This is a genomic window from Leptospira ainazelensis, from assembly GCF_016918785.1.
Classification (GTDB): domain Bacteria; phylum Spirochaetota; class Leptospiria; order Leptospirales; family Leptospiraceae; genus Leptospira; species Leptospira ainazelensis.
In genome coordinates, this window is the sequence record NZ_JAFFPT010000025.1 from 227,672 (window position 1) to 285,342 (window position 57,671).

General features: G+C 43.0%; 53 protein-coding genes, 1 tRNA gene and 1 pseudogene (2 of these 55 running past the window's edge). 30 read left to right on the plus strand and 25 right to left on the minus strand.

Annotated features, from left to right (window positions below):
• From JWG44_RS07255 to JWG44_RS07270, 4 genes are all read left to right on the plus strand, one after another.
• Positions 1-1,270: the 3' portion of a carboxyl transferase domain-containing protein gene (locus JWG44_RS07255; protein WP_205274285.1), read on the plus strand. 341 nt of this gene lie to the left of the window's left edge; 1,270 of the gene's 1,611 nt are visible here — the last part of the coding sequence; its start codon lies off the left edge, out of view; its stop codon occupies positions 1,268-1,270.
• 64 nt (positions 1,271-1,334) lie between these two features.
• Positions 1,335-2,270 carry an LA_0442/LA_0875 N-terminal domain-containing protein gene (locus JWG44_RS07260; RefSeq protein WP_205274286.1) on the plus strand — a complete coding sequence of 312 codons (936 nt, stop codon included), beginning with the start codon at positions 1,335-1,337 and terminating at the stop codon, positions 2,268-2,270.
• A gap of 280 nt (positions 2,271-2,550) precedes the next feature.
• Positions 2,551-3,840: an ammonium transporter gene (locus JWG44_RS07265; protein ID WP_205274287.1), complete on the plus strand. Its 1,290-nt coding sequence runs from the start codon at positions 2,551-2,553 to the stop codon at positions 3,838-3,840.
• A gap of 35 nt (positions 3,841-3,875) precedes the next feature.
• Complete coding sequence (locus JWG44_RS07270; RefSeq protein ID WP_002619748.1) at positions 3,876-4,220, plus strand: P-II family nitrogen regulator; 345 nt, start codon at positions 3,876-3,878, stop codon at positions 4,218-4,220.
• 162 nt (positions 4,221-4,382) lie between these two features.
• Here the strand turns inward: JWG44_RS07270 and prmC are convergent, their stop codons facing one another.
• The 7 genes from prmC to fusA form a co-directional block, all read right to left on the minus strand.
• Positions 4,383-5,243 carry a peptide chain release factor N(5)-glutamine methyltransferase gene (prmC, locus tag JWG44_RS07275; protein WP_205274288.1) on the minus strand — a complete coding sequence of 287 codons (861 nt, stop codon included), beginning with the start codon at positions 5,241-5,243 and terminating at the stop codon, positions 4,383-4,385.
• Between the two features lie 286 nt (positions 5,244-5,529).
• Positions 5,530-5,606: transfer RNA gene (locus tag JWG44_RS07280), tRNA-Arg, on the minus strand.
• Positions 5,607-5,608: 2 nt separating this feature from the next.
• Positions 5,609-6,274: a Crp/Fnr family transcriptional regulator gene (locus tag JWG44_RS07285; RefSeq protein WP_118966656.1), complete on the minus strand. Its 666-nt coding sequence runs from the start codon at positions 6,272-6,274 to the stop codon at positions 5,609-5,611.
• A gap of 1 nt (position 6,275) precedes the next feature.
• On the minus strand, positions 6,276-7,328 hold the full coding sequence (locus JWG44_RS07290; RefSeq protein ID WP_205274289.1) for a tetratricopeptide repeat protein: 1,053 nt from the start codon (positions 7,326-7,328) through the stop codon (positions 6,276-6,278).
• Positions 7,329-7,337: 9 nt separating this feature from the next.
• On the minus strand, positions 7,338-8,588 hold the full coding sequence (locus JWG44_RS07295; RefSeq protein WP_205274290.1) for an amidohydrolase family protein: 1,251 nt from the start codon (positions 8,586-8,588) through the stop codon (positions 7,338-7,340).
• Positions 8,589-8,608: 20 nt separating this feature from the next.
• The gene (locus tag JWG44_RS07300; protein ID WP_205274291.1) at positions 8,609-9,271 is read right to left on the minus strand and encodes an LIC_10271 family cell wall hydrolase; all 663 of its coding nucleotides are present in this window, start codon (positions 9,269-9,271) and stop codon (positions 8,609-8,611) included.
• A 112-nt stretch (positions 9,272-9,383) separates the two neighbouring features.
• Positions 9,384-11,504 (minus strand): elongation factor G, encoded by a 2,121-nt coding sequence (fusA, locus tag JWG44_RS07305; RefSeq protein ID WP_205274292.1) that lies wholly within the window; start codon positions 11,502-11,504, stop codon positions 9,384-9,386.
• Between the two features lie 346 nt (positions 11,505-11,850).
• Between fusA and JWG44_RS07310 the strand changes: the two genes are divergently transcribed.
• From JWG44_RS07310 to JWG44_RS07350, 9 genes are all read left to right on the plus strand, one after another.
• Entirely contained in the window at positions 11,851-13,473 is a 1,623-nt protein-coding gene (locus JWG44_RS07310; protein WP_205274293.1) for a TrkH family potassium uptake protein, read from the plus strand.
• A gap of 245 nt (positions 13,474-13,718) precedes the next feature.
• Positions 13,719-13,976: a type II toxin-antitoxin system VapB family antitoxin gene (locus tag JWG44_RS07315; protein WP_205274294.1), complete on the plus strand. Its 258-nt coding sequence runs from the start codon at positions 13,719-13,721 to the stop codon at positions 13,974-13,976.
• Positions 13,973-14,371 carry a type II toxin-antitoxin system VapC family toxin gene (locus JWG44_RS07320; protein WP_205274295.1) on the plus strand — a complete coding sequence of 133 codons (399 nt, stop codon included), beginning with the start codon at positions 13,973-13,975 and terminating at the stop codon, positions 14,369-14,371. Before JWG44_RS07315 ends, JWG44_RS07320 begins: the two co-directional genes overlap by 4 nt.
• A gap of 42 nt (positions 14,372-14,413) precedes the next feature.
• Positions 14,414-15,802: an ethanolamine ammonia-lyase subunit EutB gene (locus tag JWG44_RS07325; protein WP_205274296.1), complete on the plus strand. Its 1,389-nt coding sequence runs from the start codon at positions 14,414-14,416 to the stop codon at positions 15,800-15,802.
• 2 nt (positions 15,803-15,804) lie between these two features.
• Positions 15,805-16,572 (plus strand): ethanolamine ammonia-lyase subunit EutC, encoded by a 768-nt coding sequence (eutC, locus tag JWG44_RS07330; RefSeq protein WP_205274297.1) that lies wholly within the window; start codon positions 15,805-15,807, stop codon positions 16,570-16,572.
• Positions 16,573-16,659: 87 nt separating this feature from the next.
• The gene (locus tag JWG44_RS07335) at positions 16,660-17,559 is read left to right on the plus strand and encodes a decaprenyl-phosphate phosphoribosyltransferase (protein ID WP_205274298.1); all 900 of its coding nucleotides are present in this window, start codon (positions 16,660-16,662) and stop codon (positions 17,557-17,559) included.
• A 282-nt stretch (positions 17,560-17,841) separates the two neighbouring features.
• On the plus strand, positions 17,842-18,348 hold the full coding sequence (locus JWG44_RS07340; protein ID WP_205274299.1) for a thioredoxin-like domain-containing protein: 507 nt from the start codon (positions 17,842-17,844) through the stop codon (positions 18,346-18,348).
• 226 nt (positions 18,349-18,574) lie between these two features.
• Positions 18,575-19,954: an Lcl C-terminal domain-containing protein gene (locus JWG44_RS07345; protein ID WP_205274300.1), complete on the plus strand. Its 1,380-nt coding sequence runs from the start codon at positions 18,575-18,577 to the stop codon at positions 19,952-19,954.
• Between the two features lie 55 nt (positions 19,955-20,009).
• Positions 20,010-20,792, plus strand: coding sequence for a hypothetical protein (locus JWG44_RS07350; protein ID WP_205274301.1), 783 nt, complete (start codon positions 20,010-20,012; stop codon positions 20,790-20,792).
• On the opposite strand, the gene JWG44_RS07355 is transcribed toward JWG44_RS07350, so the two are convergent.
• From JWG44_RS07355 to JWG44_RS07370, 4 genes are all read right to left on the minus strand, one after another.
• A complete protein-coding gene (locus JWG44_RS07355; RefSeq protein WP_205274302.1) occupies positions 20,789-21,997 on the minus strand; it encodes an acyltransferase family protein in 1,209 nt (402 codons plus the stop codon). The two genes, JWG44_RS07350 and JWG44_RS07355, sit on opposite strands and share 4 nt — an antisense overlap.
• Before the next feature lie 55 nt (positions 21,998-22,052).
• Positions 22,053-22,634 (minus strand): signal peptidase I, encoded by a 582-nt coding sequence (gene lepB, locus JWG44_RS07360; RefSeq protein WP_205274303.1) that lies wholly within the window; start codon positions 22,632-22,634, stop codon positions 22,053-22,055.
• A 115-nt stretch (positions 22,635-22,749) separates the two neighbouring features.
• Positions 22,750-24,285, minus strand: coding sequence for an LA_3751/LA_3752 family putative glycosyltransferase (locus JWG44_RS07365; RefSeq protein WP_232371527.1), 1,536 nt, complete (start codon positions 24,283-24,285; stop codon positions 22,750-22,752).
• Between the two features lie 67 nt (positions 24,286-24,352).
• Positions 24,353-25,951 (minus strand): LA_3751/LA_3752 family putative glycosyltransferase, encoded by a 1,599-nt coding sequence (locus JWG44_RS07370; protein WP_205274304.1) that lies wholly within the window; start codon positions 25,949-25,951, stop codon positions 24,353-24,355.
• Positions 25,952-26,217: 266 nt separating this feature from the next.
• On the opposite strand from JWG44_RS07370, the gene JWG44_RS07375 reads away from it, so the two are divergent.
• The 5 genes from JWG44_RS07375 to JWG44_RS07395 all read left to right on the plus strand — a co-directional run bounded on the left by JWG44_RS07375 (position 26,218) and on the right by JWG44_RS07395 (position 31,156).
• A complete protein-coding gene (locus JWG44_RS07375; RefSeq protein WP_205274305.1) occupies positions 26,218-26,799 on the plus strand; it encodes an LIMLP_15305 family protein in 582 nt (193 codons plus the stop codon).
• A gap of 96 nt (positions 26,800-26,895) precedes the next feature.
• A complete protein-coding gene (locus JWG44_RS07380; protein WP_205274306.1) occupies positions 26,896-27,888 on the plus strand; it encodes an SPFH domain-containing protein in 993 nt (330 codons plus the stop codon).
• 3 nt (positions 27,889-27,891) lie between these two features.
• Positions 27,892-29,241 (plus strand): threonine synthase, encoded by a 1,350-nt coding sequence (gene thrC / locus JWG44_RS07385; RefSeq protein ID WP_205274307.1) that lies wholly within the window; start codon positions 27,892-27,894, stop codon positions 29,239-29,241.
• Positions 29,242-29,347: 106 nt separating this feature from the next.
• A complete protein-coding gene (locus JWG44_RS07390; protein ID WP_205274308.1) occupies positions 29,348-30,079 on the plus strand; it encodes a hypothetical protein in 732 nt (243 codons plus the stop codon).
• Between the two features lie 6 nt (positions 30,080-30,085).
• Positions 30,086-31,156 carry an LIC10486 family protein gene (locus JWG44_RS07395; protein ID WP_205274309.1) on the plus strand — a complete coding sequence of 357 codons (1,071 nt, stop codon included), beginning with the start codon at positions 30,086-30,088 and terminating at the stop codon, positions 31,154-31,156.
• A 211-nt stretch (positions 31,157-31,367) separates the two neighbouring features.
• Here JWG44_RS07395 and leuS read toward each other — a convergent pair whose 3' ends face one another.
• A complete protein-coding gene (gene leuS, locus JWG44_RS07400) occupies positions 31,368-33,959 on the minus strand; it encodes a leucine--tRNA ligase (RefSeq protein WP_205274310.1) in 2,592 nt (863 codons plus the stop codon).
• Positions 33,960-33,967: 8 nt separating this feature from the next.
• Entirely contained in the window at positions 33,968-34,135 is a 168-nt protein-coding gene (locus JWG44_RS07405; protein WP_205274311.1) for a hypothetical protein, read from the minus strand.
• Between the two features lie 300 nt (positions 34,136-34,435).
• On the opposite strand from JWG44_RS07405, the gene JWG44_RS07410 reads away from it, so the two are divergent.
• From JWG44_RS07410 to JWG44_RS07420, 3 genes are all read left to right on the plus strand, one after another.
• Complete coding sequence (locus tag JWG44_RS07410; protein WP_205274312.1) at positions 34,436-35,194, plus strand: ABC transporter ATP-binding protein; 759 nt, start codon at positions 34,436-34,438, stop codon at positions 35,192-35,194.
• Complete coding sequence (locus JWG44_RS07415) at positions 35,191-37,728, plus strand: ABC transporter permease (protein ID WP_205274313.1); 2,538 nt, start codon at positions 35,191-35,193, stop codon at positions 37,726-37,728. Before JWG44_RS07410 ends, JWG44_RS07415 begins: the two co-directional genes overlap by 4 nt.
• Before the next feature lie 137 nt (positions 37,729-37,865).
• Positions 37,866-38,402 (plus strand): DUF1564 domain-containing protein, encoded by a 537-nt coding sequence (locus JWG44_RS07420; protein ID WP_205274376.1) that lies wholly within the window; start codon positions 37,866-37,868, stop codon positions 38,400-38,402.
• An 89-nt stretch (positions 38,403-38,491) separates the two neighbouring features.
• On the opposite strand, the gene JWG44_RS07425 is transcribed toward JWG44_RS07420, so the two are convergent.
• From JWG44_RS07425 to hrcA, 7 genes are all read right to left on the minus strand, one after another.
• Entirely contained in the window at positions 38,492-38,785 is a 294-nt protein-coding gene (locus JWG44_RS07425) for a hypothetical protein (RefSeq protein ID WP_205274314.1), read from the minus strand.
• 70 nt (positions 38,786-38,855) lie between these two features.
• The gene (locus tag JWG44_RS07430) at positions 38,856-39,404 is read right to left on the minus strand and encodes a YqgE/AlgH family protein (RefSeq protein WP_205274315.1); all 549 of its coding nucleotides are present in this window, start codon (positions 39,402-39,404) and stop codon (positions 38,856-38,858) included.
• A 26-nt stretch (positions 39,405-39,430) separates the two neighbouring features.
• Positions 39,431-40,399, minus strand: a complete 969-nt coding sequence (locus JWG44_RS07435) for a Gfo/Idh/MocA family protein (protein WP_205274316.1) — start codon at positions 40,397-40,399, stop codon at positions 39,431-39,433.
• A 121-nt stretch (positions 40,400-40,520) separates the two neighbouring features.
• Positions 40,521-41,645, minus strand: coding sequence for a molecular chaperone DnaJ (dnaJ, locus tag JWG44_RS07440; RefSeq protein WP_205274317.1), 1,125 nt, complete (start codon positions 41,643-41,645; stop codon positions 40,521-40,523).
• Between the two features lie 126 nt (positions 41,646-41,771).
• Entirely contained in the window at positions 41,772-43,703 is a 1,932-nt protein-coding gene (gene dnaK, locus JWG44_RS07445) for a molecular chaperone DnaK (RefSeq protein WP_205274318.1), read from the minus strand.
• Between the two features lie 34 nt (positions 43,704-43,737).
• Positions 43,738-44,376, minus strand: coding sequence for a nucleotide exchange factor GrpE (gene grpE, locus JWG44_RS07450; protein WP_205274319.1), 639 nt, complete (start codon positions 44,374-44,376; stop codon positions 43,738-43,740).
• Between the two features lie 14 nt (positions 44,377-44,390).
• On the minus strand, positions 44,391-45,419 hold the full coding sequence (gene hrcA / locus JWG44_RS07455) for a heat-inducible transcriptional repressor HrcA (RefSeq protein WP_205274320.1): 1,029 nt from the start codon (positions 45,417-45,419) through the stop codon (positions 44,391-44,393).
• A 791-nt stretch (positions 45,420-46,210) separates the two neighbouring features.
• Here hrcA and JWG44_RS07460 point away from each other — a divergent pair.
• Positions 46,211-48,019, plus strand: a complete 1,809-nt coding sequence (locus JWG44_RS07460) for a penicillin-binding protein (protein ID WP_205274321.1) — start codon at positions 46,211-46,213, stop codon at positions 48,017-48,019.
• Positions 48,020-48,138: 119 nt separating this feature from the next.
• Positions 48,139-49,947, plus strand: a pseudogene (locus tag JWG44_RS07465) (motility associated factor glycosyltransferase family protein); the annotation flags it as partial.
• A 25-nt stretch (positions 49,948-49,972) separates the two neighbouring features.
• On the opposite strand, the gene JWG44_RS07470 reads toward JWG44_RS07465, so the two are convergent.
• On the minus strand, positions 49,973-50,395 hold the full coding sequence (locus JWG44_RS07470; protein ID WP_205274323.1) for a hypothetical protein: 423 nt from the start codon (positions 50,393-50,395) through the stop codon (positions 49,973-49,975).
• Between the two features lie 124 nt (positions 50,396-50,519).
• Positions 50,520-51,188: a hypothetical protein gene (locus JWG44_RS07475; protein WP_205274324.1), complete on the minus strand. Its 669-nt coding sequence runs from the start codon at positions 51,186-51,188 to the stop codon at positions 50,520-50,522.
• Positions 51,189-51,388: 200 nt separating this feature from the next.
• On the opposite strand from JWG44_RS07475, the gene JWG44_RS07480 reads away from it, so the two are divergent.
• The 3 genes from JWG44_RS07480 (at position 51,389) to JWG44_RS07490 (ending at position 53,492) form a co-directional block, all read left to right on the plus strand.
• On the plus strand, positions 51,389-51,772 hold the full coding sequence (locus tag JWG44_RS07480; protein WP_205274325.1) for a phasin-related domain-containing protein: 384 nt from the start codon (positions 51,389-51,391) through the stop codon (positions 51,770-51,772).
• A 108-nt stretch (positions 51,773-51,880) separates the two neighbouring features.
• Positions 51,881-52,687 (plus strand): hypothetical protein, encoded by an 807-nt coding sequence (locus JWG44_RS07485; RefSeq protein WP_205274326.1) that lies wholly within the window; start codon positions 51,881-51,883, stop codon positions 52,685-52,687.
• Positions 52,688-52,706: 19 nt separating this feature from the next.
• A complete protein-coding gene (locus tag JWG44_RS07490) occupies positions 52,707-53,492 on the plus strand; it encodes a glycerophosphodiester phosphodiesterase (RefSeq protein WP_205274327.1) in 786 nt (261 codons plus the stop codon).
• Positions 53,493-53,521: 29 nt separating this feature from the next.
• Here the strand turns inward: JWG44_RS07490 and JWG44_RS07495 are convergent, their stop codons facing one another.
• A complete protein-coding gene (locus JWG44_RS07495; protein ID WP_205274328.1) occupies positions 53,522-54,031 on the minus strand; it encodes a DUF1564 domain-containing protein in 510 nt (169 codons plus the stop codon).
• Between the two features lie 213 nt (positions 54,032-54,244).
• Between JWG44_RS07495 and JWG44_RS07500 the strand changes: the two genes are divergently transcribed.
• Positions 54,245-55,294 carry an alpha/beta hydrolase gene (locus tag JWG44_RS07500; protein ID WP_205274329.1) on the plus strand — a complete coding sequence of 350 codons (1,050 nt, stop codon included), beginning with the start codon at positions 54,245-54,247 and terminating at the stop codon, positions 55,292-55,294.
• Positions 55,295-55,297: 3 nt separating this feature from the next.
• Here JWG44_RS07500 and JWG44_RS07505 read toward each other — a convergent pair whose 3' ends face one another.
• The gene (locus JWG44_RS07505; RefSeq protein ID WP_205274330.1) at positions 55,298-55,729 is read right to left on the minus strand and encodes an SET domain-containing protein; all 432 of its coding nucleotides are present in this window, start codon (positions 55,727-55,729) and stop codon (positions 55,298-55,300) included.
• Positions 55,730-56,274: 545 nt separating this feature from the next.
• Here JWG44_RS07505 and JWG44_RS07510 point away from each other — a divergent pair.
• Genes JWG44_RS07510 through JWG44_RS07520 form a run of 3 tightly spaced genes read left to right on the plus strand, consistent with a single transcriptional unit; the run spans position 56,275 to position 57,486 of the window.
• The gene (locus JWG44_RS07510; protein ID WP_205274331.1) at positions 56,275-56,763 is read left to right on the plus strand and encodes an RNA pyrophosphohydrolase; all 489 of its coding nucleotides are present in this window, start codon (positions 56,275-56,277) and stop codon (positions 56,761-56,763) included.
• Positions 56,760-57,215, plus strand: coding sequence for a globin domain-containing protein (locus JWG44_RS07515; RefSeq protein ID WP_205274332.1), 456 nt, complete (start codon positions 56,760-56,762; stop codon positions 57,213-57,215). The genes JWG44_RS07510 and JWG44_RS07515 overlap by 4 nt, the downstream gene beginning before the upstream one ends.
• On the plus strand, positions 57,199-57,486 hold the full coding sequence (locus JWG44_RS07520) for an acylphosphatase (RefSeq protein WP_205274333.1): 288 nt from the start codon (positions 57,199-57,201) through the stop codon (positions 57,484-57,486). The genes JWG44_RS07515 and JWG44_RS07520 overlap by 17 nt, the downstream gene beginning before the upstream one ends.
• A 3-nt stretch (positions 57,487-57,489) precedes the next feature.
• On the opposite strand, the gene JWG44_RS07525 is transcribed toward JWG44_RS07520, so the two are convergent.
• Positions 57,490-57,671 carry the end of an exonuclease gene (locus JWG44_RS07525; RefSeq protein ID WP_408611902.1) on the minus strand. 1,441 nt of this gene lie beyond the right edge of the window, so only the last 182 of its 1,623 coding nucleotides appear in the window; its start codon lies off the right edge, out of view — the gene reads right to left on this strand; it ends in the stop codon at positions 57,490-57,492.

A 57,671-nucleotide genomic window follows, 5' to 3' on the forward strand; every position in this document is an offset into this window, starting at 1 on the left:
CGGAACTTATTATCCTCTCACGGTTAAAAAACATATCCGGGCGCAAGAGATCGCTCTGCAGAATTCTTTACCTTGTATTTATCTCGTCGATTCCGGTGGAGCTTTTCTTCCGATGCAAGACGAAGTTTTTCCGGACAAAGAACACTTTGGAAAAATCTTTTATAACCAAGCGAATCTTTCGGCACAGAAAATTCCTCAGATATCCGTCGTGATGGGAAGTTGTACGGCGGGCGGCGCTTATATTCCCGCGATGTCGGACGAATCCGTAATCGTTAAAGGAAACGGAACCATCTTTCTCGGAGGACCACCTCTTGTAAAAGCCGCAACGGGAGAAATCGTAACTCCGGAAGAATTGGGCGGCGCCTTGGTTCACAGTACGATTTCCGGAGTTACGGATCACTACGCGGAAGACGACGCGCACGCAATCGAGATCACGAGGAACATCGTTTCTACTTTGCACTTCGCCGGTAATTCTTCTCAAAAGGGTGGAATCAGTTGGGAAGAACCGTTGTATCCTTCGGAAGAAATTTATGGAATCATTCAAAAGGACGTTCGTAAGTCGTATGACGTAAGAGAAATCATCGCGCGAGTCGTGGATGGATCTCGTTTTCAAGAATTCAAAAAGTATTATGGAACTACCCTTGTCACGGGATTTGCGAAAATTTACGGAAAGATGGTGGGGATCATCGCGAATAACGGTGTTTTGTTCAGCGAAAGCGCACTTAAGGCTTCTCACTTTATCGAACTCTGTAATCAAAGAGGAGTTCCTCTTTTATTTCTTCAAAACATCACCGGGTTTATGGTAGGAAAGAAATATGAGAATTCAGGAATCGCAAAAGACGGCGCCAAGATGGTGAATGCGGTTTCCACTTCGATCGTTCCGAAATATTCCGTTGTGATCGGAGGTTCCTACGGAGCGGGGAATTACGGTATGTGCGGTCGTGCATTCAATCCAAGATTTTTGTGGATGTGGCCGAATTCTAGAATTTCAGTGATGGGCGGGGAACAAGCAGCTAACGTTCTTCTTACCGTAAAGATGGAACAGTTGGTAAAAGAAGGAAAGAAAATGACCGAATCCGAACAACTTTCATTTCGAAAACCGATCTTGGATGATTATGAAAGTCGTTCTTCTTGTATTTATTCTTCTGCAAGATTGTGGGATGACGGCGTGATTGATCCGGCGAGAACGAGGGAGATTTTAGGAATTGCTCTCTACGCGGATCATTCTATAAAGCCAGAACATCCTAAGTATGGAATTTTCAGAATGTAGAAAAAATTGCTTTCAAATTATAGATCCGGATTTATCTATTTCACTAATTTATTCCGGAATCTTCATGCAATTAAGAAATTATTTCCTTTTCTTTCTCTCTTTGTGTTTTCTTCCCTGGGGTTTGATGGGAGAATCCATCATTCTCAAAGATGGAACCATCCTCAAAGGCCGAGTCGCGTCTCAGAATGCTCAAACCGTAGTCATTCAAACCGAGGATGGAAAGAAACAGGAATTCTCTAAGGTTCGAATTCTTAAAATTATTTATAAAGACGTTTCGCAAGCGGAAGCCTTAAAGATCCAAAAAGAGGAAGAAGCAAAACTCGCGGAAAAAGAACAAAAGAAAAAAGAACAAGAAGATAAAAAGAAAGCCGAAGAAGAGCTGGCTAAGAAGAATCAGGAAGAATCCGAAAAACAAAAAAGAATAGAAAAGGAAGCAAAACTCGCCGAAACGAATCAGAATGAGAAAGAACGTCTTGCAAGGATTCAACAAAGAGGTTTAGGACCTTGGAGCGTTGCTTGGAGATCGGCGGTCCTTCCGGGTTGGGGTCAATGGACCGATGAAAGAAAAAAGCCCGCCATCGTTTATTCGGCTCTATTTTTCAGTTCGCTCTTTCTGGTCTATCGTCAGAACCAAATCTATAAAAATTCTGTAAAGGATCTGAATCATATCAACAATCCCTATGAAACCTTAATTCCGCCTCCGACATTTTCGGATCCGGTTGCACTCTATATTTATAGTCAGCCATTTGAAGACCAGAGAGATCGGGTCAATCAGAACTATCACAAGCTTCAACTCTCCATCACTTTCGCGGTTCTGGTGTATGCCGCTAATATTTTTGATGCTTACTTTTTTCACCCTCGTTTTGGAAAATCGGTAAGCAATCACTTGATCTTGGATTACAATCCGATGGCCCGCTTGGATTCTACTTACACTTCGAATTCCGCTTCCTTAGGGATAGAAACCTTTTGGAAATTTGGATTTCGCTTCCATTTAGAATAGAAGCAGTTTTTAGAATTTCTCAGCATCTTTTTCAGAGAAAAAGCAAAATCGACAAAAATGCCTAAGATATAGGCAGAATGGAGTACTTTTTCATTCTTGGGAATTTCCGAGGATCGGAAAAGTTCCGGAGTTCCGACCTCAGCTCTCCTTTTGTCTCGGAAAAACGTAGGAACTCCCGCTTTTACGCAATTTTGGCTGCCTTTTAGAATTCTTAATTTATTATCCTCCTGGTACCAATCTTGCATTACTGTATGCAAATTGATTTGGGATGAGAATGATTATGAATTGGACCAAGAGACTACTCTTATTGCTCACTCTGCTTCTTCCATTTGTCCTTTTCGGACAAGAAGCAACTGCTCCCGCAGCGGCGACACCCGTAGCGGATAAAGGAGACACTGCTTGGATGCTCGTCGCATCTGCGTTTGTGTTTTTTATGATACCTGGACTCGCGCTCTTCTACGGCGGTCTTGTAAGATCTAAGAACGTACTCTCTACCATGATGCACAGTTTTGTGGCGATCCTGGTATTGACCATCCAGTGGACCGTTTTTGGGTACAGTTTTGCATTTTCCGGAACCAACCCTTATTTCGGAAACTTTGACCTTGCTTTCCTCAACGGAATCGATGAGAATTCTTTAGAATTAACGATTCCAAAATACGTTCACTTTCTCTTTCAAGGAATGTTCGCTTTGATCACTCCTGCCCTGATTTCCGGAGCGATTGCAGAAAGAGTTAAGTTCGGCGGTTATATCGCTTTTATCGTTCTTTGGTCAACTCTTGTTTACGATCCGGTCGCGCACTGGGTTTGGGCCGCTGACGGTTGGCTGTTTAAAATGAGCGCTTTGGATTTCGCGGGAGGAACAGTGGTTCACTTGATCTCCGGTATCGCGGGTCTTGCCGCAGCGATCGTTCTCGGAAAGAGAAAGGGAGAAGGTCCTGCATTGATTGCACCTAACAATCTCACTTACACACTGATCGGCGCCGGTCTTCTCTGGTTTGGTTGGTTCGGATTTAACGCAGGTTCCGGTTTAGCTGTGAACGGCGTTGCTGCGAGAGCATTCTTAGTAACTTTGATTGCACCTGCCGCGGCTGGAGTCGCTTGGTTGGTAATTGAATACGCTCACACAAGAAAGGCTACTGCACTTGGAGCCGCTTCCGGTATCGTTGCGGGTCTTGTTGTGATCACTCCTGCATCCGGATTTGTCGGAGTTCAAGGCGCTCTCATCATGGGATTTCTCGTGAGCCCGGTATGTTACGGCGCTATTCTTTTGAAAGGTAAACTCGGTTACGACGATAGTTTGGATGCTTTCGGTATTCACGGTGTGGGTGGTGCGTTAGGCGCAATTCTTACCGGTGTGTTTACTCTTTCTTTGGGAGCGGGTGTTGCAAGTAGAGGCGATCAAGTTCTGGTTCAGGTGATCAGCGTTCTCGCGACTGCGGCCTATTCTTTTATCGTTTCCGTGATCCTTGTGTTCTTAATCGATAAGACAATCGGATTCCGTATCTCCGAAGATAAGGAAATTGCCGGTTTGGATTCTGAAATCCACGGCGAAAAAGGTTACGAGATTTAATTTAAGTTACTGAAGAATTTTAATAAGGAGATTATATGAAATTAATCGTTGCTATCATTCAGCCACATAAACTTGAAGAGGTTAAGGCGGAATTGACTAAGAATGAGATCTATAGACTTACCGTGAGCGATGTTCAAGGTTACGGTCAGCAAAAAGGGAAAACGGAAGTTTTCCGTGGACATGAATATCAAGTGAACCTTCTCAGAAAAGTTCGTTTGGAAATCGCAGTAAACGACGAGTTCGTAAAACCGACAGTAGACGCGATTCTCAAAGCGGCTAAAACCGGGGATGGGAAAATCGGAGACGGAAAGATTTTTATCACTCCGCTCGAAGATGTGATCCGTATCAGAACGGGAGAAAGAGGAAGTTCAGCTATCTGATTTCTTTTTTCGAATCAAAAAATGAAGCCGGGGATTTAGAAACCCGGCTTTGTTTTTTTCGTTTTTTGTAAACGCAATTCTCGTCGTCTTCCATCTCAAAAAGGGGAAAACGTAGAAAATCAGTTTTTGAATTTCATGTTTAGTTTAAAATTCGATTCTTTCTTACTTAGTAAGAATCACGAATCGATCCTTTCCGGAAAGATCCTTTTCCATCTTTCCATTTGTCCAACCTTTGTCGATCGATTCCGTTACGAGAATATTCGCCAAGGAAGGAAGTGTTTCCATATAAAATTTTCCGCCCGGATTTAAGTAAGAATACGCCGCTTCGATCAGGTTCATCAGAAATTCTTTCGGATTTTCCAAAAAAAGAGCGAGATGTGGTTCGTAGTCGACGACGTCCTTCATCATCGATTCCTTGTCAGAATTCGGAATATAAGGGGGATTAGTCGCTATCAAATCGAATTTGGATTCCCGAGGAATGGAAGAGAATAAATCACTTTCAAAAAATTGAATGTGATTTGTGTCTCCCAAAATTTGGATCGTATTCTTCTCGGCGACTTCGAGAGCTTCTTTTGAAATATCACTAAGAGAAAGATTCCAATCGTTCCGAGCGATCTTGAGGCTGATTCCTATACAACCGCTCCCTGTACAAAGGTCCAAAACTTTAATTTCCTTAGCTTCGTCCTTAAAATCGAGAAGAATCTTTTCTACGAGTTCTTCCGTTTCCGGTCTCGGAATCAGAACGTTCTCGTTTACGTAAAAAAGGGAATTGTAAAACGCCTTTTGTCCGGTAATATACGAAGTCGGTTTATTTTTGGACCTTTCCACGATCCTTTCTCTATACGCGTTTTTTTCGGTTTCGTTTAACAATCTTTCGAAGTTCACATACAATTTTACTCTTTGAAGATTCAAGAGGTCGGCTAAAAGGATTTCAGCGTCCAAGCGAGCGCTGGAAATTTCTTTCTTCTTTAAAAACTCTTCCGATTTTTTGAGGAGGGAAAGGATAGAATCTGGATGTTGCATTTTAGAGTCCTAACCTAATCCGCAAAACTGGCTGGAATCTCAAGATGGATCTGTCGGAATTCCGACAAGTCCGCAGTGAAAATCGCGCGCCCCGCCCGATTTCGGGTGGAGGGGTGGGGGGTGGGAAAAATCGGGTGACTTTGCTCTATCATAAAATCATAATTTTGCAAGTAAAAAAGTCTCCTCTCCCTTTGGTCGGAATTCCGACAAAAATCATTCTTAAGCTCATCCGGATTCTGATATCCATCTCGGTTTGTAGACAAAGATACTTGTAAAGAAATGGGGGTGGTGCCCCCGAGAGGATTCGAACCTCCGACCAAAAGTTTAGGAAACTTCTGCTCTGTCCACCTGAGCTACGGGAGCGTTTAAGAATTCGGTTTCCGTTTTTGTGAGACTATTCTCTGGAAGTCGGCGATATTGTGTATAACAATTTTGTCTTCGTAGAGTTCGATTTTCCCGCTCTTAGAAAGAGTGTTGAGAACCTTTTGCACTTCTCCTACCGGTTGCGCGCACCATTCCGCGACGTCGTGTTGGGAAACGTTCAGAACGATCTCTTTGAAATCGCTGTGTGCGTGCATCTTTTCGTAGAGCATTAAGAATACGTCGGCGACCTTTCCTTGAATATCGTCCATAAGAAGAATCAAAAGTCTTCTTTTGGCGTCGTTGATTCTCACGGAAAAAATGGTAAGAATTTTGAGCGCGAGCATCGGATTCTTCGTCATCAAAAGTTCGAAGTTTGCACGATTGAAATTGAGAACTTTTACTTCCGAAATCGCAATGGCGGTCGCGGAGCGGGGTTGTTCCTCCAGAATCGCCATCTCTCCGAAGATATCCCCTTGTTCGAGGATATCCAAAGTTTTGATCAAGTAGTCTTCTTTTTTTGTGGGATTCGGGACCGTTTTAACGATCTTTACCTTTCCGGATTGGATCAGGTAAAAGTCGTTACCGGGTTCATTTTCACAAAAGATGATTTGATTCGGATCAAAGGTCTGGCCGAATTTGGAAAACATGGATTCGAGCATCATATCCATATCAGGTGCTCATCTCCTTTGCTTTCAGTCTTGATTTCTGAGAAATGCTGTCTTTTTCCGGAGGAAGCAAAGCTACCTTTCCATAAAGCATCCTTGCTCTTTGGCGATCTCCTTGGAGCTCGGAGATTTCCGCCAAATGAAAGAGAGATTCTTTGATCGATTCTCCCGAAGGGTATTTTTTAATATAGGTCGAAAAGGAAGAATTCGCATTGTCCAGATCGTTCGTCTTCATTAGACAAATGCCGAGTTGAAAAAGAGAATTCTCCACCAACTTCTTCTCCGAGTCGAATTTAAAATCCGTCCTGTTGAGAAGATCTTTGTAGATGATCATCGCGTCGTTGTGTTTTCCCACATTTACCAGAGTGTGAGCGCGGTTGTAAAGAGATGTGATGGAATTGTCCACGCCCTGTGTGATCGAAGATTTTTCCACGGCCGGTTTCATAATGTTCTGAAGAGTTTCCTGCGAAACCCGGCTTCCGCCTTCGTAGACGAGGGGAGGCATGTTGAGAGGAAAAGGGCTACCTCTTCTCGCGAGTTCTAAAAGTTCAGTGGCACGACCGGAATACGTGGTTCCCGGATAGTGTTGTATGTATTTTTCAAACGCGTAAACCGCATGCGGCAGATTGTTATTTTTATAAAATACTTCGGCTACATTCATCAATTCAAAAGCCGGATTTCTGGTGTCGGATTGCCCCAGAATTTCCTTCAATTTTTTGTGAACCTGTCTGAGCTGGCTGGAAAAAACTTTCATCATTTTCAAAATGAGGTGGGTCTTTTCGGCCACGAATTGTTCAAACTCGTTCGGTTTAAAAACGAGAATGGTGGCGTTGCCTATGACTTGAGCGGTTTCTTCTCTAGGATACTTGCCTAAAGCGGATTTGACTCCGAAGAATTCTCCAATTCGGACGTCTTCTTTGACTTCTTGTCCGGTGTCTAAAGCCGGAAATGTCAGGATGACGCGCCCGTTTCTTAGGACGTAAATATCCTCCGCTTTATCCTTTTCAAAATAAATGATGGATCCGCCTTTATAATTTCTGATGATCGGACCGGCCAAATGGATTACCTACTCAAAGTTATCAAATTCTTTCTGTGCGGGGAAAAATGCCAAATCCTTTTTATAACCAAGGGAGACGGCAAGCGATTCCAGGAGTTTTCCTGGAGAACCTGTTAAATACTTATCGGCGTCGTGGATCCGAATTCTCTCAACGTTCGCGCCGGATTCTTCAAAAAAAGATTCCAAACTAGCGTCTCCGTAAACGGGGACTCCATCTCGAAGGACAAGTCGAATGCTGTTTGGGTCGGATTCGCAGAGATTTGAATACGGATCCTCGGAATTTCGAGAAACGATCACCAAATCCGCTTTTTTTCCGACTTCAATGCTTCCGATTTCCTTTTCTACTCGGAAAGCTTTGGCGGGATTTGTTGTCACCATTTCAAAAAGAATTTTCGGTGAAAGGTCTTCTCCGTATTCGTTCTGATAAAATTTTCTCGCGGTTCGAATTTCTTCCAAAAGATTTAAAGAACCGCATAAACTGGAATCGGTTCCTAAAGAAACGTTCACTTTGTGTTTGAGAAGATCTCGAATATCGGTAGTTCTTTCGTAGAGAAATAAATTTGCTTCCGGGCACCAAACCAGATGAGCTTTTTTTTCCGCGATGAGCGCGATATCGGATTCGGATAAAACAACTCCGTGAACGAGAACCGTATGGCCGCTCAGACAACCCATTTTGTCGAGGGCCTTTAAGGAATCTCTCGATTCGGAATCGAATCCTTCCGCGATTCGAGTGATATAAGGAATATCGTCCTTTAGAGCTTTTGCATATTCTTCTTTTGGACCTTCTCCCCAATTCAAAGAATACGTACAAATGCTGTGTGAAAGAGAATAACGGTTGAGAATTCTTACGGGAACGGATTCCACAAAAGGATCTTGGACGAAGTGGGGGATATGATCTTGGACGGCGGTAACCCCGGAGATTAGATTCTTAAACGCGCCGAGGAGATAGAGTTGTTCCGGTTCCAATTGTTGTCTTTCCGAAAATACGATGGAAGACTTTAGGTCGTTGTCCCAAGGAAGCCAGTTTAAGTAAGGTTTGCTCGGTGCGACTTTAGGAAGATAAGTACTCAAGAGGTGATCGTGCGCGTTGATCAGTCCCGGATACACATAAAGACCGTTTAGATTCAAACGGATTCTTTTGCCGGAAGGAGGTCCGCCGGCATTGATGGAAAGAATGATTCCGTCCTTCACAACGACGGTTCCGTTCGGAATCCATTGATCCTTGGTTACAATGCAGGCGTTTACGAGTTCGTATTCCATTCTTTTTCGATTTGAATTCTTTAACGAATTTGCGGATCAGGATCTACAGCCGAACTTCCGCGATTGAGTTGAAAGTAAAGACCCTTTCCGGATTCCAGAGATCCGATGATCCGCGAAGAATCCACCGTTTCCCCTTCGGTTACTGATACACTTTTTAAGTTTGCATAGACGCTCGAATATCCGTTCTTGTGTTCCAATATTACAAATTTCTTATATCCATCCATTTCATCCACAACCAAAACTTTGCCGGGAGAAGCGGGCCTTACTTCGTTGTGTCTCGAAGCTTTGAAAAGAACACCTTTGTTCGGAGCGAAACTAAGCTTACTAAAAACGGATTGAACCGGAGGTCTGCTTTTCAAAGGAAAACGAAGAAGAGGACGGGAAGAATCCGGAGTTTCTTCTTTGAAAAACGGTCGAGCCGTTTTGGGGACAATTTTTTCGTTTTCTTTTGAAAAAGGTTTTCTGACTTTTAGGGGTTCTCCCGGAATCAAAGGTTCGTCTTTTTTTTTGCCGTTCCATTCCATAATTTTATGATAATCTACGTTGAACTTTTTTCCCAAAGAATAATAAGTATCTCCTCTTTGGACGTTGTAAACGGAAAGATTCTGTGATCCGGCCGAAAAGATCTGAAGAGAGACCGGAAAAAAAAGTAAGGGTAAGAATTTCCGAAACAAGCCGTTCATTTCTTTGAGTATCGGCAAATTCGAGGGGGGAACTGCATTCAGGAATTGTTTCGGAGATAAAAAAAGGGAGCCTCCAGGCTCCCTTTGGGAAGAAAGATATTTCCGAGAAAAATCAATCTTCGTCTTTATTGTTGACTTTGTATTTTTTCATCAACTCATCCGCAACGTTTCTTGGAACCGGAGCGTATCTGGAGAATTCCATGGAGAATTCGGCCTTTCCTTGAGTCGAGGAACGTAATACCGTAGAATAACCAAACATGTCCGCAAGAGGAACTTCTGCTTCCGTTTTACAGTAGCTGTCTTCTTCCGTCGTGTTTAGAATCATTCCTCGTCTTTGGTTTAGAGATCCGAGGATTGCGCCTTGGAACTCGGAAGGACCGTCGACTTCCACTTTCATGATCGGCTCGAGAATCTGAGGATTCGCTTTGTTGAATCCTTGGCGGAACGCATAACGACCCGCGATCTGGAATGCCATATCGGAAGAATCCACATCATGGTAAGCGCCGTCGTTGATCACACAACGAACTCCGATGATCGGGAAGCCGATCATCGATCCGCGTTCTAAACAACTCTTGAATCCCTTATCAACGGACTGGATGTATTCTCTCGGGATCGAACCGCCGACAACCTTGTTTACGAAATCGTAATTCAAACTTTCTTCGAGCGGGATCGGTTCCATATAACCCGCGACACGACCGAACTGACCTTGACCACCCGTTTGTTTTTTGTGCGTATAATCGAAGTCGGCTTTTGTGGTGATCGTTTCACGATAAGCGACCTGAGGCGCGCCTGTGATCAATTCCACTCCGTATTCGCGTTTCATACGCTCGATATAAACCTCGAGGTGAAGTTCTCCCATTCCTTTGATGATGGTCTGACCGGATTCTTGATCCACGTGAGTCTGGAACGTCGGGTCTTCTTTGGTAAAACGGTTTAACGCTTTTGCCAAGTTTGCGAGGTGTTTGGATTCCTTCGCTTCGATCGTAAGGGAGATGACGGGCGCCGCAACGAACATGGATTCCATGGAAACTTTGAGTTTTCCGTCGGTAAACGTATCCCCGGAGGCACAATCGATACCGAAGAGTGCGATGATGTCGCCCGCTTCCGCGTAGTCGATATCTTCCATCTCATCGGAGTGCATTCTACAGAGTCGGCCTACGTTGTGTTTCTTGTTGCTCGACATGTTATAGATGGTCATACCTTTGGAAAGTTTTCCTTGGTAGACACGCACGTATGTGAGCTGACCATAACGTCCGTCTTCGAGTTTGAATGCGAGACAAACCAGAGGTTTCTCGAAATTGGATTCGAGAACTATCATTTCTTCGTTGTTCGCCTGATCCAGAGCCTTGTTCTTAACGTCGACCGGGCTTGCGAGATAGTCCAAAACTCCGTCCAGAAGTTTTTGAACCCCTTTGTTTTTGAAAGCCGAACCCATAAAAACGGGGGTCATCTTGAGTTCGATGGTTCCCGTACGAATCGCCTTTTTGATCATTTCTTCGGTAGGAGTTCCTTCGAGAAGAGCTTCGGTCAATTCGTCTGAGAACATAGAAGCCGCGTCCAAAAGTTCTTCGTGTTTCTTTTGAGCGAGTTCTTTCAGTTCCTCCGGAATTTCTCTTTCCTGGATGTCCATACCGTCTTTCCCTTCGAAGTAGAAGGCTTTCATTTTGACGAGGTCCACAATTCCTTTGAGGTCGTTTTCAAGACCGATTGGAATCTGAACCGGAACGGCGTTGTGTTTTAGTTTTTCTTTGAGCTGGTCGATTACACGGAATGGATTGGCTCCCGTTCTATCCAGCTTGTTGATAAAAGCAACACGAGGGACGTTGTAACGTCTCATCTGACGGTCCACCGTGATGGACTGGGATTGAACACCCGCAACTCCGCAAAGAACGAGAATCGCAGAATCCAATACTCTGAGAGAGCGTTCCACTTCTACCGTGAAGTCGACGTGGCCCGGGGTATCGATGATGTTGATCGTATGATCTTTCCACTGGCAATAGGTAGCCGCAGACTGAATGGTGATCCCTCTTTCTCTTTCGAGGTCCATACTGTCCATTTTCGCACCAACACCGTCCTTTCCACGAACTTCGTGAATGGCATGAATTTTGTTAGTATAGAACAAAATTCTTTCGGTTAGGGTCGTTTTTCCGGAATCGATATGGGCAGAGATCCCAATGTTTCTGGTTTTGATGAGTTTTTCGCTCGGTTTGAATTCGGCTACAGCAGTGCTCATGGCCATCCTCTTATAAAAGATTGCAAATACATCCGGTGAAATCACCGGTAGGGAGCTTTGTAGAAAGTCCCTCAATTTACCAGATTCCAAAAAAGAGCGGATTTGTAAATCCAAATCATCGAATCAGACGCTTTGGAGACGTTTTTCATTTGCCGGGTTACGATTTGGAAAAAATATGATCCTTTGCATCCCGGACGGAATGTTTGCCCTTTTAGAATCGAGATCGGTTTTTTGAAAAGGAAGGGCTTGAATCGAAAGAGTGGTCGGCTTTTTGTCGAAACTTTCCGGATTCTTAACTCCATGGATTTGGAGAATGGGAATCCGTTTCCAATCGGAATAGGCTTTTATGCACCCACTGAAACTTTTTAAAAGAAATGTAAATCGAATCGCGAAAGCATTTCTTCTGTTATCGGTGGCAAGAACCCTTTGTCTCGGTTTTGCGATGGCTATCCTCGCGGGTTCGTTTGCAATCTACGTTACCGAATCCGGTCGTCTCAGTTATACCAATTCTCTTTATATCGCAACTTCCTCGATCTGCGTCACGGGACTTTCTCCGGTTTTACTTTCCGAACTCCAAAGACCCACTCAGTTGATTATGATGTTTCTAATTCAGATCGGCGGCTTGGGAATCATAACGTTCACGGTTTTGATCGGGGTTTTGGTCGTAAGGGGTCTTTCTAGAAGCACCCGATTGGCTTCTTTTGTTTATGAAGCAACCGACGCTCATCGGGTAAAAAAAATGCGGGAGAAGAATCAAGGGCACAATCAATCCGGAGTTGTCGCTCCCGGAAAGAAGAAGTCCGAAGCCGAGGCCTCTTATGTAAGAAGAATGCTTCTTTCTCTTTTTAACATTTCTCTTTCGATCGAAGCGGTCGGAGCGATTCTTCTTTATTTTAATATGCCCGAAACCGATCGCCTTCCGGGAACTCCAAACCGATTGTTTTTGAGTTTGTTCACTTCGGTTTCCGCATTCAACAACGCGGGTTTTTCCATCGTGGACGATTTGAGTTTTTTAGCAAAAGATCCGATTTCCCTTTTGATCGTTCAATTCCTGATCGTTATGGGCGGAATCGGATTTCCGGTGATCATCTTTATCGAAAAATCGATCTTGGAAATCATTCAGAAGTTTATGAGCAAAATCGAAACCGTCACGGAAACCTTTATGATGCGCAGAACGATGCTTCTGGGCGAGGATCCTCCGGCGTGGTTTATCTTTGTGATCGCGACCTCGGTTCGTCTGGAAGAACGTCTGGAAGTGTATCGAAAGGAATTGTTCGGAGACGCGAATCGAATGCAGATGAGCATCATCGTTTTAGGTTCTTTGATTCTGATTCATATCGGAGGACTTTCGATTCTTTTGATAGAATACAATAATCTGGAAACGATCGGAAAGATGGGTTTTACCGAGAAGTTGTTTAATTCTTTCTTTCTTTCGGTTTCCTCTCGAACCGCGGGTTTTAATACGTTTGATATCACCGAAATCAGAAGTGCGACCTATGTCCTTCTTTGTTCTTTGATGTTTATCGGAGGCGGACCCCAGGGAGCGGCCGGAGGTATCAAGATCACAACATTCTTTATTCTAATCTTATATTTGAAAAACGTGATCAGCCCTCAGGCGCGGGTTCAAGCTTGGGGAGAAGACGTTTCTAAAAATTCGGTTGCGATTTCGACTCGGATCTACTTTCTCGCGACGATTTCCCTCGTGATTTTTATGTTTTTGATTACCCTCGCGAACGGGAACAAACACGGAATCGAAACCATCTTTTTTGAAGTTATGTCAGCTTTTGGAACCGTCGGTTTAAGTTTGGGAATGACTCCTTACACGAGCGATATCGAAAAGTATCTCTATATCGCCTTGATGTTCATGGGACGAGTCGGAACCTTTACACTTTTGATCGCCTTTACGGGTCACTCCGGTCTCGGAGATTTAGGAAGCAAAGACGACGGCCTGAAAATTCAGGTCGGATAAGAATTCTTTACCCCGCCTTTCTTAAAATTCAAAAATTCTACAACATCGCTTTCGATTTCCAGGCTCTCTTCCAAGGTCGAAAAAGAGAAAATAGTCCGAATTTTCGAGATATGGAATGTTTTGGAGCCCATCAATTCGGAAACTAAAACCCCAGGCCGGGTCTACGGAAGAAACCGAAAAGAAAAAAAGATTGACCAAAAAAGAGAAGAGGTATACCAATATATATCAGAAAGGAATAAATCTATATGGCTCTCAGCATCAAAGACCCCGAAACGGATTTATTGGCCAGAAAGTTGGCGGCTCTAACCGGGGAAACTCTGACTGAGGCGATTACAAATTCACTGCGAGAAAGGTTAGATCGTATGGAACACAATCTCAACGTTCATTTTTCTTTGGATGAGATCTACGATATCTCTCGTCGCTTTCGCGAACGGATCCAGGTGCCCATTTCTTCTTTAGATCATGGGGACGAACTCTACAACCAAGAAGGATTGCCGGATTGATCGTCGATACTTCAGCGTTGCTTGCGATTCTCCTGCAAGAGGAAGAGCAGGAAAAATTTGTCCTTGCGATCGTTTCCAATCCAAATTCTCGAATGTCGGTCGCGAATTACTTGGAAGCCGCAGTCCGAACCGATCGGCTCAAGGATCCGGTGCTTTCCCGTTTGTTGGACGAAGCCATTTCCAAACTGAAGATCCATTTGGAACCGGTGAGCGTCGAACAGATTCGATTGGCTCGTGAAGCCTATAGAGATTTCGGGAAGGGGAGCGGACATCCGGCGGGTTTGAACTTCGGAGATTGTTTTGCTTATGCTCTTGCGAAGAATCAAAAGGCTCCTCTTTTGTTCAAAGGAGAGGATTTTCTTCATACGGACGTGGAACTTGCCAAGACGTATTGAAATTCTGGTTGCAGTTCGGTAAAAAAATAAGAACGTCTGGCCGTGGATTATCGAATTCGAATTCAAAACCGCCACTATCAATTTGCGGATCTGAAAAGTGTTCTCGCGAAGGCAACTCCTCTTCGCTCGGGAGATATTTTAGCCGGAATCGCAGCGGCGAGTTACGAAGAAAGAATCGCCGCTCAGATGATTCTTTCCGATCTTCCTTTAACCTTATTTTTAGAGGAGCTTCTGATTCCTTATGAGGAAGACGAGGTCACTCGTTTGATCGTGGACAGCCACGATCCTGTTGCCTTTTCACCGATCTCTTCTCTCAGCGTGGGAGAATTCCGAGAATTTCTGCTCAACGAGAAAACAGACTCCGAAGTCCTTCGAAAACTTGCATTTGGAATCACTCCGGAAATGGCTGCGGCTGTTTCTAAGATCTGTTCCATTCAAGACCTGATCAGCATTGCAAGGAAGTGCAGGGTCGTTACAAAATTTAGAAACACAATCGGACTTCCGGGGAGACTTTCCGTTCGGCTACAGCCCAATCATCCGACGGACGATCTCAAAGGAATCTCCGCGGGAATTTTAGACGGCCTTCTTTTAGGAAGCGGGGACGCGGTGATCGGAATCAATCCTGCTACGGACAATCTTCCTTCCGTACATTCTCTCTTGAATCTTTTGGACGCTCTGATTCAGAAGTATGAAATTCCCACGCAGAGTTGTGTGCTCAGTCATATCACGACAACTCTCGAATTGATTCGTCGCGGGGCTCCTGTGGATCTTGTCTTCCAATCCATCGGAGGAAGTCAGAAACTCAACGAAAGTTTTGGAATCGATTTGAAACTGATCGAAGAAGCGAAAGATGCCGCGCTTTCTCTCGGACGGGGCGCGGTAGGAGAGAATGTTTTCTATTTTGAAACGGGTCAAGGCGCCGGACTTTCTGCAAATGCTCACTACGATATCGACCAACAAACTCTCGAAACAAGAGCTTATGCGGTCGCCAGAAAGTTTTCTCCCTTGCTTGTAAATACTGTCGTCGGTTTTATCGGACCGGAATATCTCTACAACGGAAAACAAATTCTCAGAGCGGGAATGGAAGATCATTTTTGCGGTAAACTTCTCGGTCTTCCCATGGGGGTCGACGTTTGTTATACAAATCACGCGGAGGCCGACGGGGACGATATGGACACGTTACTCACGCTTTTGGGCGTTGCGGGTTGTAATTATATCATGGGTGTTCCGGGCGCGGACGACGTGATGCTTTCCTATCAAAGTACTTCCTTTCATGATGCGTTGTATCTCCGTCAAGCGCTCGGCCTAAAACCTGCGCCTGAATTTGAAGAATGGCTTCTGCAAAAAGGAATTCTGGATTCGAATTGGATTCCTCTGGAGCAAAAACTACAAACAAGTCTTCTCTCCGATTTGGAAACATTGGCCGGTTGAATATGGACTGGCAGGATTGGAAACAGTGGACGACGGCAAGAATCGGCTTGGGGCGATCGGGAGTTGCACTCCCAACAAAGGAAATCCTACAATTCCGCCTCGATCACGCGAAAGCCAGAGACGCGGTTTGGGCGGAAGTTGACTTTACGGCGCTTGTGGATTTTTTTTCGGAAAGGGACATTTCTTCCGTCATGATCAAATCGAAAGCGACTTCAAGAGAAGAATACTTAGCAAGACCCGATTTGGGAAAAAAAATTTCTTCGCAAAGTTTTCAAATCTTAGAAGAATTTCGGGAAAAGAATTCGAAATTTTCTGAGGACTTTGATCTCAGTCTTGTGATTTCGGACGGGCTTTCCGCAAGCGCGATCCGAGATTCCCTTCTTCCCTTTTTGGAAATATTTTTACCCTCTTTGGAGAATTCCAAAATTAAGATGAGTCCAGTGACCATCGTCAAAAATGGACGAGTCGCGATCGGCGACGAGATCGGTGAGTTTTGGAAATCAAAGGCGGTGATCATTTTGATCGGAGAGAGACCGGGATTATCGACCGAAAATAGCTTGGGTCTTTATCTTACGTATCATCCTTCGAGCGGCCTTACGGATGAAAAAAGGAACTGCATTTCGAATATTCGTTTGGGTGGAATGTCGTTTTCGGACGCATCCAGAAAGGCAACGTATCTCCTTACTCTTTCGCTTCAAAAAAAACTCTCGGGAGTTTATCTCAAAGACGAGGAAACTCGTTCTCTTTCCGAGAACCGTAAAATCGAATAGAAATCTGAACATTACGATCGATATGTTTCCTTTCCGTTCTTGGATTTTCCTTGATGAATTGGGGGATTCTAAGGAATGTAACCGAGTATGCTCTTACAGTATTTGAAATTGCTCCGGATCCATCAATGGATCAAAAACGTAATCATTTTTGCGGGCATTATATTTGCAAAAAAATTAACCGATCCGGAATCTCTTCAGCGTGTAGTTTCCGCATTCTTTTTGTTTTCACTGGTTGCAAGTTGTCAGTATGTAATCAACGATTATCTGGATCGTAAGGAAGACGCGCTTCATCCGGAGAAAAAACACAGACCCCTTGCTTCCGGAAAATTGGATCCTTCGTTCGCTTTATTCATCACCGCGATCATTCTTCCTTTGTCTTTGATCCTTGCTTATCTTTTACATCCGATCTTTTTCGGATTGGTCGCGTTCTATCTTGTCTTTAACGTTTTATACAGCAAGTTTCTAAAACACATGGTGATCCTGGATGTGATGAGCATCAGCATCGGATTTGTGATTCGTGCGATTGCCGGCGCGGTGATTATACACGTCACCTTCTCTTCCTGGTTGCTTCTCTGTACGTTTATGTTGGCGCTTTTCTGGGGTTTTTCCAAAAGAAGGGGAGAGCTTATCATTTTGGAAGGCAACGCTAAAGGTCACAGAAAAATTTTGGACGAATATTCCACGAGCTTTTTGGACATGATGTTGGGGATCGTCGCGACGATGACTCTGATGAGTTACGTTCTTTATGTGACGAGTCCGACTACGATTGCGAATCTTGGAACCGATCAAATGATTTATACGATTCCGATCGTTGTGTATGCGATCTTTCGATCTCTTTACATCATCTATATTAAGAATATGGGACACAACCCTACGAAGGCGATTCTTTCCGATTGGGGGGTTTTGGTTGCCGGTGTGATCTGGGTAGCCTTGGTGATCGCGATCATGTATTCCGGTTTTGGAAAAGGCGTTCGTTTCGATTTATAATTTTTTCTAAATCGCCTTTGTGATCCGGTCAAAGAATGAGAGACGTCGCCCAGTTTTACTTTGAAACGGACTTTAAGTACGATCTAAGAAAAATTCACGGAGAAAATTCGTTCTCGGAATTCCGACCAGTCGTTGTCAGAGAGGATTTTTTCTTAGGAGTTCCTACTTTATTTTGTCGGTAAAATTTCCGATTTCAGTGCAAACGGTCGCTGCAAATTCCAATCTCAAAAATCGGTGATCACGGCTTGTAACAATTCCTAACGTAGATCGAATCTAAAATATATGAAAGAAATTTTTAAAAAGACGGCTAATATCGCACTTTGGGTAGTTCTTTTTCTCATCATTACGATCGGACTTTCTATCTTTAAGGCCTCGGATTTGAAACCTTCCCTTTCATTAAACGGAATGACTCAAACCGACGGGCAAAAATTCGATTCTCAAAATCGAGTTTCAGTCGTTTATTTTTGGGCCACCTGGTGCGGAGTTTGCTCTACGAATCTCCCATTGGTTCAATGGTATTCCAATCTCCTGAAAAACAGCGATCGATTCTCCTTTGTTTCCGTCGAAGAAGGGGAGGACGCTCTGAAACTTGCAAAGTATATCCAAGAACGTGAAGTGAAGTTCAACGTAGTAACGGGAAATTCAAAATTCTTAAATGAATGGAAAGTAAACGCTTATCCCGCTTTTTTTATTTTGGATCGGAATGGAGTGATTCGATTTGCGGATTCCGGTATCATGAATCCCCTCAGTTTGTTTTTAAGAATTTGGATTTCCTTCCTTTTCTTCTGATCGTTTCTTCGATATTTCATATTCGATTTTCTGAATCCTATTCTTAAGTGATCCTGACGATCGGCAAGAACCGCTATTCCTGAAGTTGTAATGAAAAAAAGGACGACTCAATCCGGAAATATTTTTCCTAAAATGGTTCTTTAATTTTGGATAATGATTGTAAAAAGAATCTTTTTTTCATCCATTTCTTATAGAGACCTATTTTTGTTTTAGGGAAATAATTTTAATGCGAACCGATTCCTCTTTCCGATTTGCCATTCTCCCGATTCTTTTTTTCCTGATTTTAGGATGTAAGGAAAAAACCCCGGAAAACGCCTGTGATCCTTCTTCCGAGACTTTTTTAAAAGCCTCGATTCTCAGCTCGGCTTCCGGAAATTTATATCCAGTCTGCGCTCCGGCGCCTCAGTCCTTGAGTTATCCGAGCGCCGTTTTTGCAAACGGAAGTCCGATCAGTTTGGTTCCAAACGCCGTCGGAAACGGACTGAGTTTTTCCGTTTCCCCTTCGCTTCCTACGGGTGTGGTTCTCGATTCGTTTAGCGGTCTTATATCGGGTTCTTATATCGGTTACTCGGGAGTGGACAGAATCTATCAGGTCAAGGCTTCCAATTCTTCGGGAAGCGTAAGTTATTCTTTAGAATTGATTCTTTATGGAATCGCACCTTTGAAGACGGGGCAAACCGTATGTTCCGATTCCGCAGGAGTGGCCATCGCCTGTACGGGAACAAAACAGGACGGAGAATTGCAAAACGGAATCAACCCTAGTTTTTCGGGACCAAATCTGATCACAGGAACCGACTACACGACGACTGATAATTTTTCCGGTTTGATCTGGAAGACTTGTAGCGAAGGGTTATCGGGGCCTGCTTGCGGAAGCGGGGCCTTTAGCACTTTGAACTGGGCAGCGGCCAACACAGCCTGTACCAATCTCAACGCGGGAATCGGTTACGCGAATCGAACCGATTGGAGACTTGCCTCCGCGAAGGAATTGGTTACGATCTTAAGTTATAACGGAGCCGCTCCTGCGACGTATTCGACGCCGTTTCCGGTAACGAACGGTTCAGGGTATTGGAGTATTACTCCCTATGTTCCTTTGATTGCGACCGACAACTGGTATGTTTCTTTTACGGATGGAACGATCGGAGAGACCATCCAGGCAAACACGAATAACGTTCGTTGTGTTTCAGGGTCGTCGCTTCCCGCACAACTTTTCAAAGACAACGGCGATTCCACAGTGACCGACGTAAACACCGGTTTGATTTGGGCCCAGTGTAGCGCGGGTTTGTCCGGAAGCGGATGTGCGACGGGCGCCGTTTCCTTTCCAAATTGGACAAACGCCCTTCTTACCTGCAACAATCTGAGTTTGGCCGGCAGGGTTTGGCGTTTGCCTTCCGTAAACGAATTGAGTAGTTTGACCGACTTGAGCGTCGCAAATCCGGCAATCAAATCTTCTTATTTTCCAGGAACCTTTAACGGGAATTATTGGACTTCGACTACCTATACGAATCCGACCGATGCTTGGATCGTTCAGTTTGGAGCCGGCAATATCGTTACCAATTTGACAAAAGGCGCCACCGCGGGAGTTCGTTGTGTAACAACCGGCCCTTGAGTTTTATGGAATGAGTTCGTTCAGATTCGAATCTCCTCCAACCGATATGTAATGTATGGAGCCTTTTAAGCCAAAACCTCTTCTGAATAAGTCGGAACTCCGGCAGATAAAAAAGTCCAGAACGAGAGTCGAGGGAAAAAAGGTAATCACCGACGACGTCAAAAAACTCAAGTCTCTGAGTGTAACCCCCGACCTTCCAAAAAAAGAACTCATTCAATATTACAAAGAACCGATCTGGATCGAATATTATATTCCTCGAGAATCGAGATTCGCCTACGAAGTAAAATATCTTTTTGTAAAGTTAATCGATCCCATTCCTCGTCCCGAACCGGCGGATAAAATTTTGAGAGAAGCCGTTGCCAAGGGAGAATTTATAGATATCATCGAAGTTCTTTTTCAACATCCCGAAAAGGAAGATCTGATTCGAAGCAGTTATCTGAACACCTTTCCGTTCTTAGAATCCATCTCCGCGAATTATAAACAGTATTTAAAAAGCCAAGACGCTTACGATCTGAGAATTCCCCTTTTTCATACGGAAGCTTTGATGAAACGGGAGCCTACGGTTGCAACTTTGGAATTCATAGGTCCCTTTACGATTCTTAATCTCAATTGGCTGATCCGAAAACTCAACGAAGCGGGAGAAGAATTTTCACTCGAAGATGAAACCATTTCAGTTCTAATCAAAAGAAGGAACGAATACTGGGAACAAAATTCTCTCGAAGTCGATGAGGACTTCGAACTTTTCGCCGCACTTTTTTATGAGCAGGCATTTCCGCACAGAGGTTCCGAGTATGACGACGCCTTGCTCTTGAGAGAAACCGACGACCCTAAAGTCTAACTTAATTTTTTTTGTCTTCCCGTAAGTTTGTCTTTGAGTATCAGGAACGGTTCTTCGATTAACAAAAAGAAGAACCAGGATATAAGAAACGTAACGAGGACCAGATAAACGCTCGTAAGCAAAAACATCCCCACGGTCGGCGTACTTTGCAACAAAGGAAGAATTTTTTTGGCCGCAATCGGAATCGCAAATATATGCCAAAGATACGCCGTATAACCAAGACGCGCAAACGGTCGAAAAACTCCAAGACTGAAAAAACTTTTTAAGAATCCGGGATAAAAGGAAAAATACATAAGAATTCCGAAACCGAAGGAAAGCATAACGGGCCGCAAAACAAGCGCCCAAGAAGTACCCGGGTCGATCTGATGCGCGTAGATCACGATCGCAATTCCAAAAACGAGAATAGAAAGAATTGCCACCTTATATTTTTCGGCTCTTTCCGCGGTAAGAGGAAAGTGGTGAAAAATTTCATACACGATCATTCCCGCAAGAATCGAATCGAATCTCGCGTGAAAATTGTAAGCCGCATCCATATTCGGAGGAAAGGCGAGATTCATTCTTACAAAAAAGGCGGTTAAAAATCCCGCAAAATAAAAAAGAAACCGAACTTGAATGTTCACTCTAAAAAGAAAGACCGCGCAGAGAAACGGAAGAATGAGATAAAAATGTTCTTCGATGGAAAGAGACCATCCTCCGTTGTAAAGATAGTGAGGATAAATATCGGAAAGATAGAATATATCCACCCAGATGTATTCCATTCTTATCTTAGTTTCCGCGATCAAAGAAAGAATCTGCGCGTTATCGATTTGTATGGATTCTAATTTAGCCAATTGCTGGGATTTGCTGTAGTAAAGAATTGCGAGAGCGAAGTAAAACGCCGGAAAAATACGCAACGACCTTTTTATAAAGAATTGTTTGATTTCGAGCTTTCCGTTTCTTTCGTGTTCTCGAAATAATCCCCCGTAGATCAGAAAACCGCTGAGCAAAAAGAAAAAATCCACTCCGGAAGAGAGAGAACCCAGAAACAAACGTAAAGGATCCGGGTCGCCCGGAAGGATCGTTTTTGCAGTAACCCAGGCGTGAAACACGACTACAAATAAAATCGAAATCGCGCGAATTCCGTTTAGATTTTCGTATTCGTTTTCCTTTTTGTAAAAAATAGATAAACAGTATTCTTTTATATTCGTTTTTTTTAAAATACTCATATAGATTTCTTTCTGCGTTTGTTATACTTTTTGTTTGTAGTAAATGTGAGGATGTTCATAAAAAAAGCCAGACTTTTCCTCTGAGTTTTTGAAACGGAACCAAACCGTAGTTTCTAGAATCGGTTGAATTTTCCCGATTGTCCCCCAAAACTAAAAAGTAACCGGGTGGAATTCTTCCCGCGTCGCCGATGGGAACGTTTCCTTTTACCGCGGTCATCGGGATCATGGAAAGGGAAGGCGCGATGGTTTTAAATCCAGGTTTTAAAAACGTTTCCTGAAGAGGACCGTCGTTGATTAGGATTCGATCGTTTTCAAAACGGAAATAATCGCCGGGCAAACCGACGACCCGTTTTAAACTCAGTTCTTCTTCGAGTCCATCCAAAACCAAAACGTCGAATCTGTCGACTTGTCCTTCCAAGAAAGAAATTTCCCATTTTCCGATCCGCGCGGGAAAACCCCATTTGGTCACTAAAATTAGATCACCTTCCTTATAAGAAGGAGCCATCGAATATCCGGAGATAAAGTAGATTTGAAACAAAAAAACCCGCATCAAAATGATCGTAAAAAGAGAAAGAAAGACGGGAGAAATCTTCCAGAGCGTTTTCGAAATCTTCCCTTCTTTTTCGGAGTTTTTCATACGAGACTGGAACAGAATCCGTTGTAAGAGTCAGGAGGAAAAGTCAAAAATTCAACGGAGTATTTGAATCTAAGGGAATTCTTGGTTCACTGTTTTTATTTGAAATAGGCCGACTCTATTTCGGAACCAGCTCAGTGATTTGAATCAAGCTATCTCCTTTTCTAATTTCCGTAATTGTATATCGATCTTTGAGACGATCTTTTGCATATTTATATAAGGATCGGTCCAAGATGTCTTCAATCAGAATGAAAGGTAATTTTCCATTTTCTAAAACGATAGTATTTAGATCTTCCGGTTTTGATAGTAATAATATCGTTTGATCGAGGTAGTTCATGCCGAAGGTATTTGCAATATTATTCTTTTGAGTAACGAAAACTTTCGAATTGTCCCAAGGAATTTCAGATTGAATCTGCGCTAATTGTTGGGAAATTTTTCGCATGGATCGAATCACTTTTTGGTTTAGATTGAGAGAAATAAGAATCAAAAGTCCCAGAGTTATAAAAATAAATTTTTGAAACATCGGCTTTGTGTTTTCAATTCGTTTGAATTCTTTAAGCAGGAGAATCGGGATAAATACGCTGCACGTAAAATACCGGGAACCCCAATCTATATTTGAATCGTTCGGAGTCAAAATGCAAACGAGAATTAGGTTTGTGATGAAGCTTATAATCCAGATTTGCGAACTTTTGAGGATTTTATTCCAATTCCAGATACAAAATCCGATTACAAAAATATACCAAGGAGAATATCCAAAAAAGCCGACTCTTCCATTGCCGCTGATCAGCAAACTTTGGATGCTACCGAATTTTGTGGACCAGTCAAAATCTAGAATTGAATGATTCGACGCAACTCGAGGTCCAAAGAAAGAATCGTAATGAATGAAGTTGTAAATCACAAAGGAAGAAAATAGAATCGAGAATCCGAAAGCGAAAAGAAATCCTTTTAGCGAATCTTCAAATTGAATTTTTCTTAAGCGACTAAATGCGATTAGAAAAAAGGAGAATAAAAAGGAAAAGGCGAATAAGATTACTTCCGGTCTATACCAGCAAGATACTCCGACTAGAATTCCGGAAAAAAAGTAGTGGAATCGATTTTCAGTTAAGAACTCAGATCCTTCCTTCAACAGAAATAAAATTCCCAATAAAACCAAAGTTACGGCAACGGAAACATCCGAAAAAGAAAGAAAATGGTGCAGAAGTGGTGTTCCGATCAAAACCACAATCGGAATCAGATATTGCCTTGTGATCTTGTAGAGTATAATCAGATAAATCCAAAATAAAAATGCGGAAAAGTATAAAATCCCTTCCTGAAATCCGAGGGCCACAAAAGGAGCGGATAGGATCGTATTCGCGAAGGGGAAGGGTGTTATCTTTTCACCGGAGCGAGATGTTGAAGTTCCGATCAAAAAATACTTAAAGTCGGGATCGATGGATTTTCCGAGATAAAAAACCTCTTGAGATTGAAATCCGGATTCTATCCAGCCTTTTGTTTGAAGAACTTTTACCAGACTATCGGCTGCGAATGAGTTTTTAGGTATTGTAAAACAGGTAGCGATTAAACAGAATGAAAGGGTGAGCAGAGCAATGAATACTTGTATAAAAATCCTAAAGAAAGGATTTTCTAATTGTTTGGCGAATATCCGGGTCTTCATAAGCTGTTGTTAAAAACCAATGTTCGTTTAGATTGAAAGTCATCCGGTTTAGAGACAACCGGAAATACTATTCTTTTCTGCTATAAATTCCGTAAAGAATTTCGATGCTTCCCAGACTTTGTTTTTTTAAAATCTGAATCGACCGAATTTTAGAAATGGCTTCCGGATCGAACTGATTGAGATAAGCAAACATTCCGTTTTTTGTATCTTTTTCGTATTTCAGATCTTTCATACCTTCGGTGTATTCTTTTGTATAAGCGAAGTATTCAAATGAAACCGAAGATTTTTTTTGAGACAAGGAGAATTTTTCCAGGAACTCGGCTAACTCCTGTACGTTGGTCGCCTCGTAAACTCTTCCTTGAAAGTAAAGTTCCTCGCCGGCCATTCCTCCGATCAAACCGTTCTGGAAGACCAAAAGATTTTCCTTCGGTTCTTTTAAAATGAATTCCTGAACTCCTTTTGTGTTCTTCGCAAAACCTTTAGTAGTTTTGTAATAGATCCAAGTCGGTATAACGGATATTCCAAGAAGAAGGTAGAATGGAATTCTCCAGAGGTAACTTTTATTTTGTAAAAACCGCAATGCCCTGGATGCAAGAAGAAAAAGTCCGGGTAAACCCGGAGTCAGATAACGGGAACCGAATTCCGCGCCTCCGTCGTTCGGAGCGGTGCTCGCAGAGATCAGAATTCCGAGGATGGACGCTCCGATCATACTTTTTTCCCGATTCTCCATTTTTTTCCAGTTTTTTAAAAAGGAGAATACGAATAATCCGGTCCCGAACAACAAAAACGGAGAATAACCGAAAAGTCCTAATTTTAGATTTCCGTAAAATAAGAGATTTATAAAATTCTTAAATAGATTGGATCCGTCCGCGGTATCGTAATTTGCGTTGAACCTCGGTCCGAGGATCGAATGAAAGAACGTAAAATTGAATCCGCAGTAAACGAGAAAAAACAAAAAAAGAAAAATCGACACTGCGAAAAAAGAGATCCTATGTTCTCTTTTTTTTGAAAACGGGAATTGAAAAAATCCCTCAAAAATCCAATAAATTCCCAAAAAGATCAGATATTCCAAACGGAACCAATAACAAAAAGAAAGAATTACTCCGCTTGCGATCGTTCTGATCGGAGACGGATTCTCCTTTGATTTTTGATAGAGAAAAATCCCCGTAACAAATAAAAAAAGTCCGACTCCGACATCCATAAAAAGATAACCGTTCATCACGATCGGAGTCAAAATCGAAAAAAGAAAAATCTGCCACGAAGGAATTTTATATTCCCGTCCGAGGAGATACAAGGACGAGCCGATCAAAAACGCCGATAAAAAGTAAATTCCGTAGGCGCCTCCGAATGGATAAACGATTGCATAAAGAATTCCTAAAGAGATAGGAAAGGCGATGATCTTGTGACCGTTCGCTATCGACATCTTTAGTAGACTAAACTTGAGTTCCGGATCAAAATCAAAGCCAGGATAAAATACGTCTAGGGACCGAAACCCGCTCAGAAAAATCGATTTCCCAAGAATGAATTTTTCGTAGTGATCGGCGGAAAGAAGATATTTCGGCGGTATGGTTAAATAAAGAAAATACGAAAAAAGAAAAGCGGCCACAATCGAGCCGTATTTGTTTTGAAGAATTCGAACCGATAAATCTTTGAGTTTTGGGATCATTGAGTTATAAAAAATTCAAAAATAGAAAAACCAATTTTAATACATTCGACATAAAAGGAAAAGATTCGGACAAAAGCTTCCTTTCATTTCGAAGTCAGCGTATCGAAATCGGTTTCGAGGTCAATCTGCTTTCAGTTCTTAAAAACAAACCCTTTGTTTCGGGATTTTTTCTCCTTTTTAGGAAACTATTTTTTTAAGAATGAGGAATTGTAAAACTAAGTATTTTTTCATTGATCCATTCCCGGAATCGTGCAAAACTTGAAGTTATGCAACAGGAAACTCCCTCCGATCCAAATCTACTTGGTCAATTTCTTTCCCAGTCTCCGGTAAAGGCTCTGATCGAACGTTACAAATCAGAAAAAGGTAAGGTTCGGAGCTTTATGGAAAAGCTTCCTCTTTACGCGAGCGGATTAAAAGGAACTGAATTTCAAAACGCGGATTCGGTCTTGAGAAAGGAATTGGCTTCTAAAATTTCCCATCTAAAGGAACCGATGCGAAGATTGGAAGAGGCGTTTGTTTCGGCGAGAAAAATGGATCTGATCGGAAGTAGCGAAATCGCAGTCGTTCTTATCGATAAACTTACGAACGCGATTCAATCGGCTGGATACGGACTTACCGGTCTTGGAACCGGACTCAAAGCAACTCAAGAAGAATTGGAAAAACTCGCCGAGTTTGATTTTTCACTTTTTAAAGAAGTGGAAGGGATCGAATCCAAGATCCAGGCTTTGAAAGTGACGGCGGAGTCTTCTGTGGAAGAAGTCCGAAGTTTGGTAAGCGAAATCAGAGTCGCGCTGGACGGTTTGGAAAACGCGTTTCGTTCTCGCAAGGATCTGTTTACGAAACTCTGAACGATATTCAAAGGTCTTATTGGATTGAAAGAATCCGGAACGATCGCGCTTCAACAAACGCGAGCAGAAATCTTAAACAATAAAAAGGAATAAATCATGGCATTGATTGATGTAATCAAATACGAAGGACAACCCGGAGAGATCGTTTGGAAGTTTCCAAGAAACGATATCAGTCATTTCGGTCAACTCGTTGTAAACGAAAGTCAGGAAGCGATTTTTTTCAAGGAAGGAAAGGCTCTGGACGTTTTTGGTCCGGGAACTCATACTCTGAAAACGGGAAATATCCCGCTTTTGGAAAAGATCGTCAATCTTCCGTTCGGCGGTCAGACTCCCTTTACGGCGGAGATCGTCTATGTAAACAAATCCGTAATCAACATGACCTGGGGAACTCCGACTCCGATCCAAATCGAAGATCCGAAGTATCATATCACTCTCGGCCTGAGAGCATTCGGAAATTATAATATAAAAGTCATCGATTCCAAATCGTTCGTGAACACCGTTGTGGGAACTCAACAAAGATTCAATCACGACGGGGTCGATAAACTTCTGAAACCGATGGTCGTGACAAGGCTTAGCGATTTTATTTCCGAAGTCGTATTAAAAACGGGAGTTCCGATCACTCAGATTTCACAACATCTCGAAGAGGCTTCCTCAGCGGGGAAAACCAAAACACAACCCGACTTTCAGAAATACGGACTCGAGGTTGTGGACTTTTTTATTCAGTCGATCAATTTTGATCAGAACGATCCCAACTTTCAAAAGATTCAGAAAGTTCTCACCGATAAATTCGAAATCGAAACGATGGGGAATATGTATCAGCAGAAAAGAATGCTGGATATCGGAGAAGCCGCGGCGAACAACCCGGGTGGAGCCGCCGGTGAAGGTATGAGCGCCGGAATGGGTTTGGGAATGGGGATGAATATGGCCGGAATGATGTCCAATATGATGGGACAAAATCAAGCCGGAGCAAAACCCGCCGAAGAGGACGCCGCCGCGAGGATGGCAAAACTGAAGTCTCTTCTCGACGGGGGTCTCATCACTCAGGAAGAATTTGATACCAAAAAAAAGGATATTTTGAATTCTATCTAAAATATGGTCTCCACTCTCACTCGATACAAAGCCGAATTTGAATGTATAAACGACTCCTGCAAAACTCGATACGATCTAAACGAGATCGTATATGAGTGCAGAAAGTGCGGAAGTCTTCTCCAAGTTTCTCACGACTTAGAAGCTTTAAAAACCGTATCGGGTGAAGAATGGAAACAAACCTTTGACTCTCGTTTTCGATCCGTCCAGTTTCCGAATTCTTCCGGAATCTGGAACAAAAGAGAATGGGTTCTTCCCCACATTGAAGACAAAAACATCGTAACTTCCGGGGAAGGACTTTCGCATCTTTTTCATTCCGAACGTTTGACGGCCGATTTAGGTCTTGGGAGTTTTTACGTAAAACAGTGCGGGATCTCGCACACCGGGTCTTTTAAAGATCTCGGGATGACCGTTCTTTTATCTCAGGTAAAACATATGATCGCGAGCGGAGTTCCGATCAAAGCGGTTGCCTGTGCGAGTTCGGGAGACACTTCTGCGGCGCTCGCATCGTATGCGGCAAAAGCAGGAATTCCCGCGATTATCTTTCTTCCCGCCGGAAAAGTTTCGCAAGCTCAGCTCATTCAACCGGTATCTAACGGCGCAAAGGTGATCGCTTTGGATACGGACTTCGACGGATGTATGCGGATTGTGAAAGAAGTGACTCGAGAAGCTGGAATCTATCTTGCAAACTCGATGAATTCTCTTCGAATCGAAGGACAAAAAACGATCTCCGTAGAAATCACACAACAGCTGGAATGGAAGGTTCCGGACTGGATCGTAATTCCGGGTGGAAATCTCGGAAACGTTTCCGCTCTCGGCGCCGGATTCGAGATGATGCTTTCTCTTGGACTTATCGATAAATTACCGAGAATTGTCCTCGCCCAAGCCGAACACGCAAACCCGTTGTATCTTTCGTATTTAAAGAATTTTGAAAGTTTCGAGCCGGTCTCTGCGAAGACAACTCTGGCTTCCGCGATTCAAATCGGAAACCCGGTTTCCATTCAGAAAGCGATCAAAACTCTCAAAAAATTCAACGGGGTTGTGGAACAGGCGAGTGAAGCCGAACTTTCCGACGCTGCGGCAAAAGCGGATCTTTATGGTTTGTACAATGATCCACATACCGGAGTCGCTCTTGCGGCTTTAAACAAACTTTTGAAAAAGGGAACGATCGCAAAGGGTGAGAATGTAGTGGTTATCTCAACGGCTCATGGGCTAAAATTCACCGAATTTAAGCTTAAATTTCACGCGGGCGAAATCCATGGAACGGATTCTAAGATGGTCAATTCCATCCATAGGACCGAGCCCAAAGTCGAGAAAGTGATAGAATTGATCCGAAACCTCCTACATTTGGGATAAAGCCCCCGGGTGGATCGGATCGGTTGTTGGAGATTTTTTAAGACTTTTTTTCCCAAAATTTTTTTTTTCGTCGAAAGTAGGAAGTTTTTCGTCATATCTCTAATCCATGAGGGATTTTGACGATGTATCAGCAGACTTTCAAATGGAAGTGGATTCTGCAATTTCGAAAGAAGTTCCCATTTCTTTAATCACCTATGTGTTAACACCGAAGGGTGAGAAAAAACTCAAATATATCATTCAAGGCATTCTTACCCGTTACGATCGTCTGGATCTGACCGAGCTTCTTTACACTTCTTCCAAGGAATTGATTGTCAACGCGACAAAAGCCGCGATAAAACGGATTCTTTTTAAAGAATCCAAACTCGATATAGAATCCGTTGAAGACTATAAAAGAGGAATGGAATCCTTTCATAATAGCTTAAGTGACAAAAAGTTCCCGTTTTATAGGGAGAAGATGAAAGAACATGATCTTACTATAAAAGTAACATTCTTTTTCAATCAACACCGTATCGTCTTAAAAATTTTGAATAATTTTCAGTTAACCGACCAGGAAGAAAAGAGGGTAAGAGAGAAATTTAGAATCTCTCGTGACTTTGACAATCTTTTTGAGTTCTTTATGAAGTTCGGAGATTCTACGGAAGGCGCCGGGCTCGGAATCACGATGGTTGAAATTTTAGTTGCACAGAGCGGATTTGACAGGCATTTGTTTACGATTTACAGTAGAAAAGGTATTTCTCAGACTGTTGCAAGAGTCGAAATCCCTCTGAGAGAGGATTATATTCCTAGGAGATTGAAGTTCGGCAAAGGCCAGAATTTCGCACCTAGTTTTGTAGAATGAGGATGAATGGAACCGAGTAATCAAGTCAATAAATTACAGGAACAAGCGAATCTGATGAATCTCGCGCTTGAATCTGTCGTAACGGAAGATCAAGCGGTAGAACTGATTCAGGGAAAGATCAGGGACGCTTTTCTTTTAAAAATTAGAATCGATATTGAAAATAGAAGCGGCGCCGTCGTTGCATTGGTCACTAAATATAAGAATGAAGTTATAGAAATTTATTCTCTGTTTTCCAATTCTTCTTTGATTCGTAAGATTCGAAGTTTTGAAGATTCTGCGGCGTTTGCGTTGGATATGGTGGAAGCCGCGAAGTCCGAACCTTTTGATCCCGGTCTTTCCGATAGTATCGGTCGTATCGTTTATTCAAAATTAACCAAGGCCGTATTAGAAACTTCTTATCCGAACTGGGAGAGAAACGACGCGTCGAGTTTAGTCAATATTTTAGAGAATCAAATCAAAACATCATTAAAAGTGAATATAGTTCGAATCCAAGCCGACGTCGAATATATATCCAGCTTGAAGTTCAGAGCTAAGAATGTGTTTACCGGAGTTATTCCGCCTGTAAATCGCCCGGCGGAAGAACCCGCGATCGGTCAAGTTCCCGAGAGTCAGGAAAAAACTCCGGTTCAAAGACAGATCGAACAATTCAAAAGACCTTTCGGTAGAGTGGTTGTTGCGAAGACCGTTCTTTCTCCGGTCGGAGGGATCGACTTTGACGATTTGAGCGAAGGAGACAAGCTCCTCTTTCAATTGCCTATGGGAAGTATGGACGAAAAGGCGATGGCAAAAACCTTAGGCGGCTACGACGACGCGGGAAATCCTAAAAACGTAGTGGGAGAATTTATCGGAATCGCCGCAGGTAAGGGAGAATACCATATCTTTGCAAAAGGACCGTCCGGAGTTTTGTTACAAGCTTTCGAAGAACGTCCCGTTCGGTTGGCTCGAGTGAAAGGAAAGGTCGCCAGTTCGACCCCGACACCTACAAAGGTGGAATCCGGAGGCGGTTCTTTGGGAATGATCATCGTCGCCGGTGTCGTGATTGTTTTGGGTTTATTAGTTTTTTTGATACTGAAGTAAGCCGTTAATACCTTAGAATGCAGGAGATCCTACATTTTAAGGGTCGTTGCTTTTTGTGGTGAAGCGCCGACTTGTTTGTCGGTGCAAATTTGTAAGAACTCCTCGGAACGTTTTTCAAGAAAACCGGGTAAGTTATGATTTTCCTACCGCTTTCCGCTTCGATAATCCCATTTTTTTGAGAACATAGGAGTTCCTACATTTTCAAAAAAGATCAACCGATCACAAGGTTGACGAGTTTACCCGGAACGTAGATTTCTTTGCGGATTGTTTTTCCGTCTAAAATGCCTTTTATCTTTTCGAGATTTTTCGCCAATGCGATCGCATCCGCTTGTGTGACTTCTTTGGGCGCCTTGAACTCGTCTCTGAGTTTTCCGTTTACTTGGACCACGATTAGAATTTCGGATTCCACCAAATACCGACTGTCCGCTTCTGGAAACGTTTCGTGAGAAAGAGATTCTTTTTTGCCGGCCCGTTTCCAGAGTTCTTCCGCGATGTGAGGGGCAAAAGGGGCGACCAAAAGAATAAACGGTTCCAATATCTTTTTCGGTCTTCTTTCCAGAGGAGTGAACTCGTTCACGAAGATCATCAATTGCGAAATCGCGGTATTGAAAGAAAAGTTCGGTATGTCCTCGGAAACTTTTTGAATCGTTTTGTGAAGAATTTTCCATTCTTCCGGAGTGGGTTCTACGTCGTCGAGACGAAAGGATTCTTCCTCTCCGCTGTGAAAGAGTCTCCAGATTCTATTTAAGAATCTAAAAACGCCTTCGACACCGCGTGTGCTCCAAGGTTTGACCATTTCCAAAGGGCCCATAAACATTTCAAAAAGTCGAAGGCTGTCCGCACCGTATTCTTTGATTACGTCGTCGGGATTAACAACGTTTCCGAGAGACTTCGACATCTTGCGTTTATCTTCTCCAAGAATCAATCCTTGGTGAACTAATTTTCCAAACGGCTCCTTTGTGGAGACAACTCCGATATCGTATAAGAATTTATGCCAGAATCTGGAGTAGAGAAGATGAAGCACCGCGTGTTCCGAGCCGCCGACATACATGTCTACGGGCATCCACTTTTTTTCCAACTCCGGATCACAGAAGAATTTACCGTTTTTAGGATCGATGTATCTCAGGTAATACCAACAAGAACCTGCCCACTGAGGCATCGTGTTGGTTTCTCTGGTTCCGACTTCACCGGTCGTAGGATCGGTATAACTCAGCCATTCTTTCGCGAGGGCCAGAGGAGATTCTCCGGTTCCGGAAGGTTTAAATTCGGGTAAATTAGGAAGTACTAATGGAAGCTCGGACTCCGGAATCGCTTTTGTAACGCCGGAAGGATAATGAACCAAAGGAATGGGTTCTCCCCAATATCTTTGTCTTGCAAAAAGCCAGTCTCTGAGTTTGAACTGAATCTTTTTCTTTCCGATTTTTTTGGATTCCGCCCAAGAAATGATCTTGGAAGAAGCGGAAGAATAGTCCATTCCATCGATCGAAATTTCTGCGGAAGAAGAGTTGATACAAACGGAAGTTTTTGAATCAAAAGCGGCGTCTACGGAAACTTCCCCTTCGATCACAGGTATGATCTTGAGATCGAATGCCTTTGCGAATTCAAAGTCTCTTTGATCATGAGCCGGGACCGCCATGATAGCGCCGGTTCCGTATCCGTAGAGAACGTAATCGCTGATCCAAACCGGGATTTCTTTGGAAGGATCGGCAGGGTTGAGCACATAAGCGCCGGTAAAAACTCCGGATTTTTCTTTACTCAACTCGGTTCGATCCAAGTCGCTTTTGAGGGCGGATGCTTTTTGGTATTCTTCTATTTTTTGTTTTTGCTCGGGAGTTGTGATGGAGGAAACAATCGGATGTTCCGGAGCTACGACCATATAAGTCACGCCGAAGATCGTATCGGGTCTTGTGGTAAAAATTCGAATTCCATCCAGATCGCCGATCGGTTTTTTAAAAGGAAATGTGATTTCCAGGCCTTCGCTTTTCCCGATCCAGTTTTTCTGCATTTCGAGCGTTGAGGTAGGCCATTGTACCAGCGTAAGGTCTTCCAAAAGACGATCCGCATAAGCGGTGATTCTCATCATATACTGGCGCATCGGTTTACGAACGACTTCGTATCCCTTTTCCATCCATTCTTCCACTTCTTCGTTGGCAAGAACGGTTCCTAATGCCTCGCACCAGTTTACGGGGATTTCAGCTTGGTAAACGAGTCGGAAGTCCGAAAGAATTTTCTCTTTCTGAGCGGGTGTGGATTGGTTCCATTCTTCCGCGCTGAATCGTTTATAGTCTAAGCCTTCCGATCCTTGTTTGGAGAATCTTTTGATCAGAACGTCGATCGAACTGGCTTTTTTGAGTTCCGGGTCAAACCAAGATTTGTAGAGCTGAAGAAAGATCCACTGTGTGAATTGATAGTAGTCCGGATCCGTGGTGGAAAGTTCACGAGACCAGTCATAAGAAAGACCGATCATTTTGATCTGTCTGCGAAAGTTATCGATATTGTTCTTTGTAGTAGTTGCGGGATGAACCCCGGTCTGCATCGCATAACGCTCCGCAGGGAGTCCAAAAGCATCCCAACCCATGGGATGCAAAACTTCGAAACCCTTCATTCTCTTGAATCGGGAAAGAATGTCGGTGGCTGTATATCCTTCCGGGTGACCTACGTGAAGTCCGGCGCCGGACGGATAAGGAAACATGTCCAAGCAGTAGAATTTTGGTTTAGAAGACCGAATATTTGTCTGAAAGCTATTGTTCTCTTCCCAAAAATTTTGCCAAAATGATTCTACTTCCTGAAACGGATATTGCATTTGGATCCTTACTTTCTTACGGAGTCGATTACCTTGATCAATCTCTGAAATGTTTTACTCAAACATGATTTGCAAAGATCGTATTGGTAGAGTTGAGTGACCTTTGATCTGCATCCTGTGCAAGTCAAGAGATGATTCCCTTTCGCTTCTGTTTGTTTTTCTTCGAGTAACTGCATTTTGCTCCCAGACTTATCCATGCTGATTTGTTTATTTACAGAGTGTCAATAAATCCGGAAAGAAACGTGATCCAACAACATCCCTTCCCGGCTGATCGGAGATTACGTTATAAAAACCGGGTTGTTTAGAGTCAAAAAAAAATAGCGGACACTCATCAGAAATAAGTAGAATTTTTTTTAAAAAAATTGAGATCTTTTGTTTTATGTGGAATGCTTTTTTAAATGCATGTTTCCAATGTATGAAAGCCGATCGATTGGAAATTTATTTCTTTTCAGAGTCAGACAAGGATGGTGTCGCGTTTGCTACAGGTAAAAAATCTCAATAAGTCCTATTCAGTTTCGGGAAAAAAACTCGAAGTATTAAAAGACATCTCTTTTCAGATCGAAGAAGGAGAATTCATCGCAATTATCGGGCCTTCCGGTTCCGGAAAATCCACATTGCTTGCTATTTCAGCAGGTTTGGATCGTCCGGACGACGGAGAAGTGATTTTGGACGGAATTCCACTCTTAGAAAAAGAGGAAGACGAGCTCGCAAAACTCAGGGGAGAAAAAATCGGATTTATTTTTCAAAATTTTCAGCTGATCAAATCGCTCAATGCGTTGGAAAATGTCTCTTTACCTCTTGTTCTAAATTCTAAACTGACAACCGCTCAAATAAGGGATCAAGCCTTTCTGTGGTTGGAAAAAGTTTCCATGAAAGAAAGGGCTTCGAATTTTCCCGGACAACTTTCGGGAGGAGAAGAACAAAGGATCGCGATCGCAAGATCATTTATTCACAATCCGAAAATCTTATTCGCAGACGAACCGACCGCAAACTTAGATAAGAAGAATGGAGAGATTGTGATGCAACTTCTCGCGGAGTTGAATCAAAAAACCTCTTCTACTTTGATCGTTGTCACTCACGATCATTCCGTCGCCGATCTTGCGGATCGTGTATTGGAAATGAGCGATGGAAAAATCATAAGAGAAATTCAAGGCAAGAAGAATCGGTTTCAAAAAAAAGCTTCCGTGAAGTCTGCGAAGTCCGCGAAAAAAAAGGTTTCTAAGAAAAAAAGATGAAACTGAAATTATTAATCCAATCGATCCTTAGGGATTTTCGTTCTAAAAAAAGTTCCGCGTTGCAGATTGTTTTAGCGATAGCAATCGGGACCGGCTCTGTTACTGCGATTCACGCTTATAGAGAAGAATTGAGCCGGTCCATCCTAAAGGAAGCTCGTAACCTAATGGGTTCCGATCTTTTAATTCAAGCGCCTTCTCCGTTCACTTCGGAGCAAAAAGAATTTATGTCCCAAAGTCTTCCAAAGGGATCGGAAACCTCGGAACTCGTGCAGTTTGCTTCTATGCTTCGAAATCCTGAGAATGACGAAACCACACTTTCTCTGATCAAAACGATGAAGGGAAAATTTCCTTATTATGGAGAAATTCTTACCGAACCTCCGGGGGCTTATCGAAAACTCAAGGAAGGGGAGATACTTCTCGAAGAAAGCCTAATCAAGAATCTAAAATTAAAAATTGGTTCTTCCGTTTCTCTCGGTGAAAGAAATTTTATACTGAAGGGAAAGGTTCTCAAAGAACCGGGAATCGCCGGAAGTTTTCTTTCCATGGCTCCGACTTCTATCATTACTTCCTCTTCTCTTGCTTCCACGGGATTGGAACAAAGAGGTTCTAGAATCAGTTATTTGATTCCGATTAAACTAAAAGACCCGAGCGTAGCGAGCAAATACAAAGAACTTCATTTTAAAGAGTATATTCAAAAAGACTTAACTCTTTACGATTCTACGGAAACAAATTCCGGATCTCGAAAATTCTTAACGAATACGTTGGACTTTTTCAGTTTGTTAGGGTTATCTGCCTTCTTTTTGGGTGGAATTTCGATTCTTCTTGCAAGCCGCGCGGGAATCCGAGAAAAATCAGGCGCGCTCGCCGTGTTAAAATGTCTCGGAGCCAGCCCGAGAACCGTAAGTTTTATCGTTTTGGGAGAATTGTTATTTTTCTCATTGATCGGTTCGACTTTAGGGATCGTCTTGGGGAATGTTTTGTTAGGTTGGATTCCCGATCTCGCCGGAGAGGAACTTCTCGGTTTTAAACCGACGATCGGATGGACCTCCTTTCTTTGGGGGCTTTTGATCGGAATTTTGATTCCATTCTTTTCCTCGATCGAGTCACTCATTGAAATCCGAACTCTCAAACCGATCCTCGCATTAAAGGAAGAATTTCAGGAAGAAACAAATCGGATTCCTAAGTTTAGAATCACTCAGATTTTCGGATATGCGGTCCTGTTTTTGTTATTTTTTCTTTTGGCTTGGTGGGAAACGGAAAGCCCTTGGAAGGGATTGATCCTCTGTTCGATTCTTCTTATTCTTCCCTTGATCGTTTTTTTAGCATATTCAGGAATTAGAATATTGGTTTCTAAGATCAAAGAGAAAAGCGATCTGACTCCTTTTTCAAGATTTATCATCGGTAAATTCGACCGTCCGGGAACCACACTTTCGCTTTCCGTCATAGGACTTACAAGTTCGCTTTTTATTCTTCTTTTATCACTGATCGTAAGTGAGAGTCTTTTGGAATATAGCGGTGCGAAAGATAAAGAAAGACGGCCCAACCTTTTTGTAATGGACATTCGTCCCGAACAGAAGGAGCACTTTGAAGAACTTGTGAAAGAATTTGATGCGGAGAAGGTGATCGTTGCGCCAGTCATCGGAGCGAGATTATCTAAGATCAACGGCGAGACCGTGAAAAAGGACGAGACCGAATCTTCCGCATTAAAAAGGGATTGGAGGTCGACAGCGAGAACAAGGGAATATTTTCTTTCGTACAGAAATGATCCCTATCCGACCGAGAAGATTGTGGACGGTGATTTTTGGAGAAAAGGGGAAGAGGATCAGATCTCGGTGGAGAAAGAATTCTCCACTTACCTAAAGGTCAATTTAGGAGACAGTCTGACCTTTTTGATCGGCGGTGTCGAAGTTACGGGTGTTATCCGTAACTTTAGAACCGTGAACTGGGCAGATATGCGCCCAAATTTTGTAGTTCTGTTTTCGAAAGGTATTTTGGAAAAAGCTCCCGGATATTATTTGAGTTCGCTTCGAATCGAATCTGAAGAAAAGAGATACGAGCTTCAGAAGAACTTGGTTTCTAAATATCCGAATCTTACGATTATCGATACGGATAAAGCGGTGCGTGCGTTTTTGGGAATCTTAGAGAAGATATCGTTTACGATTCGATTGATGACCTGGTTGATTTTGGGGGCTTCTCTCTTGTTGATTTTAACCGCGTTGAATTCGAGTCGAAAGGAAAGGATAGAAGAAACCACTTTATTGAGAATTATCGGCGGGACTTCGAGTTTTTTAAAAAAGGTCTTTCTATGGGAAGGAATTCTTCTAGGAACCTTTTCCTTTGCCCTAGCATTGCTTTTGGCATGGGGAGCAAACGAATTGATCAGTCAGAAGGTTTTGGAGATTCAGCCTTCGCATCCTTTCCTAGAATACTTGATCGCTTATGTGTTTACGATTATTGCGACTACTTCGGTCTACTATTTGAACTTAAGGGGAGAATGGAAAAAACCGCCGGTCAGTTTTATGAAAGCTATGTAGTAATTTTGTGATTTTTTCTTCGGACTCATCTTTCGTAAGGATGATGAGAATTCTTCGCTAATTCTTTATTTTTTTCACCTATCGTCTTTTTTTTGAAAAAAGCAGAATGCTTTGAATCGGAAGGGAACCGTATGGGTATGGAGCAAATTTTTCTCAATTCCGATGAAAGTATAGAATCGGCTATGACCGAAAGTCAAGATAGAGTTGTTACGCTACTTGTGCCGGAGACGTATTTTGAAAATCTTTCGAAAGAGGAAAGAAAAGTTTTGGGTAAGAAACTTCCTTATCTTCTGAGGAGATATGGAAAGTTTATGTGCGCTCAACCAAGGTTTAATGAGAAGGGGATTACGGTGCTTTATCAGAAAAATCAAGGAAAGCTGAAGAAATTGAATGTTAGAATGGGGACCGGTTACTGGGCATTGTTAGGAGCATTGGCCTATTCTCACGGTGTTTCTCGTTGTTTCCTTTTTAATTTTTTGTTGTCGTTGGATCATGCCGGAGTCGGAGATTCTATCGTGGAAGTTTTGAATAGAGGAGTTCCTACCTTTCACAACGTTTACAGATATATCTGGCAACTAGAAATCACACAAAACAAAGTGACCCGCCTTCTCGAGTTCGAACCAAACCCGCTTCAGACTTACTTTGATTATAGTTTCCCTTGGTTAAAGACGTAAAAAAGTTTTCTTTATCCTTTTTACGGTGCGTTGGATTTTGGAAATTTTCTAGTAAAGGACAATCGTGTCCTTTACTAGAAACGGTGATTTTATTTTAGATTGGAAGCGAAGAATTCCTTAGTATCTGGGAATTCTGTTTTCGCCGAGCAAACTTTATAGTTGGAAGCGGAAGGACACGATGCGGTTCCACCAACTTTACAACCTTTATCTTGGCATTTTTTTCGGTTATCAAACGTATCGGAGCCGGTATATCTGCAATAGTCTCTGCAAATATCCGTAGATCCGGAGGTGCAAATATAACAACCATCGGCGGAAAGATCTTTCAACAAAAATAAAGAAACAAAAACAACGACGACAAAAACTAAGTTCTGAAACTTTTTCATTAAAATCCCCTATCGGAATCTGATCCTAAAAATTCTGGGATCTCTGTAAAGATTAAAATAAGCGTCAAATTTAATTCAACATCGGATCTTTCGTATGTTCTACGAAATAACGATAGATTCCTCCCTTGCTCCTCAAGGCTTCCTGCCAGGTCGTTTCCGGATCTTGGTTTAGAACAAAATCTTTAGTTGCTTCGTGTACGACCCAAGACTTTCTATTCATCTCCGTTTCCAATTGTCCCGCACCCCAACCCGAATAACCTTGATATACATGAAATTTAGAAGGGGATTCGATTAATTCCAACAAGGTGTCAAAACTTCTTGCGAGAAACAATCCTGGAATCACTTCGATTCCTGGTTGCGAGATGCTGTTATTTTCATGAAGAACAGAAATGAAAGTCGGGTCGACAGGACCGCCCGAATAAATCGGAAGACTCCGGCTGACTTGATCCGGAATTCCTTGAATTACATCGCCGATCGCGGCCTCTTGCTTTTTGTTTAACACCAGACCGAAAGCCCCCTGGCTGTCGTGTTCAATCAGGAGAATAACCGTTTGGTTAAAGTAATCCATCACAATCGAGGAGTTGGAAATTAGAATCTTTCCGTTATAGGTTTCTTCCATTCGTTTTATCCGATATTAGACCATTTTTATTTTTTAGACGTTCCGTGAATTTCGGAAAGAATTTTATACGCGATCTCCAACGTAGCGACATCGGAATCCCGATTCACGATTGGATCGGTTTCTTTTCTGATACAACGTATAAAGTGTTCGTGTTCTTGTTTTAACGGATTGTCTTTGTGAACGAAAATTTTCTCTACGATCGATTCTTGACGATATTTGATTTCTTCTGATAAAAGAAGAATGTCGGATGTAGCCTGTCTGTGAAGTTCGATTTCTTGATCCGTAAAATCCAACATGATATAAACGTCTTTTTGTGTGATGTTCAACGTCCTAATCTTTGCTTGAGTTGCGCGAGACGCAGTAATACTCGCAAGACATCCATTCTCAAACTCTAATAGAACGTTGGCGATATCTTCGTGGTTTGACTGAACTTTTGTTCCCGAAGCTGACAATTTTTTTACCGGAGAATTCACAAGGTTCAAGACGATGTCAATGTCATGAATCATCATGTCGAGAACCACTCCTACGTCTTTGATTCTCGGATTGAAAGGCGCCAACCTTCTGGATTCAATCAATAACGGATCTTTTACTATTTTACCTAATTCTAATACCGCGCCGTTGAATCTTTCTACGTGTCCGACTAATAAAATCAAATTTTTAGAGGCCGCGATTCTTACGAGTTCTTTTGCTTGTTCCGTAGTTTCTGCGATCGGCTTTTCAACTAACACATGTTTGCCGGCTTCAAGGGCTTTTTTTGCGATATCATGATGAAGGAATGTCGGAACTGCGATGATGACTGCGTCAACTTTTGAAATTAAATCTTCGAAGGAAGCGAATGCAGAGGTTTTGTGTTTATCGGCCATCTGTTTGGCCCTTTCTAAATCCGCGTCGTAGATTCCGACGAGGGTAGCGTCCCCTAAGGTTCTTGCTACGTTCACGTGATACTGACCCATGTGTCCTGTTCCGATCACACCGAGTTTTACTCTTTCTGTCATTTTGTTTCCTTTCTTCTAACGCTTGTTTCCGCGTTTTTCGGGGATTCCCGATTTTTCTTTTGATAATAAGAGAACCGCCTGAAGTTTTCTTTGATTCGAATTCTTCAGGTCGAGTTCTCGTTTATTTTGTGAAAATTTTTCCCTTCGAACCGGGGATGTTCTCTCCGGATTCTCTGGCGAATTCTTCTATCAATTCTCTTTGGCGTCTTGTTATCTTTTTTGGAATTTCGATTCTTACGATCACGTGTTGATCGCCTTTTCCATAAGCGCCGAGATAAGGCATCCCGTGCCCTTTTAATCGAAAGACCTGTCCGGATTCTGTTCCTTCCGGAATTTTCATCTTGGCTTTTTTGCCGTCGATCGTTGGAACGTCGATCTCCGCGCCTAAGATGGCCTGAGCAAGTGTAATCTTACGAGTGAGAATGAGATCATTCCCTTGACGTTCGAATAACTCGTGTTTTTTGATATGTGTTACGACGTAAAGATCACCGTGAGGTCCGCCGTTGGGTCCCGCCTCGCCTTCACCGGAAACTTTTAATCTAGATCCGGTCTCGATTCCCGGAGGAATTTTTATATTGATCGTTCTTCTTTTTTCCTGAAGACCTTGTCCATTACAAGACTTGCATGGATTGGAAATCGTGGTTCCTTTTCCTCTACAAGTAGGGCAGGTCGTCGCTACGGAAAAGAATCCTTGTGTTCTTCGGATCTGGCCGGAACCGCCGCAATCGGCGCAAGTGGTCGGAGAACTTCCTTTCGCCGCTCCGGATCCGCTACAATCGGGACAGGATTCCAATCTTGGGATTTCGATTTTGTATTCTCGTCCTAAAGCCGCGTCTTCGAGAGAGACTTCCAAGTTGTAACGTAGATCGGATCCTCTCTGAGGACCGGATCTTCTTCCACTTCCTCCGAAACGTCCACCACCTTGTCCGCCTCCGAAAAAATCTCCAAAGATATCGCCGAAGTCTCCAAAGATATCGGAGAAATCGGTATAAGCTCCTTGCCCGTATCCTGCGGCGCCAGCTCCAACGCCCGCCTTTCCGAACTGATCATAGGCCTGACGTTTTTTGGCATCACGAAGGACTTCGTATGCTTCGGTGGCTTCTTTAAATTTTTCTTCGGATTCCTTATCACCTTTGTTTTTATCGGGGTGATATTTGATCGCTAACTTTCGATACGCTGATTTGATCTCTTCGTCGTTAGCGGTTTTGGAAACGCCAAGAATATCATAGTAACTTCTTTCACTCATTGTTTAATTCCAAGTAAAGCGCGGATTCTGATTGGGTAAGTTTGATTGCGAATTCAACGCCTTCGATGTCTTCAAGAATGCCCGCGTTCGCCATTCGGCGAACGCGGGCTCGATTACTCAAAGTTTTTACTTTTTCTCATCATCCACTACAGTATAATCTGCGTCGACGACCTTTTCCCCGTTGTTGGCGGAATTGTCTCCAGCGCCTGCTCCGGGTCCTGCAGAAGCGCCCGGTTGTTCGCCGCCGGGAGCTCCTTGAGAATAAATCTTCGTAGCAATCTCGGAAGCAATTTTGGAGATCGATTCTTTTGCAGATTCGATTCTCGCCTTGTCATTGCTTTCGATCGCTTCACGAGCTCGTTTGATTTCGTCGGTCGCGAGTTGCTTCTCGTTCTCCGCGATTTTATCTCCGGCTTCGTTAACGGTTTTTTCCAAAGAATAAGCAAGGGTGTCTAACTCATTCTTCGCTTCGATCACTTCTCTTTGAGCCTTGTCCGCTGCGGCGTGAGCTTCGGCGTCCTTGACCATCTTTTGAATTTCGTCTTCGGACAATCCGGAAGAGGATTCGATACGAATCTTTTGTTCCTTGCTCGTTCCAAGATCTTTTGCCGATACGTGGACGATTCCGTTTGCGTCGATATCGAAAGTAACTTCGATTTGAGGAACTCCTCTCGGCGCCGGTGGAATTCCGATCAGATCAAAACGACCGAGGGTTCTGTTTGCGGAAGCCATTTCTCTTTCTCCTTGGAGAACGTGAATGGAAACCGCAGACTGATTGTCCGCAGCAGTCGAGAACACTTGCGATTTTTTCGTAGGAATCGTTGTGTTTCTTTCGATCAGCTTGGTCATCACTCCGCCGAGAGTTTCGATCCCAAGAGAAAGAGGAGTTACATCGAGAAGAAGAACGTCTGAAACTTCTCCGGCTAACACCCCGCCTTGGATCGCGGCGCCTACGGCAACGACTTCGTCCGGGTTTACGGATTTATTCGGTTCTCTTCCGAAGATCTGTTTTACCAGTTCTTGAACCGCAGGAATTCGAATCGATCCACCCACGAGAATTACTTCGTCGATTTCGGAAGCTTTGAGTCCAGCGTCGCGAAGAGCGTTTTCACAAGGAATTCTTGTACGATCCACAAGCGACTTAGTAAGTTGATCAAACTTCGCTCTGGAAAGAGTCATGTCCAAATGTTTTGGACCGGACGCATCCGCAGTGATAAACGGAAGATTGATCTGTGTAGACATCGTTCCGGAAAGTTCGATCTTCGCTTTTTCAGCGGCTTCTTTCAATCTTTGTACGGTGTTTTTATCCGCAGCGATGTCGATTCCGGTTTGATTCTTAAATTCGGAAATCATCCATTCCATGATCGCCATGTCGAAGTCGTCGCCGCCGAGGTGAGTATCTCCGTTTGTGGACTTTACTTCGAAAACTCCGTCGGCGAGTTCGAGAATCGAAATATCAAAAGTTCCTCCGCCAAGGTCGTACACGGCGATTTTAGAATTTACATTCTTCTTATCAAATCCGTATGCGAGGGCCGCGGCGGTCGGTTCGTTGATGATTCTTTCCACGTCTAACCCGGCGATTCTTCCGGCGTCTTTGGTCGCTTGACGTTGTTCGTCATTGAAATACGCCGGAACCGTAACTACGGCTTTCGTAACTTTGTGGCCGAGATAGTCTTCCGCGGTTTGTTTCATCTTCATGAGAACACGCGCGGAAATTTCTTGAGGAGTGAATTCTCCGGCGGAGGTTTCAAACTTTACGCCTTCGTTTCCGGAACGAACCACTTTGTAGGAAACGTGTTTCATTTCGGATTCGCACTCGCTCAGTCTGCGTCCGATAAAACGTTTCGCAGAGCGTACCGTATTTGCCGCATTGGTGATCGCTTGGTTTTTGGCGAATTGCCCGACCAGAGTTTCTCCTTTTGCGGTAAATGCTACGATAGAAGGAGTCGTTCTCGCTCCTTCAGAGTTTTGAATAACGACTGGATCTCCACCTTCCATAACGGAAACGACCGAGTTTGTGGTACCTAAGTCGATTCCTATGATTTTTTCTTTGGACATTGTTGTGCTCCTTTATACTTCCCTGAGATTCTAATTATGCCTTCGGTTTTCCGATTCGAACCCTTGCAGGTCGAAGCGCAAACTTCTCTTCGTTTTCTTTGTAGAAGTAACCGGGTTGATATACTTCAATCACGGTTTCTTCCGAGTATTGATCGCCTTCTTCCGAAGAAAGGGCTTCCATCGACATAGGATCAAAGGATTCTCCTTTCGGATCAAAACGAACTACATTCGATTTTTCTAATATGGAATAGAATTCCTTTAAGACCATCGCAACTCCGTCTACGAAAGGTTTTAATTCTTCCGAAGTCGTTTGAGTCGTCGCCACACGTTCCAAGTTGTCGATCGGGTTTAAGAATCCGGCGACAAGGGATTTTACGGCTTCCTTCCGGATCGATCCGAATTCTTGTGCGGAACGTCTTTTAAAGTTTTGAAACTCCGCTCTTTCTCTCGCCCAGGAATCCTTTAAGGATTCGACTTCCTTTTTTGCGGTTTCTAATTCAATTTGGAGCGTAATTTCCGGTTCTACGGCTTCGGTCTGCTCCGTTGATTGTGTTGATTCTTCAGGATTCATGTTCTCTACTTTAGTTTCCTCTAATGTTACTGTTTGAGAATTTTTCTCGTAGGCCTTTTCTTCTTTGGAAGATTTGTTTTCAGCGTTCGTGTTTTCGGCCATAGAATCTTCTCCTATCATTTACTAATGCGCGTTACCATCTCCGATACCAGCTTGGAAGTGAAATCAACAAGCGGAAGGGCTTTGTTATAATCCATTCTCTGCGGTCCGATGATTCCGAGCGCTCCTATCTTTTTTTCTCCCATTTTATAGTTGGAAGTTATAATCGAAACGCCGGACATAAACTGATCTCCGTCTTTTCCGATGATCGTATAAACTCCGTCCTGATCGATATGTCCGGAGAAGAATCCTCGTAAGAATCCTTGATCGTCCAAAAGAGAAAGAACTTGTGAAAGTTGTTCTTCCTCGTCCCTGAAATTCGAATAAAGATTCTTAAATCCGTCGATATACAGAGTTACCTCGGAATTATCCGGGGTCATCGCCGACGAGATTAACGGAGCGATTCTTGTAAAATCTTCCGGTCCGTCTCTATGGATCATCAATTTCGGAACCACAGTATTCTGAATTTCGAATATATCGTATCCACGCAGATTCTCGTTCAGATATTTCGAGATCTGATAGAGGGCTTCCTGCGAATAATTTTGATCCACGAAAAAGTTTCTGTTAAGAACGGTTCCAGATCTCATTACGAGAATCATAAGAATTTCGTCTCCATGAACGTGGATGAGTTCCAAATGTTTCAGCGTATCCAAGTTTTTCGCGGGACCGATTACGATTCCCGCCGCGTTGGACAAGGAAGAAAGGACCGAGGCTGTAGCTTTGAGGATCTGATCCAATTTAAACTGCATCTTCAGGTATTCTTCCTGGATTCTTTGTTTTTCTTTGAGTGTTAGTTCATACATTGTCACGAGGGAATCGACGTACAATCGATATCCGCTTTCCGTAGGAATTCTTCCTCCGGATGTATGTCGAGAAGCAAGATAACCGAAATCTTCTAAGTCTTTTAGAACGGATCGAATCGATGCCGGAGAAAGTCCGATATCGTGTTTATCAAAAAGAGTCTTCGAACCTACGGGACGATTCTCCAAGATAAACTCGTCTACAAGGGCTTTTAGAATTCTTTTATGACGGTCAGAAAGATCCATGCTTCTTCTTTAGCACTCTGAATGTTAGAGTGCTAATCCATAGAATAAGTTTCCGAATTTGGGATAAAAATGTCAAGGAAGAAAGTCTTCCAGTGGCTTTTGGGCGTAAAAATCGAATTTTTTTTAGCAATCTGCCGGGAAGAGTGCGCGAAAAAAGAAGGGTTCTTGAGAAGATTTTAGAGAGAAAGGATGCGAAGAGTCGAGTGCGCGTCTTTCTGGGCATTTTTCAGAATTCCTGAAAAAAGGGAGGAGGCGGTCGGAAGTTCGACGCAGAGTTTGATTTAGGAGAGCGCGCCTGACTCAATCCGAGAAAGGTTTTGGATCCGTTTTCCCGAGGACTCGCGGAGTTCAGGAGGAGAAAAGGCCCGAGTTTTCCGAGAAATTGAGTAAACTATAGAACCTTGAAAGGTACAAACCTGGGAAAGCTCGACCCTTGAGAGGGATCGTTTGTGCGAAAGAGGGAACGCGTAAGGTTTCTATGAATTTTGTAGGAACTCCTTCGAATTATTTCCAGAAGGATTTTCTTTGAAAAGGGCGCCCGTTCCAGCGAAGGGGCGATTTGGGACGAAATTCCGACCAGAATCCCCAACTTTCACCAAAGACATCGGACTTTTTCCCTCAAAAACCAGACACATAGGAGTTCCTACATTTCCCGAATCCAGGCCTCTGTTTCACGAAAACAGAAAAAAATCCTATATGCCAAATGATATCTTAGAATCCCGTAGAATTCCTTCCGTTGGAAAACAACACTTTCCCAAATTCGCCGATCCGTCGATCTTTACTAAAAGAGAATGAATTCCCGCAAAACCCGGCTCACCATCCTATTTACCTTTATCTGTCTTCTTTTTTTGATTCTTGTGGGGAGAGTTGTCTTTCTCACATTTTTGAACGAAAGAGAGGTCGTCCTCAAAACCGGAGATCGGGTTATGAGAGGAACGATCTATGATCGCCGAGGAATAGAACTCGCGATGACCGTAGATTCCGCAACGATCGGAATTTATCCCGCGAACATCTACGATCCGAATTTTACCGCAGTTCAACTCGCGCCTTATCTCGAAATGTCTCCCGAAAAAATCGAAGCGATGATCCGGGAGAAAAGCCGTTACTTTCTTCTCAAGCGGGAAATCGACGAAACTCTTGGAAACAAGATCATGGATCTTTCTCTTCCCGGCGTAAGAAGAGAAAAAGAATACAAACGGGTTTATCCGCACGGAAATCTCGCTTCGAGTCTTGTAGGGTTTACGGGAATGGACGACGATCGTGCGCTCTCCGGTTTGGAAGTGCAATACAACCAAGATCTTATGACTCCAACGGAATCGGATTCTTCAAGAGGAAGTAATTTGCATCTTACGATCGACGGTTTGATTCAATACAAACTCGAAAAAGCGCTTGGCAAACGTTTCGAAGAAACCGGATCCAAAAAGGCGATCGGGATTCTTATGGAAATCAATACGGGAAGAATTTTGGCCTCCGCTTCTTTTCCGGCGTTCGATCCGAACCAATACAACGAATCCGGAGAAGATTCGCATACGAACTGGGCGATCCGTCACGTCTACGAACCCGGTTCCACGATGAAAATTTTCTTGGCTTCCATTCTATTCAATGAAAATCTAATACGTCCCGATGAAAAGTTTCATTGTCCCGGTTATATAGAACTCGGCAAAACAAAAATCAAATGTACGGACGCGCACGGACATCTGAACTTGGAGGAGATTCTTCAATACTCTTGCAACGTGGGAATCATCAAAGCGTCTCAGAGAATTCCCGAGCCTCTCCTTTACGATTATATGAAGAAGTTTCAGTTCGGAGAAAAGACTGGATTCTTACCGAACGAATCGGTCGGTTACTTTCCTCTTTTGAAAAAATGGACTCCGGCGACGACGATGTTTATGGCGATCGGACAAGGAGTTTCTGTGACTCCGATTCAATTGGTGGCTTCCGCAGCTTCGGTCGTCAATGGAGGAAGAATGTTGACTCCGAGAGTAGTTTCACACTTCAGCGATTCTTACGGAGAAATTCTTCACGAATTCAAAACACAGGAAACTCCGATCGGAATCCGAGAATACACGACAGAAAGAATTTTGAGAGCGATGACCCGAGTCGTTCAATCCGGAACCGGTAAGAATGCTTACATACAGGAATATTCCATCGCGGGAAAAACCGGAACCGGACAAAAGGCAGTATCAGGAAAAGGTTATGTAGAAGGACTTTGGTCCGCATCCTTTCTCGGATTTTTTCCGGCGGAACGTCCGAAAGTCGTGGGTTTGATTCTTTTTGACGAACCGAAAGGCGGGACTCACTCGGGAGGAGGACTCGCGGCTCCGGTTTTCAAAGAAGTCGTCGAAAACATCATCCCGATCATAGAACAAGGGGAAAAGACGCTTAACGTTTCTCTCAAACGTTTTCAAAGAAAGAATTCGAAAGTTGTAGAACCGGGAGAAATCCCCGATCTCGTAGGAAAGAGCAAAAGAGAGGTTTTGGAAATTTTGAGACCTCTGGGCGTTCCCGTAAAATTTCACGGAAGCGGATTTTGTTATCAGCAAGAACCGAGCGCCGGAGAAAAAATCGGGGACGGAAGACTGAATTTGTATTTTAAATAAATGGAATATTCTATTTTACACAAATGAATTTATTCGCAGACGATTCCATTCTTCAGAAAAATCTGAAAACCTTGTCTACGATTTCTCCGGGGATTGAAGAACGAATTCTTCAATCCGACCAAAAACTGGAAATCAAAACTTCCAAAACGGGACTTCCGATTTTGGTGGCGGACGGGGTTTCGCTTCACAGCGCGATCGATCCGATCACCGAATCCAAACGTCTTCTTGAAGGATTGAAAAAAGAAGACGAGGAAAGGGTCTTTCTTTTTTTCGGAGCGGGAATCGGCTATTCCATACAAGAAAGTCTGAAGTTGAAGAACGTGATTACGGTTTGGATGGAAGCGGATGCGTCCGTCTTGCGTTATGCGCTTTCTTTTTTTGATTATTCGGAATTTTTAATGTCCGGTGCGCTTCGAATTTTACTTTCTCCGATTCTCGAACAGGATCTCTACTCCGCGTTTCGGGGAATTTCCGGCTTTCCGATCAGCTTTATCGCACATCGAGGAAGCAATCAATGGAAAAAAGAATCTTATGAAGAATTGAGATTTATCGCGGAGGGATTTTTTCACAAAAAGGACGTGAACATCTCCACACTCACTCGTTTTGAAAGAATCTGGACTCGCAACTTTATCACCAATCTTCCCGCGTTTTCCAAGATGAAACCTATCAAACACTTGTTTGGAATCTGCGAAGGCAAAGTGGACGTTCTTGTTTGTGGAGCGGGACCGTCGCTTCTTCTTTCCTTGGAAGAGGTTCGCAGTTTCAAAGAACGTTATGTAATCATTGCCGTTGACACTGCTCTGATGGTTCTCTGGAACGCAGGGATCGATCCCGACTTGGTTTTTTCCGTCGATCCGCAAGCCCTCAATTCCAAATATCTGGAAGGATATTCCGGAAAGGCCAAGATCGTTTTCGATCCTACTTCTTCGTATCATTCTCTTCGTTTGCCCGGAGAATTTAAACACGGTTTTTTTACTTCTTCTCCGTTTCCGCTGATCAAAATTCTTTCGTCCAAACCGGAAGAGGAAATCGGAATCGTCGATTTCGGAGGATCGGTTTCGACTAACGCGGTCAGTCTTGCTGAAAAGATGGAAGCGAGGAATATCCTTTTACTCGGACAGGATCTTTCCTTTCCGAACAAACTTGCCCACTGCAAGGGCGCCGTTTTAGAAGAAAGACTCAATCATATAGAATCCAGAAAACTCCGAAGGGAATATCACAATCACAAACAGATGACCGCGCTTCCGGTCAAACAAACGTCTTCCTTAAAAGGAGGAACCGTTCGAACCAACGAAAAACTTCTGATCTTTAAAAAATGGTTCGAAGAACATCCTAAAAAGAATTCCTGGTTCAATCTCGGAAAAGACGGGGTTGTGCTGGAAGGAATTCCCAATACGGATTTTTCGGAATATATTCAAAAAAACGAATGTGATTCTAAGATCGTACGATTGGTTCGCGATCGGATTGAGGAACTTTGTGAACGGAGCGGAACAAAAACTAACGCGTTTTCGGCAACCGATTCACGTTTTCAGGAAAGAATTCTTTCCGAACTGATGAATCTTTCCGGTCAGCTCAAAACGTTTTCCAAAAAGGTCCAAAAGGGAAGAATTCTTTCAGATCGTTTGTATTCTCAGATCCGATCCGAAGATCGTTTTAAGGACCAGATTCTCAAAAGTTTGAAAGAAATGGATCAGATCGACGAGGAAGTTTCTTCCAGAAAAGGACTTACCGAAATTTTGGGAATGAGCATCCAAAGAACGGTTCTTATGATTACGGAAGGTTATGAAGGCGGTTTGACCTTGGAAGAAAAGAAAAACGAAAGACTCGGAATCGCAAAAAAAAGCCTTCTTTTGTATCAAGGACTGGAAGAAGCCTGTAATCTACATTCTAAACTCATTTCAAAAACGATCGTAAGACTTTCCGGTTGATTCCGTTGCTGCTTCGTGAATTCAATCAACGGATCCGAGTAAATTCGAAACAATTATCCGGGTCGCTATCGTCGGCGGCTCCTAAGATCGAGAACTTTTGACCTCTTTGATTGCTATTGATGATCCACCAATGCGCCCAGTCCAGAATCCAGGGGGCTGATAAATTCTCAGGATCGGGTTTTAGAATTTTGATTTTTAGGTCGGATCCCTCGATTTTCCATAGGCCTCTTTGAATTTGAGGTTTTGAATTTTGAGAACGTTCGATCGTCTGAATAAAAGTTCCATTGACATTGAGATCCAGAACAACTCTTGTTTTTTGATAGTCGGCGAAGTATTCCCAAGAACCCGCTAAGTCCTTTCGGGTTACTTTTTCATTCGTGGGTTCGGGAAGAAATGCCGGACCACATTGCAAGAAGAATGAACAGAGAAAGAGAAAAATTAGTTTCATGGAAGTGCAGAATGTGGGACGATTTTGTAGATCGTCAATTCAATCTGCCATCAGCCGTGACCCAGGATATAATTCGTTTCTTATGATTCTTCTCAAATTCTATCTTTATGAGAATGGGTTTGGGTTAAGGTGTGAGATCGAATAGATATTCCAATACGGAGTTGTCTCCTCCGTAAAGATTGTAGTTATTTCTTCTCGCCTGGGCCCGTTCTACCGGAGTATGCCAGAGCGTATTTTGGCCGACCGGACTGTAGTGGATATTGGACTCGTGAGCTTTTCCGTTCACGAATAAACCGGCATTCTGAGATGTTACATAAAAGTTGAATTCATCTTTTTCCTTTGCTATAAACTCGACGATCAATGCCTGTCCGTCGATTTCAGTATTGTTAAATCCATCGATGAAGAATTCCAGATAAGCCAAATAACGTTTTCCGATTTCGGTTTGAAACTTAGGTAGATTGTCCTCAACGAATAACAAAGGCACGGTTTCACTTGTTTCCTTGTCCCTAATATAAACGAGAATCCCACCTCCGGCCATCCATTCGTCTCCTTTTAGAGTCAGGGATTTTGGATTCGTAGAATTGGGAGCGCAGGGAAGAGTAACGCCGTTTTCATCAATTTCACGAACCGTAGTAAAGGATCGACCGTCCGCGGCGGAAGGAGAAATCGAGACAATCTGCGGGAGCAGCGCCGGGAGAATCGTCAGATCCGCTTTCTCCGACTGAGAACAATGAATCGTCACTACCGACAAGATTAAAAAGATCACACTGGATGGAATGGATTTGTGACTCATCGTATTTGCCTATGTCTTTCTTTTTTGCGGAATCACTGGGATTCCTTTCTGAATTTATATAATCCCTGAGCTGTAGAATGTTTTCAAAAAAGCTTTAATTTACGAAAATTTTTTCTTTTTTCGGTTGACGGAAATTGTGCGGCGCAATACAAAAGGATTGTGCGATGCACAAAAGAATCGATCTCAAGGAGAAAAATCGAATGGAAAAGCAAATTTTAGATGTTCTGAATGCGGGTCTTGGACTCATCAAAGCTGGTCAAGAAGGTCTGGGTAAAGCGAAAGCTGATCTCGAAAAAACCTATTTGGAGCTTGTTACGAAAGGAGCTTCCGACAATTCCGAAGCGACTGTCAAAATTCGCGAGACTGTTGATAAAGTTCTCAACGACATCAAAGAAGTGTCTTCTGTAGCCGGAAAAAACTACGAAGAAACCAGATCTAAGATCATCGAAAACTACAACAAAATCACCGAAGAGATCAAAAACAAAATCCCTGAAGGCCAAATTGAAGCCGTAAAAGCTAAAATTAACGAAGTGGCTGAAGCGATCAAAACCACTACTTCCGGAAAAGCTCCCGCTTCTAAATAAGAATCGAGTTCCCATTTCCCTCTCGGGCGGGATGAAACCCGCCTGAACCCTTTCTTCACTTCTTTCCTTTCTTGACAATCCTCTCTCTTTAGATACACTTTCTCACCTATGAGTAAGCATTACAGGCGGATCCCCTTTTTATTCTTTATAAGCTTTCTTTTATCCTTTCAAAATTTATTTTCACAAAACATCGTTCCCGTTTCTCCGAATTCTTCTGAAAATCAAGAAGAGGATTTAAAGATCGGAGATTCTCAGACAAACTCAAAAACTAAAGAAACAAAACTCTCTCAAAAAGAAATTCGAATGAAGAAGAAGTTTTTCGTGGGAGGTATTTACTTTCCAAGTTACGGCTCCGGTATTCTCGGATGGAACGTTTCGGAGAAAGTCTCGATCGGAATCCAATACTACCAAAATTCGAAAAACGTGAATGGGGATTTCGATACTAGATATTCTCACTTTTTAGGTTATGGAATGGTGAGACAATCCGACCGGGAATCCAAAACCGCCGGAGGAGGAATCTTTCTAAATTATTTCTTATGGGATTCTTCCGTATATATTCCCTTCCTTGTAGGAGGGGAATTTATGAGAAACACAAGACACGACCAATTTATCGATTCTACCGGAGTTCAATCGTATCGAAACGAAAGGGTCAACTTCGACTATGGTCCTCGATATTATGCCGGAACCGGAATCGGTATTCGTCATCAGTTCGAGTCCGGATTCTTCTTTGGATTCGAGATCGTAGTGCGAACCTTCGGTCGTTATCATAAAAACGTTTCTCTCAATACTTTAGAATACGGAAATCGTCCCGCTACGATCGAAGACTTTTGGATTCGAAAAGAAGAATTGAAAAGGGATCACGCCGGTAAAGTTTACGACGCCGGTTTTGACTTCGCAGTCGGGATCGCTTTCTAAAAATTCGGAAAGGGGATCGATGATCGAAAAAATAAAAAATCGAAGGGATCTGAAAAAACCTCTTGTTTTTGCCCATAGAGGATTGAGCGGGAAGTATCCCGAAAATACGATGATCGCCTTTCGAAAGGCGATCGATGCCGATGCGGATCTCATCGAACTGGATGTGACTCTTTCCGAAGATAGAAAAGTTGTGGTGATTCACGACGACGATCTGGATCGAACTACGAAATTGGTCGGAAGCGTTCGAAACTTCGATTCTGAAATATTAAACGAATTGGACGCGGGGTCTTGGTTTTCTAAAAAATTTAGGAAAGAAAAAATTCCGCTTCTAAAAGACGTCTTACGTTTGATCCGGAAGTCTAAGACGGATTTGAACATCGAGATCAAATCGACTGGGATGGACTTTCCTCTGCGAGAGGATTCGATCGAAAAAATAGTTTTGGATCTGGTTCGGAAAAATCGAATCGAAGAAAGAATCGTGATTTCTTCTTTTTCCTGGGAATGTCTGGAAAGAATCCGAAATCTTAATTCTAAGATCAAACTCGGAGTTCTTGTCGGCGATGAAAGCGCCGGCGTGGAAGAGGCGATCGTTTTTGCTGAGAAGATAAAGGCTTGGAGCATTCATCCTTCCAGAGAAGGCGCGAACGAGGTGAATCTAAAACGAATTCGAGAGAAGAATTTTCTGTGCGTCGTTTATACGGTGAATGAAATCGAAGAGATGAAACGTTTTTTGGATCGAGGTGCGGACGGTCTTTTTACGAATTTTGCGGAAGACATGAGGAGGCTTCTGAAGAAAGTGTATTAGGAAATTCTGTTGTATTCTAAGGATCTTTTTTAGGATGTCGGAATTTTCAGGGGGTTCGGCTCGAGCCTTAGAGTCCTCGAGACCCTCCTCTGGGTCGGTTCTATTTGCCAGATAAAGCTGTAGACCCTGGGGGGCGTGGGTGGTCCCACCCAGAACTTTCTCAGCGAATCGCCGACTTCGGAGGATTCAAGATACAAAAGAAAATTCACGAGAAAACAACGCGAAACACCGTGCGCTTCCGCCAATACCCCCAAGAGAAGCCAATCCCGGGTTTTCATTCTTACGTTGACCCTTCTTAGTTTTCCGACATCCCTCTGGTATTTTCTTTTCCCGGCTTTCGAATTCAATCTCCTCATAGACGAAATATACGTGGAATATTTTCCCACAAGAGATCTAATTTTTTTAGGAAGAATTTTTCTTTCTTCCTTTGTCAAATTCTTGAGGTAAACCTCCGGAATCAAAATCGTCTCGACATCGGATTGAAATTCCCCGATCTTAGAAGTAATTTTGGGTTCTCTCTGAAAAATGAATTTCCTCATATCCAAAACGGTTCTTCTTTTGATTCAAAGGATCTGCATTTTCAAAAAAAAATTACGTTTTTGCATCAAATGGACACAAAAATCCTTCTAAGAAGTATTGTTAAGAATACGGAACGACTCGATTCTCCCTTTCGAAGTTGAATTGTAACTTAGCCGTAATTCTTATCCAACAAAGATCTGTCAAATTTTCAACTTAGGATCAAAAAAGTTATTATGAATCATTTTTTCTCGGCGCTTCGTTTCGCACTCAATACAAAAAACAATTCTTCCAAGGGAATTCAGGAAGAAGAGTTTAGTCTCTCCCTCGGAAAAGAAAAAGTAGGAATTCTTAAATTCTTTCCACAAACTAAAAAACCGTTTAAGGGTACGATACTCGCGATCAACGGAATGGCTCATCTTGGAAACCAAGATCCTCGTTTCAAGGCGGTTTGTCGCGGAATGGCGTCTTGCGGATTTTTGGTTTTTTCTCCGCAGATGCAGGAGATCAGCGAGTTTAAAATTCGTCTTGAGAGTATCGAAAAAATCAAAGGTCTGATTCTAAATCTTTCCTCCAATCCTGAATATTGTCCGGATGGAAGAATCTCTTTGTTCGCGCCTTCCTTCTCCGCGAGTATGGGATTGATTGCGGCTGCGACGCCGGCGATCGAGGAAAGAGTCAAATCCATCTGCACGATCGGAGCTTATGGAAACGTCCAAACCACTCTCGAATATCTTATGTCCGCGGAAGGATCGGACGAATACGGAAGAATGATTCTTCTTTGGAATTTCGTTCATTTCGGAATTGGGGAGAATGAAGAAGTAAGAAAGGCGCTTCACGCGAGTATCTTGGACGGAAGTTTTCTTCGAGAAACCCCGGAACTTCCAAAAGTGTTGGAAAGTATTCAACCTGCGAATCGTGAAATTTTTAGAAAACTCAAAGAAGATCGAGACTTTCGAGCTGAGATCTGGGATCGAATCGTACAAAATGCAGGACCGTTTCGGTCCTTTTTACAAGACCTTCAGGTTTACAATAAGTTGGAAGATTTGAGAGCTCACGTCGCTCTCATTCATGGAGTGGAGGATAACGTAGTTCCCGCATCCGAATCCTCTCTGATCTTAGAAAGATTGTTGGAAAGGGATCTTCCCTCAAATCGATCGAAGTTGGTTTTAACTCCTCTGATCTCTCATGGAGATATCGGAATCACCTTAAAAACCCTTCCCTCGATGTTTCAGCTCTTGAACGGCTTCGCGTTTTTCTTTAAACACGCAGCCGCGAAAAGTTAGAAGTTAGTTCCTTTCCACCGGATCTATATCCGTATTGATCCAATATTCGTCTCCGTAGTCGAAGAACAATTCTTCTCCTGCCTTCACTTTGCGGATGGCTTCGAAACGCGCCGTTTTCCAACGAACCGATACGACTAACTTTACGTTCGGTTTTGTACTGTGATTCATAAAACGTGTATAATTGCTTTCTTTGCCTTCTCCGTAGATCCAATGATCCTTACAGATCCAGAGCAGATATTTCGATTCGCAGTATTTGGAAGAATTGGCGGTTCGATCCGTCAGAACCCTTCCGGTGTAGTATCCGATGGTATCGCCTTTATTGACGTTCTCTTTTGGGAACAATCCCATTCCGATTCCGGGAATCGAAGACGACTTAATTTCAAAATCCTTTTCCTTAAAGATACGGGAACGCGAAGACTTTTTACGTAATTGCATTTTTGAGACTCAAACTCCTAAAAAGAAAAGGATACTTATGAGTATCATTCCCAAGGGAGTATAAAATTTGCAACTGAATTCTTAAAGCCTCATTCAAAACCCATCTCCGTTCCTATAAAACTTTTGAATCACAAAGAATTCGGAACGGATTCGATTATCCTATTTAGAAAAGGTAGGATATTCTCTTAGTATCCTAGACTTTTCCTTTTAGAACCGAATCCATTCGAGAGAGCCAGCCTTTGATTCGGCCTTTTGTTACCCATTCTCGCGAATCAAGAATGTAGTCCATTGGCGATCATTCAATATAAAAGAAGAAATCGAAGTTTTCAAAAACGGAACCGAAGTAAATCAGAATTACATTCATAAAATTTAAAGTATGGAGAATCCTTATCGGGACTTGAGTCATTGGTATCTTGTCTTCCTTCTATAAGTTAGGAGAAACAAAGAGTTCAAAATATTCTTCTTAAAGTCCGGGTCGATAAACTTAGTTTTGGGCCTCTTTAAAACTTCTTGTCATTTGAATGGGAGGGCGGAAGCCTATTCTTATGGAAAAACCTTATAGAAAAAATGTCGGGATGGTCGTGTTCAATTCCCGAGGAGAGGTTTTGGTTGGTGAAAGGCTCAATTTCCTCGGTTCCTGGCAATTTCCCCAGGGTGGTATCGACGAGGATGAAAATCCGGAAGCCGCCGCGCTTCGTGAGTTACACGAAGAGGTCGGGATCGATTCCGGGAAGATCGTTTCCGAATATCCGGATTGGATCCCTTATGATTTCCCGGAGAATCTTCCTCTCAATCGTCATCTTCAGAAATACAGAGGTCAACTTCAGAAATGGTATCTCATTTTTTGGAACGGAGAAGCCGCCGATTGTAACTTGGATATTCACGAAAGGGAATTCGAATCAGTTCGTTTTATTCCCTTAGAAAACACTTTGGAAACGGTAGTTCCGTTTAAAAAGGATGTATATTATAAAATCGTAAAGTACTTCGGACCGAAGATCCGTTCCTTTTTGGAGAAGGCAAAGACGACATTATGACGGAAGAAAGATCTTTTTACGTTCCCCCCGGCGGACCACCCGGTCCGGTTCCCGGTCTTCAGCTTGTCTTTAACGTCGTGGGAGAAGTATCTCTTCGAAAGTTGGTTTCCGATTTTTACGATCAGATTCCGCAGAGCCCGATCGCTTTTATGTTTCCGGAGAATGTGGAAGAGAGCAAAACGAAATCGGCTGATTTTTTGATTCAAGTGACCGGAGGCCCTCCTTATTATTCTCAAAATTACGGTCCTCCTCGTATGAGAGCGCGTCATCTTCCTTTTCCCATCGACGAAAAAGCGAGAAGGGTTTGGCTTTCTTGTTATCGGAAGGCCTTGGACGGTTGGGATGCGGATTCTTCGCAAAAGGAAATCCTCTGGAGTTTTCTGAAAGACTTTTCGGGATGGATGGTGAATTTGGAAAACAAAACGGAGGAGTCGAATGGCGTCCAAGAATAACGTAAGGGCAAAAATTCTAGTTCGAGGTAAGGTGCAGGGAGTGGGCTTTCGCTATTATATTCTCCAGCGAGCGCAAGAATGTAGACTCAGCGGTTTCACTCAAAATCTTCCCGGTGGAGAAGTGGAAACCGTCGTCGAAGGCGATAGGATTTTTATCGAAGATCTTTACAAAGCGATTCAGAGAGGCCCCAAAGGCTCCGAGGTAAAAGAAGCTTTGATTACTTGGGAAGAAGCGAAAGGACATTTTCGAACTTTCGAAATCAAAAAATAATTTCTATTTTCCCTTTCTCGCGGTTGCCGTACTCGGAGATCGTTCGCCGTTTGATTTTGAAACGTTCTCCTCTTTGACTTCTGTTACGGAAGGATCCGTCTCAGTCTCGATGAGCCATTCCGCACGGATTTTATCCAATTGTTTTTTTCGATTTTCCTTATACGCGATTTCACGCGAAAGCTGTT

Bases quoted from the DNA above. Each gene is read 5' to 3' on its own strand.
- JWG44_RS07300 (WP_205274291.1), bottom strand. From the start codon at position 9,271: ATGAACGGCTTGTTTCGGAAATTCTTACCCTTACTTTTTTTTCCGGTC.
- JWG44_RS07345 (WP_205274300.1), top strand. From the start codon at position 18,575: ATGCGAACCGATTCCTCTTTCCGATTTGCCATTCTCCCGATTCTTTTT.
- JWG44_RS07370 (WP_205274304.1), bottom strand. From the start codon at position 25,951: ATGATCCCAAAACTCAAAGATTTATCGGTTCGAATTCTTCAAAACAAA.
- fusA (WP_205274292.1), bottom strand. From the start codon at position 11,504: ATGAGCACTGCTGTAGCCGAATTCAAACCGAGCGAAAAACTCATCAAA.
- JWG44_RS07460 (WP_205274321.1), top strand. From the start codon at position 46,211: ATGAATTCCCGCAAAACCCGGCTCACCATCCTATTTACCTTTATCTGT.
- hrcA (WP_205274320.1), bottom strand. From the start codon at position 45,419: ATGGATCTTTCTGACCGTCATAAAAGAATTCTAAAAGCCCTTGTAGAC.
- JWG44_RS07490 (WP_205274327.1), top strand. From the start codon at position 52,707: ATGATCGAAAAAATAAAAAATCGAAGGGATCTGAAAAAACCTCTTGTT.
- JWG44_RS07480 (WP_205274325.1), top strand. From the start codon at position 51,389: ATGGAAAAGCAAATTTTAGATGTTCTGAATGCGGGTCTTGGACTCATC.
- JWG44_RS07405 (WP_205274311.1), bottom strand. From the start codon at position 34,135: ATGCAGTTACTCGAAGAAAAACAAACAGAAGCGAAAGGGAATCATCTC.
- eutC (WP_205274297.1), top strand. From the start codon at position 15,805: ATGGACTGGCAGGATTGGAAACAGTGGACGACGGCAAGAATCGGCTTG.
- JWG44_RS07355 (WP_205274302.1), bottom strand. From the start codon at position 21,997: ATGAGTATTTTAAAAAAAACGAATATAAAAGAATACTGTTTATCTATT.
- JWG44_RS07335 (WP_205274298.1), top strand. From the start codon at position 16,660: ATGCTCTTACAGTATTTGAAATTGCTCCGGATCCATCAATGGATCAAA.
- JWG44_RS07350 (WP_205274301.1), top strand. From the start codon at position 20,010: ATGGAGCCTTTTAAGCCAAAACCTCTTCTGAATAAGTCGGAACTCCGG.
- JWG44_RS07500 (WP_205274329.1), top strand. From the start codon at position 54,245: ATGAATCATTTTTTCTCGGCGCTTCGTTTCGCACTCAATACAAAAAAC.
- JWG44_RS07365 (WP_232371527.1), bottom strand. From the start codon at position 24,285: ATGAAGACCCGGATATTCGCCAAACAATTAGAAAATCCTTTCTTTAGG.
- JWG44_RS07520 (WP_205274333.1), top strand. From the start codon at position 57,199: ATGGCGTCCAAGAATAACGTAAGGGCAAAAATTCTAGTTCGAGGTAAG.
- JWG44_RS07435 (WP_205274316.1), bottom strand. From the start codon at position 40,399: ATGACAGAAAGAGTAAAACTCGGTGTGATCGGAACAGGACACATGGGT.
- JWG44_RS07310 (WP_205274293.1), top strand. From the start codon at position 11,851: ATGCACCCACTGAAACTTTTTAAAAGAAATGTAAATCGAATCGCGAAA.
- JWG44_RS07485 (WP_205274326.1), top strand. From the start codon at position 51,881: ATGAGTAAGCATTACAGGCGGATCCCCTTTTTATTCTTTATAAGCTTT.
- JWG44_RS07470 (WP_205274323.1), bottom strand. From the start codon at position 50,395: ATGAAACTAATTTTTCTCTTTCTCTGTTCATTCTTCTTGCAATGTGGT.
- JWG44_RS07415 (WP_205274313.1), top strand. From the start codon at position 35,191: ATGAAACTGAAATTATTAATCCAATCGATCCTTAGGGATTTTCGTTCT.
- JWG44_RS07510 (WP_205274331.1), top strand. From the start codon at position 56,275: ATGGAAAAACCTTATAGAAAAAATGTCGGGATGGTCGTGTTCAATTCC.
- JWG44_RS07295 (WP_205274290.1), bottom strand. From the start codon at position 8,588: ATGGAATACGAACTCGTAAACGCCTGCATTGTAACCAAGGATCAATGG.
- lepB (WP_205274303.1), bottom strand. From the start codon at position 22,634: ATGAAAAACTCCGAAAAAGAAGGGAAGATTTCGAAAACGCTCTGGAAG.
- JWG44_RS07430 (WP_205274315.1), bottom strand. From the start codon at position 39,404: ATGGAAGAAACCTATAACGGAAAGATTCTAATTTCCAACTCCTCGATT.
- JWG44_RS07515 (WP_205274332.1), top strand. From the start codon at position 56,760: ATGACGGAAGAAAGATCTTTTTACGTTCCCCCCGGCGGACCACCCGGT.
- JWG44_RS07425 (WP_205274314.1), bottom strand. From the start codon at position 38,785: ATGAAAAAGTTTCAGAACTTAGTTTTTGTCGTCGTTGTTTTTGTTTCT.
- JWG44_RS07475 (WP_205274324.1), bottom strand. From the start codon at position 51,188: ATGAGTCACAAATCCATTCCATCCAGTGTGATCTTTTTAATCTTGTCG.
- grpE (WP_205274319.1), bottom strand. From the start codon at position 44,376: ATGGCCGAAAACACGAACGCTGAAAACAAATCTTCCAAAGAAGAAAAG.
- JWG44_RS07315 (WP_205274294.1), top strand. From the start codon at position 13,719: ATGGCTCTCAGCATCAAAGACCCCGAAACGGATTTATTGGCCAGAAAG.
- JWG44_RS07495 (WP_205274328.1), bottom strand. From the start codon at position 54,031: ATGAGGAAATTCATTTTTCAGAGAGAACCCAAAATTACTTCTAAGATC.
- JWG44_RS07340 (WP_205274299.1), top strand. From the start codon at position 17,842: ATGAAAGAAATTTTTAAAAAGACGGCTAATATCGCACTTTGGGTAGTT.
- JWG44_RS07260 (WP_205274286.1), top strand. From the start codon at position 1,335: ATGCAATTAAGAAATTATTTCCTTTTCTTTCTCTCTTTGTGTTTTCTT.
- JWG44_RS07390 (WP_205274308.1), top strand. From the start codon at position 29,348: ATGAGGGATTTTGACGATGTATCAGCAGACTTTCAAATGGAAGTGGAT.
- JWG44_RS07505 (WP_205274330.1), bottom strand. From the start codon at position 55,729: ATGCAATTACGTAAAAAGTCTTCGCGTTCCCGTATCTTTAAGGAAAAG.
- JWG44_RS07395 (WP_205274309.1), top strand. From the start codon at position 30,086: ATGGAACCGAGTAATCAAGTCAATAAATTACAGGAACAAGCGAATCTG.
- JWG44_RS07270 (WP_002619748.1), top strand. From the start codon at position 3,876: ATGAAATTAATCGTTGCTATCATTCAGCCACATAAACTTGAAGAGGTT.
- leuS (WP_205274310.1), bottom strand. From the start codon at position 33,959: ATGCAATATCCGTTTCAGGAAGTAGAATCATTTTGGCAAAATTTTTGG.
- dnaJ (WP_205274317.1), bottom strand. From the start codon at position 41,645: ATGAGTGAAAGAAGTTACTATGATATTCTTGGCGTTTCCAAAACCGCT.
- prmC (WP_205274288.1), bottom strand. From the start codon at position 5,243: ATGCAACATCCAGATTCTATCCTTTCCCTCCTCAAAAAATCGGAAGAG.
- JWG44_RS07380 (WP_205274306.1), top strand. From the start codon at position 26,896: ATGGCATTGATTGATGTAATCAAATACGAAGGACAACCCGGAGAGATC.
- JWG44_RS07265 (WP_205274287.1), top strand. From the start codon at position 2,551: ATGAATTGGACCAAGAGACTACTCTTATTGCTCACTCTGCTTCTTCCA.
- JWG44_RS07375 (WP_205274305.1), top strand. From the start codon at position 26,218: ATGCAACAGGAAACTCCCTCCGATCCAAATCTACTTGGTCAATTTCTT.
- thrC (WP_205274307.1), top strand. From the start codon at position 27,892: ATGGTCTCCACTCTCACTCGATACAAAGCCGAATTTGAATGTATAAAC.
- JWG44_RS07285 (WP_118966656.1), bottom strand. From the start codon at position 6,274: ATGGATATGATGCTCGAATCCATGTTTTCCAAATTCGGCCAGACCTTT.
- dnaK (WP_205274318.1), bottom strand. From the start codon at position 43,703: ATGTCCAAAGAAAAAATCATAGGAATCGACTTAGGTACCACAAACTCG.
- JWG44_RS07420 (WP_205274376.1), top strand. From the start codon at position 37,866: ATGGAGCAAATTTTTCTCAATTCCGATGAAAGTATAGAATCGGCTATG.